Here is a 47,746-nt window from a genome sequence, read left to right as displayed (position 1 = left end):
GTAGCAATCACTCAATGATGAGTAGCAACTATTCGATGACGAGTAGCAAACACTCGACGCTGAGTAGCAATCACTCGACGCTGAGTAGCAATCACTCAATGATGAGTAGCAACTATTCGATGACGAGTAGCAAACACTCAATGATGAGTACTAAAGGTTCGGCGACACGTAGCAAACATCCAACAATGACTATCAAGGACTCGGTAACGAGTATTAGGCACTCAACGATGAGTAACAAATAGAACTTACGCGCTTAAAGCTTGAAACCTTGATCCCCCTAGCCCCTTTCAAAAGGGGGGAGAAGCTTAAAGTCCTCTTTTTTCTGACGAAACGGGGCGTAGCACGGGTTAACGTTCTCTTCTATGCAAGTTTGATCGAAGACTCACTACCGAGGATCAAAAGCTCGGTGATTGTTTATCCTTTTAACAGCGACTCTGTACCATCGATCCAGACTTCGGTGCCGCTGATGTGGCTGGAGGCATCGGAGGCGAGGAACAGCACGAGTTGAGCGACTTGCTCAGAGGTGCCCGGTTTGCCATCGTTCAGCGGAATTTTGCCTTCGGGGAATTCTACGGGCGTTCTGATTTGTTCCAGGTCGCGTTGTTTCGTGCTTTCGTTAATGCCCGTCTCGATCGCGCCTGGACACACCACATTCACTCGCACACGGTGCGGTGCCAGCTCTAGCGCCACCATTTTGGTAAACGCCACCTGGGCTGCTTTAGACGTGGCATAAGCAGTCGCGCCTGTGTTGCTAAAGATGCGAGTGCCATTGACCGATGAGGTAATCACCACTGAACCACCCTGTCGTTTGAGGTAGGGAACCGCGTATTTCACCGTGAGAAAGGTGCCCTTGAGGTTTGTCTCTAGCGTTTTGTCCCATTCTTCGGGGGTGAGGTCTTCGATCGGTGCCCAAACGCCATTGATACCCGCATTCGCAAACACAATATCGATGCGACCGAAAGCATTAGTGATCTGTTGAAAGGATTGCTGCACTTGATCGGGCTGAGCAATATCAGCAACAGTTACCATCCCGTTGCCGCCATTCTGATGCACCTGGTCGATCGTTTGCTGGCTATCTTCTTGCGTATGGTCGATCGTGGCGATCGTGGCACCTTCTTGCGCCAGCAACAATGCCACCGCTCGACCAATACCAGAGCCTGCACCTGTAACTACGGCAACTTTGCCCTTGAGCGACTGTTCTGCCATTTCTAGCTCCTGCGATCAGTGGATTCACCTGTAAAGATTATCCAGCCAACCCGGTTTTTCCTCTGTCTGTGGGGGAGTTATGAGCCAAGCAAAAACTCGTTAATAGTGCTCCAATCGTTACGCTGCGATACTTTTTTTCGCATCACGATCGTGTCAGCCAGGTAGGTTGCATCCCGTGCTACACCTGAGAATCTGCCTGAACCCCACGTGTACAGCCACGGCAGACCGAGAAAATACAAGCCTGGTACATCGGTGACACCGCGATCGTGACCGGGATACCCTTTGCCATCGAAGACGGGAATCTCAATCCAGCTAAAATCTGAATGGTAGCCAGTAGACCAGACAACCGCGCCGATCTTTGCGGCTGCACAGTCGAGGTCGAGTAGTGCCTGCTCAGGTTCCCAGACAGGCTGATACGGCGGTTCGGTCGGTGCTTGAAGGCGGTTTTTCTCAATGAAAGCATCAATGCCTTTCTTGATATTTTCGGCAACTGCATCCGCCTGGTCGAGATTTTGCTTCAGGTTATCGGCAAAGGTGAGTGTGCTACCGCTGATAGTGTTCAGCCTGCCGTGCAGTTGCATTCCTTCTAAGGCAAACTGACGCAGATCAATTTCACGTCCACCACCACGCCCGGTAACGTAATGGTTGGTATTGGTGCGAGCTTTTTCTTTCTGGGGATGCTCGTCGATCGATAGGTCGTAATAGCCCATCTGATCGAGCCAATCCACCACGTCCTTGCCACGATAGCGCCGGGGCGATCGGGGCGCACTGCCGACACACAAATGCACTTGCTTCCCGGCAAGGTGAAGATCTTCAGCAATCTGACAGCCGGATTGTCCCGTACCGACCACTAAAACCGCTTTGTCGGGCAATGACTCAGGGTTGCGGTATTCAGAGGAGTGTAGTTGGACGATCGATTCTGGCAGCCGTTCGGCGATCGGGGGCAGCTTTGGAATGTGATAGCCACCTACGGCAATAATGACCTGATCGGCGGTATAGTTGCCGATCGTTGTTTCCACTTCAAAAACATCCCTAGCCTCATTGCGCGCCACTTTCGACACGGCAACCCCTTCTTTCACGGGTGGCTCGAACGAAGCGGCGTATGCCTCAATGTATTGCACAATTTCGTCCCGCTGCATAAACCCATGCGGGTCGTCGCCTGGATAGTGGAAACCAGGAAGTTTGCACTGCCAGTTGGGTGTCACCAGGCAGAAGGAATCCCAACGCTTGTCACGCCACGCATGACCAATCTTATTTTTCTCAAAGACGAGATGGTCAAAGCCTCGCGCTTTCAGGCAGTAGCTCATGGATAACCCAGCTTGACCACCGCCCACGACGATGACGGGATAGTGCGTTTGCATTTGCTTCGTTCTCGCTTGCTTGATAAGGCTATGTCGTCAGGGTACGTGCAGATAAAGAGGGTCTTTTGTAGCTCTGAATACTGAAGGTTTAAGTCTGATGATCTAGCGAGGGGTGGCGATCGCGGCAGCTTTCAGCGTTTCAAGCTAACAGCAAAGATCTGTTTAAATCGACAGGTCAGTGACTGTTTAGGCAAGCTTTTATAAGGGAGTAGCGTCTCCGATCACACAGTCAGCTTCTCTACACTGCTGGAAAGAGCCTGTCTATTCCACTGTTACTGTCAGTTATTCCCAAATCTCTAGCTCAGTAGACCAGTAATTCATTAAGGTTGAAATTTGAGCGCGGCGTGCCTCAAACGTAGCGGCAACCCAAATAAACGCGATGCCTAGAACGATGCCCATTGACCATAACGGCAAGGCTTCGCTGGTGAAGCGTGCGACTTGTCGGAGTACCTGGATCATAAAAACGGCAGTACCGACGAAGAGAAACGCCCGAATGCGGAGTCGTAAGCCAGCCAGAACAAACCCCAGCGCGATCGCACCGCTAAGGAAGCCTGGCAACAGCGATGGCACACCTGCAATGCCCACCTCGGCTTGATAGAACGCAGTCAGGCACACCAGCCCGGTGGCGAGGCTCCGCAGCAGATGACGCTTGTCACGATCGCTCGACGATCGCAATGCTGGATCAACTTGCGCGAGGTACAGCAGCGACACACTCACCAAAGCGGCAATCCACAACGGTTCTTCTGTCCCCAAATTGTATAGCCACCGCAGCACAGCCCAATCTGCCAGCAGCACACCGACGTAACTGAGCCGCACCTGCCGCTCTGCCTTTGCTAACCAGGCGTAGAACGCTGCCACAACCAGCAAGCCTTGAATCGCGATCGTGCCCATCGTCAGTACAGTCACCGCGATGGGTAAGATTGCCATCGATCGCTCCCACGGTTTACGCTGCCATCCCCAACGCCTCCAGGGTGCCTGATAGAGGACAAAGGCAATGCCCGCCGCGATCGTCCCTCCCCAGGTCAGCAATATGGAATCAGGCAGCAACTGATGGAGGAGATGGGTGATCGTGGCGATCGCTTCCACAATGCCTGCATACGTCCAGGAAGGGAGTTGGGAGTCGGGAGTCGGGAGTCGGGAGTCGGTGTCTGTCTCTCTGCGTCTCTGCGTCTCTGCGGTTGCAAGCCCCTCTGCCCGATGCCAGCGCTCATTCCCCATGGCGAGAGCATACCCTGCCAACGTTGCTGCAATCCCCGTCCACAGCCATGCTCCAGAGCCACTCAGGGAAAAAATAAGGGCGACAGGCATGAGCGCACTACCCAGCCCCCAATGCACATGAGCGATGACAGCGACCTCTCGACTAGCTAAGCGTAAGTAAGGCACGAGCCAGCGTTGCAGAAGTTGAGTGACGATCGCGATCGCCGCTGCTAATCCTGCCATCAGGACAACGCCATCACCCGCCTCACCGCCTTTTGCCTGCGAGAGTTGGTAGAGCAACAGTTCATACGCCGCGATCGTCCCACCCAACACCGACAGATATACCAGTGGCTTGAACGGTCGCCGCCGACCCACACCGATACCGACTAAGGCTGCTGCCAATGTGTAGAGTCCGGTTGCCGCTGTGAAAGAACGGTGCTGAAGGAGCAGTCCAACCAGGGCGTAGAGGAGCGGAATCACGTTCCAACTGGAGGGGAGGAGGGGATGGGGGGATGAGGAGATGGGGGGATAAGGGGATGGGGGGATGGAAAGAAGCTGACTGCTGACCGCTGACCGCTGACCGCTAAGCCACCAATCCCCCAACAATTGCGTTCCCAATCCCAGTGCAAGATTGGCGATCGCCACAGCATCCAGCGATCGCCCCGTAAGCGAGACAATGCCTGTGATCACCAGTTCGAGACTCCAGGCGATCGCGTAGAAGCCAGGGTTTTGCGGACGTTGCCAGGTGCGATAGCTGGTGGCGATGAAGAGAATGCCAGCCGCCGATAAATACTGCCAGTGGGGAAGATCTAACTGAGTGTAAACGACTAAATGCCAAAGCGTAAGAAATGCCAGTGTTGTGACTGCCAGCGCGATCGCCCAGCCATCGGTTGCCTGTCGATAGAGCTTTGCCAGCACGGTTTCGCGGCGTTTTAGCCAACCCCACAACAGCCAGAGGAGGAGCAGGGCGATCGCCAGCAGATTCACACTCAGTCCAACCGTGAGCGAATCTGTAAAAACCTCCCAGACCAAAGCGGCAGTGAATGTTAGTCCAAAACCAACTGTAATGACCGCTTCCAGCAATTGCCGCAACTGGTGCGTATTGATGAACATCAGCACGACTGCTGTCCCTAAACCAGTCAACCGCTCAGGAGCCGAATCGAGCATCAAGACTTGGATTAGAAAGAGGGCAATGACGCTGAGAACACTCGCCGATCGACGTTGTGGTAGATGTCGGCAGCTACCCAATACTGTCAACGCGATCGGTGTTACTAACCACATGCCGCCCCATGTTGTCGTATCCCCAAAGGCGCGGCTCAGAAGATCCCAAAGTGGATACCCTGTCAAAATCCTGCTAGACAAGAGTAAATAGCTGGTGGCAGTGAGAAGAAGACCCGCGTGCCAAGTGGTTTGTTGCCAGATTTTAAGTGAGGGAGTGGGGAGTGGGGAGTGGGCTTCGACGTGAGCGCTCAGCCGAACGGGAGTGGGGGAAGCAGAGGGAGCGGGGGGCGTCGGGAGCCGGGAGCCAGAAGTGGGAAGGATGGCGCTGAGTATCCATTCGCCGACCGCACCGATGAGTAAAATCCCTGCCCAGGTATTTTGGCTAAGGCTGGGGAAGCATAGGTGGATGAGAGAGGTGATCGCGGCTAACCCGGTGGCATGGGTGAGATAAATCAGGAATGCGTCTGGACGAGTGCGCCCTCGCAAAACGGCTGCCAACGTCATAGTAGAGAGCACTAAATTAAGCGATCGTGTCCACCCATTACCAAAACTCACCGCTGTCAGGACGAGTCCCAATGCCAATGCTAAAAATTCTGCCTGTTTCGCCAGTGACGGCTTTTGCCAGCGACGGAGCCTCGCTGCCAGCCATACCGTCAGCAGCACGTAAGGAAAAAACCATAATCCTAGTAGCGCGATCGGCATTGCCTCTTGTCCTGCCAGTCGGATGCTGGTTTCGATGAGCCGTTGCTGCCAGTTTGGGGAAACCACGCGCCACAGCAACCAAACCGTTTGCAGTCCTATCAACCAGCCTGCTGTGAGATATTGCACCTGCCCCGATCGCCGCAGATAGTCTGCCAGTAGCCACAAGCCCAGCCCACTGATCGCGATCGCCTGCCAGGGCGGAGTTACCGTCACCGCAATCAGCCAACCCACCAGTAGCAGCCCGACACCACCCCGTTGCCAACCAAGCCGACTCGCATCCCGTCGTCCCAACCAGCAGAGCAGCCAACCACAGACTCCCACGGCTAATCCCAGGCGATCGATCGGAACTCCTGCTGCAAAGACGGCACGGGCGAGGAGGAGAATGGCAGCGATCGCGATCGTGATGGTGGAGAGGGAGAGAGGGGAAGCAAGGGAGGCAGGGGGAGAGGGGGAAGCCAGTTCATCTTCAGATGCTAAATCTTCCTGCGGTTGAGTTTCAGCCCCCTCAAATACCGCTTCTGCCTCTAACTCCTGCCTTCTGCCTTCTGCCTCCTGCCTTCTGCCTTCTGCCTCCCAACTCCCGACTCCCCACCTCTGCTCCTGCAAAACCAGCGCGATCGTCGCCCCAATTGTCCCCACATACGTCGCTATCAGTGGGAAGCCATCCCAACCCCAACCCCAGTGCAGCCAACTCAGCGCGATCGCCATTCCCAACGGCAGCCTTTCCCAACTCCCTCTAACATGATTGTCTCCTGCTGCGCCTGTGGAGCTAATCACGTTAACTCCCGACTCCCGACTCCCCCCTTTCAATAACTGCACCGTAATGCCCGTCAGAACGATCGCGGCGATCGCTGCCATCACCCAGCCCAAACCGCTTTGCCATAGCCGAAAGCCATCCATCATCCAGAAGTTAACCGGAATAATCAGCAGCGTGGCAATCTGGAGCATTCTTGCCGTCAACCGTAAATTTGGCTGTCGTCCTGTCCAGGCACTTGCTGCCCAAAATGCCAGCGTATAGGCAAACAAAATGGCGTATTGTCCGACTGCGGAGAAGTTGCGCCACTGGGTTGCTGCCAGCACTCCCGACGACACCACCACCATAAACACGCCCAAAAACAGGAGCCAGATCACGCTGACTTCTGCCATGAACGACTGAATGCTGCGTGTGATTGGACTGGGCGATCGCTCCACGGTCGAGACTGTCCCCACTGGCACCAACACTTCTTCTGTTGCAAAATCATTGGCTACGGCAAAATCATCGTCACGCGATCGCGCCGCAACCGCCTCAGACAGCAGACAGGTGAGATGATCTTCACAAAGCTGCCGCACAGTTTCGTCTGACAGCAACCCCAAGCGTAGCCAAACGTCTAAGCCTTCAAGGAGAGTGGGATGACCTGACTGGATGACCAGGTTAAGAATGATGGGGCGATCGGGAGGAGAAACCATTGCGTATTCAACGTTTGAATATTAGTTGTTAAACTGAGGTTCTTGATACAATCAGTTAAAAAACACGAGTAACGTTAGATTTTGATCACAAGTTTCTTGATGCATAAAGGACACAATGAGTCTCTGGAAGTATCTCAGTTTTGGAGCGTTGATCTTGTCTGGCGTAGTCTTTGCTCTGCTCTTTCTTTCAGAACAGAGCTATTGGCTGATGCGCCTCTTTTTTGCTGTGGTCATTCCAACAACTACCTCGCTAATGTTGTTAGCACCCATAATTATAGTTACGTTTGTCTTAGCATCCCTACTAGAGTTTCGTTGGAGAATGATAACAACCTGGACAATTGCTTTATGGGTAGCTGTATTTGTGATGTCCAGTCTTAGTTTCTTTGGAGCCTTGTTAACAAGCTACGAAATCACTGCCAGTGCTACTTTTAAAAATCAAAGCTATTATCTGGTCAAATTCTCACGCATTGATAGTTATGATTACAGGCTGTACAGTTGTGAACCACTCGGTCTGTTTTGTAGTCGATCGTCGGGATACATTGGCATCCCCTATCAGAATGATCCCATTTACCTCCAGTACAACTTGAAAACGCAAAAAGTTTACATTCAAAACCGTAATCAGACGATTCAGATACCAGATTAGAAAGGCTTTAAGGATAAAATTTGTGTTGTTCTAGAGTCTCCTTTACCTACCCAAACCGTCAAATGAAGTTTTTCATTACCGCTGCTTGACCGCAAAACCTATCGCTACAGATAGCTGCCGCGATCGCCATTTAAATTGATACCAGCAATGCTAACGTTGCTGCTGCACCCACTGACGAAAGTTGATTTCAGCAGAGACTTCATCTAATAACGCCGCTTCTAGGAATTGATATAAATCGGTTTTTTCAACTAACGGAAACGTAGGGGAACGATCGCGTTCCACATAGGCACTATCTACCAAACACAAAATCGTCCATGCCTGCCCATTAAACCGCCAAAACTCTGGTACGCCCATGCTGGCATAGAGTCGATTTTTGTTGATGTCGGTGTGGGTAATGTCTACTTCAACCACTAAATCTGGAGCAGGATCACGCTCTAAATCAACTTTGTGATCCGCAACCAGTGCATAGTTTTGGATGTAGTAACCGTTATCTGGCTCAGCACTTTTGAGTAAGTCTTCACGATCGAGCGTTGTTGACCCCATCGTCTTGATTTTCATGCCCAGCTCTACCACCAGAATACGGATAAAAAGTTCGATTAATCTTGCATAACGCTCGTGACTTTCAAGCGGCATCGTAATTTCTAATACTCCATCGTCATAGATAAAGCGAGCACGGGTGCGCTCAGTTAGCAACTGCTGAATTTGTTTAAATGAATGCCAATCGAGATCGCGAAAGGTAATCCGCTTTTCACCGATCGGCTTGGGGGGAGATTCTAGCAGCATGACAATGACCTCGATTCAGGGATAAAGGAGTAGGGAGGTTACATGTAACGTCCCTGCAGACGAGAATTTTAGATTAACAACCAACAACTTCTTAGAGTTTTAGACGGTGTTTCAACGCTTCCTGCGCCTGCTCTCGATCGTCGAAATGAATCTTTTCCGTCCCCAAAATCTGATAGTCTTCGTGTCCTTTTCCCGCAATCAGTACCCCATCGCCCGGTTGCGCCTCCAGAATCGCCAGACGAATCGCCTTAGCCCGATCGCCGATTACAACAGGTTTCATCGAGTCAGGAATCCCAGCCACTACATCCTGCAAAATGCGCTGTGGGTTTTCAGTACGGGGATTATCGGAAGTGACAATCACCCGATCGGCGAGGTCAGCCGCAATGCGACCCATCTGGGGACGTTTGCCCCGATCGCGATCGCCTCCACAGCCAAACACGCAAATCATGTTGCCGTGAATAAACGGACGTGCCGCTCTCAGCAAATTCTCCAGGCTGTCAGGCGTATGAGCATAGTCCACAATCACGCTAATGTCCTGGTTGGGCGCAATCTGTACCTGCTCCATGCGTCCCGGTACGCCACCAAATTGCGGGAGTGCGGTCACAATGCTGTCCAGATCCAACCCCAAATGCAGCACTGCACCGACTGCGGCTAGTAGATTTGCGAGATTGAATTGACCAACCAAGGGCGATCGAAAAGCTGCGTCTCCCAGAGGCGTGTGCAAGATGCCGCTCACACCATCAGATTCGTAGGACAACGCGCTCGTGTATAGATCTGCCGTGTCATCGTGAGTGCTGTAGCTCCAGACGCGATCGAGGTTTTGAATAAGCTGCTGACCATAGGGATCATCCAGATTTACCACCGATCGTCCCTTAAGATAACCAGGACTGAACAGCAACGCCTTTGCCGCAAAATAGTCATCCATATCGCGATGAAAATCCAGGTGATCTTGCGTCAGGTTGGTAAACACTGCCACCTCAAAGGTGCAGCCCAGTACCCGCCCCTGTGCCAGCGCATGCGAACTGACCTCCATCACCCCAAACTCGCATCCTGCCGCCAGCGCTTCTGATAACTGCCGCTGCAAATCGACCGCAAACGGAGTCGTATGTACTGCCGTCTGCTGAAACCCTTGCCAGCGCGTATACAGCGTACCCAAGAGTGCTGTAGACTTGTGCGCCTGCTGCAACAAAAACTCAATCAAATGTGTGGTCGTCGTCTTACCATTCGTGCCCGTCACCCCAACCAGCTTCAACTGCTGCGCTGGATTACCATAAAACGCCGCTGCTAGTTGAGCCGAAACCTGAACCATATCACTCGCAGAAAGGATGAAAGGTTGTGCAGAAGCCTCTTCACCCCTCTCTCCTCTCTCCTCTCTTCTCACCTTCCCTGCAGCGGAGGGAGATACAACTGCCGCGATCGCCCCTGCCGCGATCGCCCCTGCCCAAAAATCGCCCCCATCTACCCGCGTTCCTGGCATCCCAAGAAACAAATCTCCTGGCTGGCACGTATGAGAATTGGTTGCCAACCCCTTAACCTCTAACTCTAGAGCAGGATGATCAGCTAGCGGTGCAATATCGGGAACGATCGCCAGCAACTCTCGCAACTTCATGTCAGTGCTTCCCCTCTACGCTGTAAACGATGCGGCTCTAAAGTCTAGATTTTAGAGCGTGAATCGACCTTTGCAACGCGAAAAGCGCTCTAAGTTTTGAGTTGATTGAGCAATCAGCAGTCAGCGGTCAGCTTGTTAGCCTTTAGCCTTATCTACCCGATTCCCAACTCCCGACTCCCGACTCCCATCCTCTACAAATACTTCCGCAACATCTGCTCCAACTGCTGCACCGTCGCACGCGGAGAGGGTCGGGGAAGAGAGATAAAGGATAAAGGATAAGGGATAAAGGATGAAGGGGTTTCGGCGGAAGAAGCGTTGCCTGCCTGAAACTCTGCGCCTCCGCGTCTCTGCGGTTCCCTATCCCCCTCTGCTTCCCCTGCCTCCTGCCTTCTGCCTCCTGCCTCCTGCCTTTTCTCCAACACCAACACCGGAATCTCATACTGATACGTCTGAAACCAATCGTCGCGAGTCGTAATATCCCGCACCTCAAGTTCAAAATCGAGACTCTGTATCTCCATGAGCTTTTCTTGCAGCCCTTCGCAGAGATGACAACCCGGTTTGCTGTAAAGCATTAGATGAATACTCAAGTCTTTGCCCCTGCCTTTTGCCTTCTGCCCTTGTACACGCTGTTTACGCCAGACCGCGATCGATTCATCACCTTCTCGCTTCCACAACGTTACCTTAGTTCGCTATCGTAGAGAATGCAGAAGCTTTGAGGCGATCCGTCACGATGACCCAATCTACGCAACCGCTGATTCAACCAGCCCAGCTTGACCTAAAAAAACTCAACCAGCGCTTTGAAAACGCTCATCCTAAAGACATTCTTGCCTGGAGCGTCGAGAACATCCCTACAGGGTTGGTGCAGACCAGCGCGTTTAACGTCGATGACATCCTGATTACCGACCTGTTTTATCGCGAACTCAAGCCAGCCACGCCAGTTCCCGTGCTGTTTTTGGATACCCTGTTCCACTTTCCCCAAACCCTGGAACTGGTTGCCAAAGCGAAGGCATTGTACAACCTCAACTTGAAGATTTACAAAACAACGGAGGCAGATAGCCGTGAAGCGTTTGCTGCCAAATATGGCGAAGCCTTGTGGGACGCAGACATCGCCAAGTTTCACCAGGTCACCAAAATTGAGCCGTTGCAGCGTGGGTTAACCGAACTAGGCGCGATCGCCTGGATTACGGGACGACGACGCGACCAAGCAAACACTCGCGCTGACATGCCCATCTTTGAACTTGACAACCAGCAGCGGCTTAAACTGAATCCGATCGCCAACTGGACACGTAAAGAAACCTGGGCATACGTCTTTGAACACGATGTCATCTACAACCCACTGCACGACCAGGGCTATCCCAGCATTGGCGACGAACCCATCACTACAGCCATTGCTGAAGGCGAAGACGAACGCGCTGGGCGCTGGCGTGGAATGGGTAAGACGGAATGTGGGATTCATATCTAGGGGGAGTCGGGAATGGGGAGTGGGGAGTAGGGTAGAAAGGCTAAAGGCTAAAGGCTAAAGGCTAAAGGCTAAAGGCTAAAGGCTAGAGGCTAAAGGCTAAAGGCTAAAGGCTAAAGGCTAAAAAGCTGACCGCTGACCGCTGACCGCTCATAAACTCCAAAACTCTCTTCCCCCTCCTCTCATGACTAAAACCATTCTGATTACAGGTGCTTCAACGGGCATTGGGTATGCAACAGCCCTCTTGTTTCAGCAGCGAGGCTGGAATGTGGTGGCGACGATGCGTTCTCCTGAAAAGGCTGGAGCGTTAGCGGCACTGGAAAATGTCTGCTGTTTGCGATTGGATGTAACCGACCCGGAATCGATTTCGCAGGCGATCGCTCAGGCATTACAGCGATTTGGCGCGATCGATGTGCTGGTCAACAACGCAGGCTACGGCTTAATCGGTGCCTTTGAAGCGTGTAGCCTAGAGCAAATTGAACGGCAGTTTGCAACGAATGTGTTTGGTTTAATGGCAGTGACCCGATCGCTCTTGCCACATTTGCGGGAGCAGCGATCGGGCATCATCATGAACGTGTCGTCCATTGGCGGACACCTGGCGTTCCCGCTGTATAGCCTCTATCACGCTACAAAATGGGCAGTAGAAGGGTTCTCAGACTCGCTGCAATATGAACTGGAGCCGTTCAATATCCGCGTCAAAATCATTGAACCGGGACCGATTAAAACCGACTTTTACGAGCGATCAGCAGACCTCGCCAATAAACCAGAACTGACTGCTTATGATCCGTTTGTCACCAAGGTCATGGCAGCGATGAAAAATGCAGGCGATATGGGTTCATCGCCAGACGTTACAGCGCAGGTCATTTATCGAGCGGCGACGGATGGCTCTCGACGGCTACGCTATCCAGCAGGCGGTAACGCGGGAGCATTGCTTTTCTTACGCAAACTGTTGCCCGATCGTCTGTTTGGTGGCATCATTCGGGGTGCCATGTTGCGCTAGAAGCTGTCTAAGAAGTCGGGGTTCTGTGTCAGTCAGTCAGTTTGACCAGCAGTATCGTTAAGAAGTCGGGGTTCTGTGTCAGTCAGTCAGTTTGACCAGCAGTGTCGTCTAAGAAGTCGGGGTTCTGTGTCAGTCAGTCAGTTTGACCAGCAGTGTCGTCTAAGAAGTCGGGGTTCTGTGTCAGTCAGTCAGTTTGACCAGCAGTATCGTTAGGAACCCCGACTTCTGCATCTTCGTTAATAATCTTGTACTATCTCGAACCGATCGCTCTACACTAGAGAGCGATAGCTGTCGGTAGTTTCAGGTAACAGCGTGATCAAAATTCTCCACCTGTCAGATATTCACATGGGCAGCGGGTTTTCCCACGGACGAGTGAACCCGGAAACCGGACTCAATTCTCGACTGGAGGATTTTGTCGCCACCTTGGGACGCTGCATCGATCGTGCCCTTGCCGAACCCGTCGATCTCGTTCTCTTTGGTGGGGATGCCTTTCCCGATGCCACGCCGCCTCCGTTTGTGCAACAAGCCTTTGCCAGCCAGTTTCAACGCCTGGTCGCCGCGCAAATTCCCGCTGTGCTGCTTGTCGGCAACCATGACCAACATGCACAGGGACAGGGCGGCGCGAGTCTATCCATTTATCGGACGTTGGCAGTCCCAGGCTTTGTCGTGGGCGATCGGCTAGAAACCCACCGCATCCAAACGCAGAATGGGCTGGTGCAGGTAATCACACTTCCCTGGCTGACGCGATCAACCCTATTGACGCGCCCTGATGCCGAAGGACTCTCGCTGAGTGAAGTCGGTCAGTTGTTGATCGATCGCCTGCGCGTTGCCCTGGAAGGTGAAATCCGTCGCCTTGACCCGGAGCTTCCCACCGTCCTGCTGGCACACCTGATGGCAGACAACGCTCGTTTTGGAGCCGAGCGCTTTCTGGCTGTGGGCAAAGGGTTCACCGTCCCATTGGGGTTACTCTCGCGGGACTGCTTCGACTATGTGGCGTTGGGACACGTCCATCGTCATCAGGTACTCTGCGAAAGTCCACCGATCGTCTACCCTGGCAGCATTGAACGCGTTGACTTCAGCGAAGAAAAGGAAGACAAGGGCTTTGTGCTGATCGACTTGGCAAAAGGACAGACCACCTTTGAATTCTGCCCGTTGCCAGTGCGCGTCTTTCGCACGATCGAAGTAAACCTCTCCGCAGCCGACGATCCTCAAGCGACGCTCCTGAAAGCGCTCAAACCAGAGGCGATTCAAGATGCCGTTGTGCGATTGGTCTACCATCTGCGATCGGAACAGCTAGACCAGATCGACACCACGACTATTCATCAGGCACTCAGCCCTGCTCACACCTACACCATTCATCCCGAAATCATCAGCCAATTTTCCCGCGCACGCCTACCTGAACTCGGCAGTGGCACCACCATTACCCCGCTTGATGCCCTCAAAGCCTATCTCGCCAACCGGGAAGACTTGCAGGAACTTGAAGATGACATGCTAGCGGTGGCTCAAAGCCTTCTGGCAGAAGAAGAACATGCCTGGTTGCGGTCTGCGATCGCCGCTGAAGAAGAGGCTACATCAGACGCTCAAGCAGAACCCCAAGAGACCCAATTACGGTTGCTTTAAATTTGAATAGAACAATCGCCCGCCTCCTACTTCCAACCAGCGCTTTACTTGAAGGGATTCACGATCGTCAGCCGCTGATCAACCACTAACCCATCTTGCATATCTTCCGAGTAAAGAATCTCTGCATTGGCAGACAACGCGCTGGCAACAATCAAGCCATCCCAAAACGAAAAACCGTAGCGAATCCGTAAATTAGATGCATTGAGCAGGATCTCTGCGTTCAGTTCAACGACAAAGCAACTGTCATAAAAATCTTGAACTGTTTGCTTGATCTGAGCTTCAGTAAATGCAGCCTTTCTTAATAAGACCGAGCAAACTTCATTGATCACTTGAGTACTGACAATCAAACCGACTGAGCCAATCAGTTGAAATGCTAGAGCATATTTCCTAACATTCTCTAACTCAGCCGCTTTTGGGTCAGCCATGAGACTGTAGAGCCAAACATTTGAGTCAACAAAGCAAGGCGATTCAGTCATACATGCCGATCGTGCATTTCCTCACGGGTCATTGAGCGTACACCCGGTACTGAAATGGGATGACGCATGAGTTCTGCAAGCACTTCGGTTTCTGAAATTCGTTTCTTGGGCTGCTTCATCACTGTAACTTTGACGCTGCTGCCCTCGCTCAAGTCTTGCTTGTATGCTTCAGGAACGATAATCACCCCATTCTCAATCGTTGCTTGAAATTCTACGGGAATCATACCGATGCTCCAACGGATGTAAACTCATTTTACTCCTTACACCCTACACCCCACACCCTATTTCAGCTTCCTCAACTCCTCCTCAGCCCGCTGCTTGAGCTTCGGGTCATCCAACCCTTTGAGCGCTGCGTTCAGGTCAGCCATTGCCTTCTGCTTCTCGCCCCGTTGACTGTAAATCACGCCGCGCCACAAGTGAGATTCTGCATAGTCAGGTTTGAGTAGAATATAGGTTGGGTAGAACAGTATAAAACCCAATGAGAGATAGACTTATTCAGTAAAGACAGTGATGACGTACCAAGAGCTGGAAGAAAGGATGCTGGCGCTGAGTGCGATCGAAAAAGCCGAAGCGATTCAAATCCTGACGAAAACATGGAGCCATCGATCGCCCGGTATCTCTAAAACGCCTGGTGTTATGGGTGGTGATGCCTGTATTGCCAATACGCGCCTTCCCGTTTGGCTGTTTGTTAGCTTGCGCCAGCAAGGGGCAACCGATGCCAACTTATTTGAAGCATATCCAAGCTTGACAGCGGCTGATCTGGTCAATGTTTGGGCGTATGCTGATGCCCATCCAGATGAAATTGAGCAGGCAATTAGAGAAAATGATGACGCGATGCAGGAAAGCGAAGCAATTTGAGCTGTGGCAAGACTCCACACTGATGAAAACTTTCCCTTGCCTGCTGTAGACTTCTGACGCACGTTTGGTCATTAGCGCATAATCAGAATAGGTTTCCCCAGTATTTGCTTCTGTAATCATGAAATCTCAAGATTCTCTAGGCTACAAAGACGAGCCAAAGCCACCCCACAAACTGATTTGGCAAGTCGCAAGAGAAATTCGGCAGAACTTGTCAGCAGAAGATCTACAACAGTTACCAACTGATGGGGCCGTCAATCACGATCACTACGTTTATGGCATACCGAAAGCTGAACCATAAGAACCGTGTTTGTCGATACGTTTTACTGGTTTTCTCTGATTAGTGTGGCTGATGACTGGAGCGATCGGGTTGCGCTTGAAAATTTTCTGATGCCCTCAACTCACTGTGTTGAGATTGCTCCAGGAGTGGCTAGATTCAACAATTTTCCCTGCGTTGATTCTAAAATGACATCGCGGATAAAGGCGCTGGCATGGAGAATTTCGATACCAATTAGTTCTCCGGCATCGTTGAGTTCAGCCGTAATGTTTGGGCTAATCTCGACACTGTTTACTTCCGGTTCATCCGAAAGCGTGACATGCAGCACGTCTTCTGCCTCAAAGTAATTCATTTTGGTATGACTCATTGAGCCTCTCTCTCCTGCTAGATTAAACCTAAGATCCGCTCATGTGTTGAGAGAACGGTTGTGATGACGATCGAGGCGTTCATGAAATGTCTCCGAAGGAGAATCGCGACGGTAACGCCAAAGGGCAAGGTGGCGATTCAACTGCCAGCGACCGTCCCACCAGGGAACCACAAGCTGGTGCTGGTACTTGATGAACAACCCGTCACACTTGAGAAACGCCCACCGTTTGATTTTCCTGTGCATGATGTTGGTGTCTGGTCTGAAACCTTTCTTCAAGGCGTGAGGATATGTATGATGACTGAGGACGCTAAGCCAGTCTTTATCGATGTATTGAGGTCTGGACTCTATCATAAAAAATAGAGAGTCATTTCGAGTGAGCCGGAGAGATGATGACAACTGAAGACCTATTGCTCGATCGCTGGCGATCGCTTCCACTGGACAAACAGCATCAAGTGCTCGACTTTGTTGAGTTTTTGCAGCATCAGAGCGCACCTAAACGTCCACGCCGTAGTTTACGAGGAGTGTGCGCTGAGCTAAAGACCGATGTGACAGAGGCAGAGATTGCTGGAACACGGCGCGAGATGTGGGCAACCTTTCCGCGAGAGGATCTTTAATGACCGACGTTGTTGCGGATACTCACGCGATCGAGCCATCAACACGCTGGACGAAAAGCCACTCAATGCATTCGTTGAGGACGTGGGAATCACTCCAGTGTATTCAGTCTACCCAGTTCACAACTCGAAGATTTGGGATTTGTTTAAAGTGTCGAGTATTACGAGTCACCAGAACTGCCTGGTTTGCCAGAGCGATACTCGCAATTAACAGGTCTGCTCGTCCAATCTTGCGAAGATTGCCGACCAATTGCAAGGACTCAAACTGTTCTGCTGCTTTCAAGTCTAAAGGAAGAGTAAGAATCTGGACAAGCAAGGCTTCAGTGCGCGCCAAAAGCTCTTGTGCTCGTAGCAAACGTGTTCCTGTTTCTGCCTTCAGCACGTAATCCATACGACCACGCAGAACTTCAATTTTTGTGATGATTGTGATTCCAACATCAGGGTCTTCTAGATCGTTTAATCGTTTGATGACGTTTGGCTGTCCCGCATGAAGATAGGTGAGCGTGTCAGTGTCGAGTAAGTGCATCAGGTATCCGAGCCTGGATTAGCTTCTGCCCGTTCCCGCGCCTGATAAATCGAGGTTCTCAGCTCTGCCAGTGATGCATCATCAGACAAGGCTCCTGCTTGTTGAAGCAAGATAGTGCGGTTGTTTTGCGATCGCAGCCAGTCGTCGATCGCAGCTTGCAGAAAGCGCCAGGTATCTTCAATTTTGCGCCCTGGAAGTTTGCCTTGATCTGCCTGATGCAGAACCGTTTCAGTCGGCAATCTCAAATAAGCGGCGACTTCTTCGAGCGTCAAGACGTTTGTGGTTGTAGGGTTCATCGGTGACATTGCTTCACGTTCTATCTCATTATTGCCCCATCTTTCACCTTCCCCACACTCTACTCCCCACACTCTACTCCCTACTCCCTATTTCACCTTCCTCAACTCCTCCTCAGCCCGCTGCTTAAGCTTTAGATCATCCAATCCCTTGAGCGCTGCATTCAGGTCATCCATTGCTTTCTGCTTCTCGCCCCGTTGACTGTAAATCACGCCTCGCCACAGGTTAGCCTTAGCATAGTCAGGCTTGAGCTTGAGGGCTTGGGTAAAGTCAGCAATGGCTTTGTCGTAGTCCTGTTTATCGCTGTGAGCATATCCTCGAAGGTAATAAGCATCCGTAGCGTCAGCATTATCAGGTTTGAGCTTAAGGGCTTGAGTGAAATCAGCTATCGCTTGGTTATGATCACCCTTGTTTCTGTAGGTAACACCCCGCTTGATGTAAGCTTTAGCGAAGTCGGGTTTGAGTTTAATAGCTTGATTGAAATCAATGATGGCGCGCTCGTAGTCGCCTTTATGACTGTAAGTATTTCCTCGATTGCTATAGGCAAGAGCATCATCAGGTTCAAGTTTAAGAACTTGATTTAAATCAGCTATTGCTTGATCATAGTCGCCTTTATCGTCGTAAGCATTGCCCCGATTGTTGTAGGCATCGGTTGCGTTGGGGTTGAGCTTGAGAGCTTGAGTATAGTCAGCAATAGCTCGGTCATAATCGCCTTTGTATCGATAATTTAACCCACGATTGTAGTAAGCATCAGCATAGTCAGATTTAAGTTTGAGAGCCTGAGTATAATCAGCAATGGCTTTCCCATAGTCTTCTTTGGCAGTATAAGCATTGCCTCGATTGTAGTAAGCATCAGCGAAGTCAGGTTTGAGTTTAATAGCTTGAGTGCAATCAGCGATTCCCTTGTCGTAGTCCTTTTTATGGGTATAAGCAATGCTCCGATTGTTGTAGGCTTCAGCTAAATCAGGTATGAATTTAAGAACTTGGGTGTAGTCAGCAATGGCTTTGTTTTGATCTCTTTTCTGGTTGTAGGAATAGGCACGAGTGAAGTAGACAGTAACTTGACCAAAATTAAAGCGGTCGTCTTTGATCTGCTCAAGTGCATTACTCAGACGATCGATTGTTCCATCCCAATCTTTTGCTGCATAGCGAGACATACCGAGCGTCATCAGTGTCAAATATGCCATTTGATTCGAGAGTCGGGTTTGCACTTTGAAGCTTTCCAGTTCGGCAATGGCGGCTGTTCGGACTTGCCCTTTCATTTCTTTACCCAGTTCAGGCAAATAGTCTGGCGGCTTCAGGATTTCAAAGTTGACGCTGATGGGCACTGTGTCTTTGGTTTTGCCGTACCAGCCCCAGATGACGATGGCAGCTTTGCGTTGTTTTCCTTCCTCACGGGCAATCTCGCGTCCACTCTGATCCGGCGTGTCTTTAATGACCTTCCCCAGCAGCTTTACTTTCGTATCGGGGTATGGCTCGATGGCGTTCTCCAAATTCTTCCGAATGGTCTCGGTCACGCGGTAGCTTTGCGGGTCGGGACCTTCAAAGTCTGCGACCAGAATGATTACGTCCTTCGTGGGCAGGGTTTGGACGTACTGCCAGCCACCAATGCCTGCAAGGGTCAGCACCGGGACGAGTACCAAACCTGCAACAGCAGCGCGACGCACTCGTTTGCGTCTGGTTTCTTTGGTTGCCTGCGCTTTCACTTGCTCATCAGTCAGCGTGGGTGCAAAGGCAGAGGGACTTTTATCGTCGGTTTCCGGCTTCCAGAAGCGGGCGTAGTAGAGGCAAATGCCGAACAGCACCAAAATACCGACGACGAGGGAGAGGATGGTGATGAGTCCCGCATCTTTCTCGGCGAAGAGCTTGAGGAAGCCGTTGAGGCTGGTGATGAAGGCAACGATACCCGCAACGGGAGCGGTGAATTTGGTCAGAAAGGCTCCCAGGCTGGTGCTGGTTTTGTTGTCGTCACTCATCGTCGCGTCACCAGAAACCGGGTTTCTTGCTGAAGTATACGATTCAACCGCATTTGCTGCATAGAAACCCGGTTTCTTGATGTGTTTGTGGGGACGTTTCATGGAACGCCCCTACAGACGAACGCGATCTATAGCATCGTTACTCATGAGACTGCGATCGCCCAGCCTGCAACATCCACTATTCGCCCTCCAAGCACGGTCGTTCCTATTCTGAGTGCAATCGTTCCTGTTTAAAGCAAGAACATTGCAGTTCTGAGTAGGATCGTTCCTGTTTGAAACGCGATCGTTCCAACTTGGAGCACGATCGTTCCTGTTTGAAATGAGATCGTTCCTGGTTCAAGCAGCAACATTTCTGTTTGAAACGCGATCGTTCCTGTTTGAAATGCGATCGTTCCTGTTTGAAACGCGATCGTTCCAACTTGGAGCACGATCGTTCCTGTTTGAAATGCGATCGTTCCTATTTCAAATGTGTATAGCCTTCGGCATTCAAGAAAAGCAGAGCTTTCCAAAGGAATCGTTCCTGCTTCAAACAACATTATTCCTATTTCGAGTACGATCGCCCCATCCCATTCGCATCCCAACCGCGCATCGTGGCAGAATGTATCAAAGTTAGATACCCGTCGCCGCTCTCATGACTACCAGCCTCCCCAATCTGCCCAGCCAATACGATCCTGCAACCGCTGAAGCCAAGTGGCAGCAATTATGGGAAGCGAATGAAGTCTTCAAAGCTGACCCTAACCATCCCGGCGAACCCTATTGCATCGTGATTCCGCCGCCCAACGTCACGGGCAGTTTGCACATGGGGCACGCCTTTGAGCATTCCTTGATTGATGTGCTGGTGCGCTATCACCGGATGCTGGGACGCAACACCCTCTGGCTACCGGGAACCGACCACGCCAGCATTGCCGTCAGCACCATTCTGGATAAGGAACTCAAGGCTCAGAAGAAGAAGCGTCAGGATGTGGGACGAGAGGCATATCTGAAACGTGCCTGGGAGTGGAAAGAAGAATCGGGCGGCACGATCGTCGGTCAACTGCGCCGTTTGGGTCTTTCGGTAGACTGGTCGCGGGAACGCTTCACGCTGGACGAAGGGTTGTCTGAAGCAGTGCTGGAGGCATTCATCAAGCTCTATGACGAAGCGCTAATCTATCGCGGGAAGTACCTCGTCAACTGGTGCCCTGCCACTCAATCCGCCGTGTCTGACCTGGAAGTTGATAACCAGGAAGTGAATGGGCACCTGTGGCACTTCCGCTATCCGCTGACCGATGGCTCTGGCTATATAGAAGTGGTAACCACGCGACCAGAGACGATGCTGGGCGATACGGCTGTGGCGGTGAATCCCAACGACCATCGCTACAAGGCTTTCGTGGGCAAAACGCTGACATTGCCCCTCGTCGGTCGGCAAATCCCCATCATTGCGGATGACTATGTGGATTCCACCTTTGGGACGGGCTGCGTCAAAGTCACCCCTGCCCACGACCCCAACGACTTTGAGATGGGCAAGCGCCACAACCTGCCGTTCATCAACATTATGAACAAAGACGGAAGCTTGAACGAGAACGCAGGCGCGTTCCAGGGACAGGATCGCTTTGTGGCGCGGAAGAACGTGGTCGCGCAGTTGGACGCAGAAGGTTTTCTGGTCAAAATTGAGGACTACAAGCATACGGTGCCCTACAGCGATCGCGGTAAGGTGCCCGTCGAGCCGTTGCTTTCAACCCAGTGGTTCGTCAAAATTCGACCGATGGCAGACCAGACGCTAGAGTTTCTGGATCAGCAGCATTCGCCTGCCTTCGTGCCCGATCGCTGGACGAAAGTATACCGCGATTGGCTCGTCAGCCTGCGCGACTGGTGCATCTCGCGTCAACTCTGGTGGGGGCATCAAATTCCTGCCTGGTATGCGGTGAATGAAACGGGCGGCGAAATTACAGACGACACGCCGTTTGTGGTCGCGCGGAATGAGGCAGAAGCAAAAGAGAAAGCGATCGCCCAATTTGGTGCGGACGTACAGCTAGTCCAAGATCCCGATGTCCTCGACACCTGGTTCTCATCGGGACTGTGGCCCTTCTCCACGTTGGGTTGGCTAGAAAATTCAGACGATTTCAAGCGCTATTATCCCACCACAACTCTGGTGACAGGTTTCGACATCATCTTCTTCTGGGTTGCCCGCATGACCATGATGGCGGGGCACTTCACCGGAAAAATGCCGTTCCAGACTGTCTACATCCACGGTCTGGTGCGGGACGAAAACAACAAAAAGATGTCCAAATCGTCCAACAACGGCATCGACCCACTGTTGCTAATCAACAAATACGGCACCGATGCGTTGCGCTACACCCTCATTCGTGAGGTGGCAGGCGCAGGGCAGGACATTCGCCTGGAGTACAACCGCAAAACCGACGAATCCCCGACGGTAGAGGCATCGCGCAACTTTACGAACAAGCTGTGGAATGCGTCCCGGTTCGTTTTGATGAATATAGGGAGTGGGGAAGCAGAGGGAGCAGGGGAGGCAGGGGAAGCAGGGGAGGCAGGGGAAGCAGGGGGCGGTCATCAAGACTCTTTTCATCCTTTATCCTTTATCCTTCATCCTTCACCCCCTCACACCCCACACCCCACACCCCACACCCTCGAACACGCCGATCGCTGGATTCTCTCCCGCTTCCATCAAGTCACCCAACAAACCCGCGACCAGATCGACAATTTCGGTTTGGGAGAAGCCGCTAAAGGGTTGTACGAATTCATCTGGGGTGACTTTTGCGACTGGTATATCGAGTTGGTGAAGCCTCGCTTGCAGGGCGATGATGCCGAGTCGAAACAGACGGTTCAGCAGGTGCTGGTCTTCGTTCTAGAGGGTATTCTCAAGCTGCTGCATCCCTTCACGCCGCACATTACTGAGGAAATCTGGCACACGTTGACGCAAGCAGGCGACGATCGCTATCTGGCGCTGCAACCCTATCCAGAACCAGACGCAAATTTGATCGATCCTGAACTGGAACAGCAGTTTGAGTTGCTCATCGGCACGATTCGTACCATTCGTAATCTACGCGCTGAAGCCGAGATCAAGCCAGCGGTGAAAGTGACTGCCATTCTCCAAACCGAGAGCGACCGCGAACAGCACATCCTCACAGCGGGACAGGCGTACATCAAAGATCTGGGGAAAGTGGAAACGCTGACCATTACGACCATCAACGATGCCGCTCAGGTCGATCGGGATGCAACTCAGGCGATCGCGGGTGTCGTCGGCACCGTGCAGGTCGTGATTCCCCTGGCAGGGGTTGTGGATCTGGGGGCACAACGCACCAAGATCGAACGCGATCTCAAACGGGTTGAGGCAGAAATCCAGGCATTATCCGGTCGGCTGAGTAATCCTGGTTTCGTCAACAAAGCGCCTGCGGATGTGGTAGAAAGCGCACGGGCAACCCTGGCAGAAGCCGAAAAACAAGCAGAGATCTTGCGCGATCGGCTTGGCAAACTTTAGTGATGCAGCTTAGGCTATCGGTTAAAGATGTCGGCGGGACGTTTAATGTTAAGTTGCTGCTTGTAAAGACGCAGACGTTAGCCTGCTCAAACGCAATACAGCAATGAGCGATCGTGTTTTTGCCTCAGCTTGTGACGTGTCTTCGGTGCGATCGGCGTAGTGCTTAAGGCGGATGGCATCGCGCACCTAATCTAACAACTTCTTTAGAGGTCGCTGCATAGGACATGAGCGGAGATACCGTGTATTTAATAGTACATTTGCTCATCTCTGTAGGGAGCCTGAAAATATGAGGAAAGATTCCAGCTATCCAGCTTGAGCAGCGTATGATGCGGAAAGATTCTACCTAAGCATCAAATTTGAGGTGTTGTGGCGAATTGTTCTGCCTATTCACCCGCTGCGAGATCTTAGGCGGAAACTTTCAGTCTATTAATAGTTAGACCTCTGATTTTGTAATAGTACGGTTGTCAAGAATTGATCTTGATACACTGCTTTTGCTGAGTTATTACTATGCGTAAATCTCGGTATTTCTGTTGGCTTGCTAAAGGTTAAAGTCTGGTAGCAATTGATGCAAGAGCCTCCGACATGAAGTCTATGAATACTTGAAGTTTTCCGGAGTGTTGGCGATGTTTTGGGTAAATCGCATACAGGGTCAAAGGTTCCGTAGACCATTCTTTCAAGACAGTTTTAAGCATCCCACGTTCCAATTCATCTAAGACTGTGAACAGGGGCAAAAAAATTAAACCAAGTCCCGCGACAGCAGCTTGACTCGCAGCCAGGCTATTGTTCACTTTTAAAGATCCATCAACATGCACTGACACTGTTTCATGACCGCGCCAAAAACTCCACTCATGGGGCGATCGCGCCAGCGTGTAAACCACACAATGGTGCTTCTTCAGATCCTCTGGCGATTTTGGTTCGCCATACTGCTTCAGATATGCTGGTGATGCGCAAACGACTCTTTGCATATCGCCGATTCGATGTGTGACCAGACTATTATCGTTGACCAATCCGCCCCCTCTGATCCCCACATCAAATCCCTCCTCAATGAGATCCACATAGCGATCGTTGAGGATGAGTTCGATCCGCATATCTGGATACATTGATTGGAATTGATAAATCGCTGTTGCGACATGGGTTAAACCCAGAGACATGGGTGCTGTCACGCGAAGCAGTCCGTGAGGTTTGACCGAGAGATCGGAAACCGTTTCTTCAACACGTTCCAGTTCATCCAGAATCGAGCAAATCCGCTGAAAATAGAGTCGTCCTGTTTCAGTCAAGCTCAAACGTCTAGTTGTCCGATGAATCAACTGGGTTCCCAGTTCTTTTTCCAGTTCCTGGACATTTTTACTGACGGCTGCATTTGATAAGTTCAGAGCATCTGCTGCACGGCTAAAACTCTCTAACTCAACGACCCGTCTAAAGACGTTCAGAGCAATTAATTTGTCCATAGAAAACCACTTACAAAACGATCCATCGCGCCATCTATATTATTCACTATAGGTGAAAAGTTATTCAACTAAATCGATCTTTATCTTTTCTGAGTGAAGAGTTATGGTTAACTAATTCTGTTCAGAATCAGCAACAACTGAACTACTTTTAAATCCAAGGAGTGCAGATAGTGGTAAATAAAATTGATTTTTTATATCCTCGTGCCCGATATCGTGGGCAAGCCAAACCAGAAAACCTGGTTTTTAATGCCAATTTGCAGGAGTTTGCTCATCGAGTTGGTTACATCTGCAATCTTGAAACGGCTGGAAGAATTCCCTCGAAAGAAGCATTTGACAAGATTGAGGCACTGTGGGAAGTGTTGAAGCGCAGCAAAGAGCAGCTTGGTGTTGGCAAAGAATAACTTGATGGGTTGTTTGAACAGGAGAAAGTGTGATGGAAAAAGGCGACATTGTGCGCCTGAAAAAACCCTTTAAACCAACACTCTGGAGTTCGCAAGAATATTACTTCGGTATTATTGTCGGGATGGTTTCAGCAATGTTTGCAGAGCAGACAGATGTAGTCCAAAAAAGTCAACCCCATGCTGAAATTATTCTCTACCTCTATGATCCTGGTAGTGCAACGGTCTATTTAACCTATGCGCTTCAAGCTGTGGTAACCCAAAGCGGAGGAACTATGAATCAAGCACAAGTCTATACAGTGGATAAACAGGTTGACGGCATTGAATATTTTGCGATCGTTGATTTGCTCAAGCGATATTACGACGCTTTATATCGTTGTGATACCGCTCTTTTGGCGACCGTATTTCATGCCAATGCGCAATACTTCACGGCATCTAGCGGAGAACTATTGCATCTTGATATGCGTTCCTATTTCCCAATCGTTGAACAACGAATTTCCCCAGAATCTTCCGGCGATCCCTATACCTTTTCGATCGATTCGATCGAGTTTGCAGGGGCTGTAACCGCGATCGCCCGAATGCATTCTTCCATGCTAGGCAAAGATTTTATTGATCTCCTCACCCTCATTCAGCTTGAGGGCGAATGGAAAATTATTGCCAAAGTCTTTCACTACAAAATCCATGCAGACACGACAATATTGCCAGCAAGCCAGAATTAGCGGGAGGTCAAACTATGCCCTATGTAAACATCAAAATCACTCGCGAAGGTGCAACAGAACAGCAAAAAGCTGAACTGATCAAAGGTGTAACAGAACTTTTGGTGCGTGTTCTCAATAAGACACCTGCCACAACATTTGTCGTCATTGATGAAGTTGCAACTGAAGATTGGGGTGTTGCTGGCGTGCCTGTGAAAGAATTTCGGCAAGGCATTCAGCCACAATCACATTGAAAAATGTCAATCTAGACAGTCAAATCTTTGAGCCAAATTGGAGGTAGATAGTATGACCACTCAGACTGTAATTATCACGGGCGGTGCAACTGGCTTAGGTTATGCCATTGCTGAAGCATTTTTGCACAATCAGGCGAATGTGATACTGAACGGGAGAACATTCTCAAAACTTGAAACAGCGGCTCAAAAACTCGATCGACCCGATCGTATCCATCTTGTAGCAGGTGATATTATCGATCCAACATTTGCTCCAAAACTAGTTGATGAAGCTGTTTCCAAGTTTGGTCGAGTGAATGTGCTCATTAATAATGCTGGCATTTTTGCGATCAAACCGTTCACTGAATATAGCATTGGTGAGTTAGACCAATATCTAAACTATGTTCGCGGTACTTTTGCGCTCACCCAGGAAGCCGTCAAGCAAATGCGCTTGCAAGGAGATGGCGGCGCAATTATCAACATTGGGACAATTCTCACGTTCCACGCTAGTCAGTCAATTCCTGCTTCAGCACCGATTATGGCGAAAGCCGCAATTACAGCTATGGCGAAAAACCTATCTTTTGAGTTAGCCGAGGATAGGATTCGGATCAACACGATCGCGCCTGGGATTGTACCAACACCACTTCATGGTGAACTGACCCAAGAAACATTAAATTATTTAGATCGGCAGCATCCTCTGGGTCGGGTTGGCACGCCCAAAGATATCGCCGATGCCGTTCTATATTTGGCAAATGCAAGCTGGGTAACGGGGGTGATCCTCCCGGTTGATGGTGGTATTGCGGCTGGAGGAGATGGCTTTAACAATCGCCAGCAAGCAGCTTAAGTCGCTGTCCAGAAGCAGTCTCATGCATTTTCTGCACTAACCCCTTCGGTGCAGAAAATGCATGAGAACAGACAGTCTAACAGCTAAAGGCGTAAATCTGTCTAACAACGCCCATGCACACCGACCGCCACAATGTAATCGGTTATGATGCAGAGGTAGTCTGCGGCGGGTGATGGGCAACGTTATGCCGACAGCTTTCGGTAGGGACGTTGCATTTACCGTTCCTACTACGGGAATAAACTACAAATGGCGATCGTGATGCTAACAGCAATGTCCGTCCTATTAGTTCGTGGGATATTATGTAGGAGTTCCAAGAGGTCGCCTAGCGATCGAGAGTCCACCTATGCAAGCAATCTTGTTGAGCAGCGAAGAAGTTACGAAACGTGCGTACCGAATCTACGAGAGCAAAATTCATCAGATATCCCGCAGTGCTTCCACATCATGCACATCGGCTACCGCGATATCGGCACCGTTCTGATGCAGTTTTGTGGCGTTTGAGGGATTGTGTGTGACGACGATAGCCGACTCACGCCGTTTGAGTAGCGCCTGCACCACGGCTGAACCAACGTTGCCAGTCGCTCCAAGAATGATGTGCATCCTGAACCTCCAAAGATTGATAGACATCCCGCGCTCATTTAACTGTTGCCACTCATGCGATCGCTCTTTTCCAGTTGGACTAGCAGCGTTTACTTTCCAATAATCAATCACTGTTGCAATGTGGGCTGACATCTGATTTTGGCGTTGCTGAATGCAAGTATGATTTTCCCTCATCCCCAGCCCTTCTCCCTGGGGAGAAGGGAGCTAGAATTCTTGTCCCCTCGCCCAAAGGGCGAGGGTTAGGGTGAGGGCGGATTTTGCGGTTCATACCTCGATTCAGCAACGCCCTGATTTTCTCCTCAACCATTGCTTCAGAACTGGATTTTGGCAAACTTGCTCAAGCTTGGCTTCTGTAATTACGATGGAAACATGGAGAACTCTACAGAACGCAAACCGCCTCACACGGAGATTACATCATGCTCCTTGCGATCGCACTCACAATTCTCACCCATTTGGTGATTCCTGCTGTTTTTCTAGCTTGGCTGTGGCGAGAAACGAATCGCAGTAAGCTGGATTGGTTGCTTAAACTATTAGTAGTTGCCCTTTACATCGTTCATATTTTTCTGATTGGGCGATGGGACTGGTTTAGCTATTATCTGCGCTTTGGGCTAGTCATTTTGCTCATTGTTGCAGCATATCAGTCTTTCATCAAAGTAAAGGCATTGCCACTGTATCCACCCCGAAAGCTGGGTCACTATGTTTCGCTGGGAATTAGCAGTGCTGTCATTTTATTCTTCATCGCGGTTCTAGGAAGCTACATTCCGCAAGGCTATTCTTTCGGTGGGGAATCTATTCAACTTGCTTTTCCGCTTAAGAGTGGCGTTTATTATGTTGGACACGGTGGAAATCATCCGACAATTAATTACCACAATGTTAATCCAACTCAACGGTACGCTTTGGATATTGCCAAGCTCAATGCTGTGGGGACGAGAGCGAATGGACTCTATCCGGAGTTACTAACGAACTATGCCATTTTTGGAGAAACGCTCTACAGCCCTTGTAATAGCACAGTTCGCAAAGCCGTTAATAATTTTCCTGACTTGGTTCCGCCTCAAAGCGATCGCAATAATCCGGCAGGTAATCACATCTTGATTGAATGCAAAGGGGCTGATGTTTTGCTGGCACATCTTCAGCGTGGAAGTCTCACGGTTCAAGAAAGAGAGACGGTTGAGGTTGAACAAGCGATCGCTAAAGTTGGCAATTCAGGCAACACCACTGAACCTCATCTGCACATCCATGCGCGTCAAGCAAACACGGGCAAATCAGTATTAAGCGGGGAAGGAATGCCAATGCTGTTTTCTAACCGATTTTTGACCAGAAACAGTGTGCTCTTTCATCGTTAAGGTGCCCTTTCGTAGTTAAAACATCATTTTTTAATGCTTCCCAAACATTTTTTGTGTTGCAATTGATCGCCGCGATCGCGCGCGACAATGCTGCCTTAGCTTCTTGCCTTACTACTGTCTAAATAGCCTACTGTCCAAACAGCTTTCAACCAAAAATTCTACAAAGCATTGCACTTTGGGCAATAAGTAGCGATTACTAGGAAAAATGGCATAAATGCCAACATCGCTCTCATCTTCGTACTCAGTCAAAATCCGAATTAGCTGCCCCGATCGCAGCGCCTGATCCGCCAAAAATGCGGTCACACGAGCAATGCCTAAGCCTGCCAGAACCGCTTCATACAGTGCCGTTCCACTATTGACCGTAAAATTTCCACCCACGCTAATTTCTCTCACTCCTACTGGATCGCGAAAGCGCCATTGATTCAAGGTGGTTTTGTAAGCATTTAAGGCGAGGCAATTATGATTGGCTAAAGCATCGGGAGTTGCAGGCGTTCCATACCGATCGAGATAGGCTGGAGCCGCGCAAATAATCCGGCGATCGGACACTAACCGACGGGTAATTAGAGAAGAATCTGCTAGTTCACCAATGCGAATTGCTACATCGATGCCATCACCAACAATATCGACTAAATCATCGGTCAGCGCTAATTGAATGCTGAGGCGTGGATAGTGGGTCAAAAACTCAGGCATTCGCGTTAGCAGATGACGATGAGCAAACAGAGTCGAACAACTGACGTGAAGGTTACCCTGTGGTGCTTCGCTGTGATGTTTTGCCTCGCGATCGGCTTCCTCCAAATCTGCCAAAATTCTGAGGCAGCGATCGAAATAACGTTCTCCGACTTCAGTCAAGCTGAGGCTGCGTGTGGTGCGATTAAATAAACGTACACCCAACTGATCTTCAAGCTGACTAATGCGGCGACTGATTGCAGATGGATTGATTTCTAGGGCAACCGCCGCCTTCGCAAAATTGCCGCTGTTTACAACCTGTACAAAGACTTCTAAATCTTGTAAACGACTCATAGTGATTAATGCTTTTTGAGCATGATAGTAGTGCCTGAAAAAGCTATTGTTATTTGTTCAAGCACGAATCTACACTTAAGCTATCGAAGCTTGTTTTGCAAGTCCACCATCAACCTTCAACAGATTTTTTACGATCGTCACAGAATTTTGAGTCGTTTTTACAACCCAAAAACTAATGATGAAACATACTACAAATCGACAATCTAGCCGTCGGCAAGTCATTCAAACTGGGCTGGCTGGGCTTGCTGGAGCCGCTACAGTTGGCTTCACCCGTCAAGCTAATGCTCAACAGCCTGCACCCAAACCCGCGATCGCGCAGGGTCGTTTCGCTGGAAAAGTCGTTGTGATTACTGGCGCAACGTCTGGCATTGGTCGCGCCGCCGCGATCGCCTTTGCCCGTGAAGGAGCTAAAGTCGGTTTCTGCGGACGGAGAGAAAACCTGGGGGCTGAGGTGGAACAGGAAATCCGGCAACGTAGTGGCGATGCTACTTACATCAAGGCGGATGTGACACAGCCCAAAGAAGTTGAATCGTTTGTCGATCGCATCGTCGAAAAATATGGTCAGCTAGATGTGGCGTTTAACAATGCTGGCGACGTGCTGACAAAACCGCTCCATGAGATTACCGTTGAAGAGTGGGATCGAACTCAAAACACCAATCTGCGGGGTGTTTTTCTGGCAATGAAATACGAAATTCCGCACCTGCTGAAGCGGGGTGGCAATATTGTGATTACTGCCTCTCAACATACGATCGCCACTCGACCGGGTTTTGCTGCTTATACTTCGGCGAAACGGGCGCTGTTGGGGTTGGCGCAGGTGGCAGCTCTGGATTATGGTCAGCAGGGAATCCGGGTCAATGTACTTTCGCCCGGAATTACCGACACACCGCTGTTTCAACGAACAACGGGAGGAAATCCAGAGAAAGTAGAAGCGTCTCGACAGTTGGCGGATGCGCTGAAGCGGATTGCGACCGCAGAGGAAATTGCTGAAGCGGCATTGTTCCTCGCGTCAAATGATTGTCCTTACATTACGGGTACGTCTCTCTTAGCCGATGGTGGCATGATGTCGGGTTTGTAGATGAGTTTTAAACGATCGCGACTACACAGATCCCCGACTTTTCCAAAAAGTCGAGGATCTAAATCCAGTTTATTTTAGTGCCATGCAATTGGAATCATTTTAGGTTTTACAGGCGTAGAAATCATGCAAAAAACGTCTCACAGAATGCGTCGATCGCTCTTCATGTCAGCGATCGCCACTTTCACAACCGTGATAGCTGGAATTTTCACCAGAAAAGTGCAAGCTCAATCTAAAGATCGCTACACTCGCGGGCTTGAGGCTTTCAAACGAGTCGGCGGTAAAAACTACGATCGCGCCATTCGTCCACTCGAAGCGTTCTCACCAGATTTAGCCCGAATGCTGGTAGAACATGGCTTTGGTGATGTTGTGTCACGCCCCGGACTTGATTTGAAACAGCGAGAAATTGTGACTGTGGCGGCATTAACGGCGATTGGATCAGTTCGTCCTGCTTTGAAGTTTCACATTCACGGGATGTTGAATGTGGGCTGTACACCTCAAGAAGTGGTTGAAACCATTCTCCATGCCGTTGTGTATGCTGGTTTTCCTGCCGCGCAAGATGGGATGACGATCGCGCGAGAAGTGTTCCAAGAGCGTAAGCTGGAGTTCAAACCTATTTCGGCAAGACCAGAGGGCGATCGCTATCAACTTGGTCTGCAAAATTTGCGACAAACAGAAGGCGATCGGGTCAAAACGATCGCCACTCGGTTTGCCAAGCTTGCTCCAGATTTAGCACGATTGACGGTTGAGTTCGCTCACGGTGAAATCTGGAATCGGCGCGGACTCAGCCTCAAATCCCGCGAGTTTGCGACTCTGGCAGTGGTAACGGTGTTGGGAAATCAGAGTCATTCCCTTGAAACTCACGTTGAAGGAGCATTGCGATCGGGTGCAACGGAGACCGAAATTAAAGAGTTGGTGTTGCACATGACCGTTTACGCAGGGTATCCCAAAACATTGACTGCTGTAGCTGCCGCGCAACAGACTTTTGCAACGCTAAAGCAACGGGGAATGCCTGCTGCCAGTCCGCAACCAGAGTTAGAAAGTCGGCGGCAAGCAGAAAGTAATGAAGCGCGGTATCGTCGAGGGTTGGAAGCGCTCAACCAAATCAGCAAAGCATCGGGTGAGGCAGTGGTAAAAAGCTTTGAAGCGATTGCTCCCGACCTTGGGCGCTACATCCTGGAATTCTCTTACGGCGATGTATTTTCTCGTCCCAATCTAGATCTCAAAACCCGTGAACTGGCAACCGTCTCGGCATTGACTGGATTGAATACAACTGCCTCAGAACTGCCGCTCAAGGTGCATGTCAATGGGGCATTAAATGTTGGAGCCTCTCGTCAAGAGATTGTTGAAGCGATCATGCACATGATTCCCTATGTTGGTTTTGTGAAAGTGCAGCAGGCAATGGCTTTAGCGGAAGCAGTGTTTAAGGAACGAAATGTTTAGATCAATAGATCGTGAGAGCGTTTGGTTATGAATAGTGTCAAGTCTTTTGAATCTGTTTTGCTGGGCGATCAGCAAAACAAGCGATCGCACCTATTGATTTTCTTGTAGCCAACGGTCCAAGTCAGCGATCGTCTTAAAATCTAGCCATGCTTCACTCAATGCTTCTATCTGCGTCAAGGAGAGCGCATCAATTACTTACTGAGCAGTATTTGATGGTTTTGAGCAGCTTAATACATTCGTGAACAACGGGTGAAGTCTCGTTCTGTCGCCATGCTAGAGCCAACTTTAACGTTGGAAAAGCTCCAATTAAAGATCGATAAACGATGCCTTTTGCACTCAGGTTTTGCATATCAGAGAGCACAAAGGTAATACCAACGCCAGCCGCAGCCAAGCCTAAACGAGTTTGGGCAAGCTCTGCTTCCTGCACCACGTTGGGCACAAATCCAGCCTGTTCACAGCATTTGATGAAGTCGGCGTACATGACAGGTGCGAGCGATCGTGGGTAAAAAACGAGCGGTTCGGTTGCCAAAGACTGAAGCATAATCTCTTTCTGTCGCGCCAGTCGATGGGAAGCGGGCAAGGCGGCAATGTAGACTTCTTCAAGTAATGGGTGAATTGAAAGAGACGGTTCGCGGATGGGAAGATACACAAAGCCGACATCGATTTGGTGAGTACGGAGCGCTTCAACGTGAGTTTCCGTTCCCCCGCTGGTGAGAATCAATTCGACCTGTGGATATTGCTCTCGGTAGGTTCTGACCATATCTGGTGCAAGGCTAAACAGGGTTGCTTCAGTGAAACCGATCCGGAGCCTGCCCATTGCTCCACCCGCCACTTGTCTTGTGACCTGGATACCTTCTTCGACTTCACGCAAAATTCGGCGGGCAGTTTCGAGAAATTTTTGTCCGGCGATCGTCAATCGCACCCAATGTTTCGTTCGTTCAAACAGTTGGACTTCTAAACTCTCTTCGAGCGCTTGAATTTGTTTGCTCAGGGCTGGCTGGCTCAGGTGCAGCGATTCCGCCGCTCGACCAAAGTGTAGTGATTCAGCCACTGTAATGAAATATTTGAGTTGGCGAAGTTCCATCAGAGTGACTTGCTAATAACCTACAGTTATTACGCCATAGCAAATCAGAAATAGCAACCTTCTAACCCGCTACTAACATAGAGCTTAGAGTATATTTATAGCAGCAATGAAACACACGTTAGCGACGACTGTGTTGACGGTGGCAATGGTTCCTGTAGTAATTTCTACCCAAGCCATTGCCAACACCGCCACTCATTCATCCCCAACAGATCGTTCTTCTGCGGCTTTGCAACGACCTGACTCAGTAACTGCTGGAGATAAACCAGCTATCGGCACAAACAGCCCCAACAGCCAGATTCAACTATTGAAGCACTCATCATCTAACGTATGGTCGAAGCCTGAAACAGATAGGCTCAATCGATCCTACCCCGCTTATTGCGAGTTCTTTTTGTTCAATGTGGAACCAGGCAGTTGGCAGTTTAAGCAAGACATTCAACGATGTGTTTATGGTCAGTAAGAAGCGTAGAAAGGAGAATAGCCATGATTCGTACCCAACGTGATGCCATGCAAAACGATTCCCCTCCAGTCATCTCTCGTCGAGCTGCACTTCAACTGATGGGATTGGGTGCAGCTAGTGCTGTGATTCCCTCTATGTTGAATGGGTGTGGAACTGAGCCAGCGCAGGGACAAGCATCACTGCCCGCGCTAAACCAAACGTCAAAGCTAATTACAAAAGAGATTCCGCGCACGAACGAACGAGTGCCCGCGATCGGCTTAGGCACATTCATGACCTTTGATGTGATGTCCAATCAGCCACGGAACAACCTGCGGGAAGTGATGCAGCGCTTTTGGGAGGCAGGCGGGCGAATGATTGATGTTTCCCCGCTCTATGGTATGTCAGAGGTGAATGTGGGCGAGTTTGCGAAAGTCCTCGGCATGACAACCAATTTATTCATCGCCAATAAGGTTTGGGCAACTGGAGAATTTCTCGGCGATCGCTCTCAGGCACAACGACAGTTTGACCAGTCGTTGAAACGGTTGTCGCGCGATCGCATTGATACCATGCAAGTGCATAGTTTAGTGAATGTCGATGTGATGCTGCCACTGTTGCGGGCATGGAAGCAAGAAGGCAAAATTCGCTATGTGGGCATCACGCATCATGAACCGCTCTATTTTGGAGCGATCGAGCAATGGATTGGGCGCGGGAATTTAGACTTTGTGCAAGTGCGTTACTCGATCGCTCAGCGCCAAGCAGAAGAAAGGCTCTTACCTGCTGCTGCGGAACGAGGAGTTGCCGTCTTAGCAAATATGCCGTTTGAGAAAGCGCGTCTGTTTGAACTGGTCAATGGGCAACCTCTGCCTGATTTTGCCCGCGAAATAGGTTGCGAGAATTGGGCGCAGTTTTTCCTCAAGTATGTGATTTCACATCCAGCCGTCACCGCTGCCATCCCTGCTACGTCGAACCCAGATCACGTTGCTGAAAATATGGGAGCACTCAGAGGCGCTTTACCCGACAATGCCATGCGTACCCGGATGGTGAAGCATATGGAAAGCATTCCTGGTTTTAACAAACTGACACAAACTCCCTGGTATCCCGGCAAACAGTTCAGCGGTTTGGTGCGTCTGCCCAATCCACGCCCGATTGGTTGAAAATCGCAACTATCAACAGCTACAGGTCAACAGCTACAGGTCAACAGAGTTCAATTTCTAGGCAAGCCATTGATTGACACTCCACCTGAATATCGGGTGGCGTTTTTCCGTGATCCTGAAGGTAATGTTCTGGAATTTTATCAAGAAAGCACTGGTTTTACTGATTCGTTTGCAAGTAAAATGTCTTTTGAAAGCAACTCTCAACGAATGAACTGATTAGCCATGGAATATGTTGAGTTCTTTGCATCAATTGCGAAATCTGGATGACTCAACCCAAACTGAACAGCCAAGGTTTGATAGCAGCACTGTGTGCCACAGCGACTTGGGGAATGGTGGGGGTATTTGTCCGCTGGCTACCAGGGTGGTCTCCCTTTGCAGTCTTGGCAGGTCGTTTTTTAGTTGCCACTGCTACGATGCTTCCAATCCTTTTTGTAGCGTCCAGTGTCCGACATGATTTGACTCGCTCCCTCCGCACTCCGTTGATTTGGGGGTTGAGTTTACCAGCGATCGGGAGTTACGTCTTGGGCACAACAGCATTTCAAATGGCACCTGTGGGAGAAGTTACCTTATTATTCACAACTTCCCCCTTATTTATCATTGCCTACAAATATCTTGTACACTTACCCATTAAACGAACTGAGGGTCTCGGAATGCTGTTGGCTACGGCTGGAGTTTGTCTGATCATGGTTCCTCAGCTATCGACTGATCAAACTGTCTCTTGGCAAACGATCGCAGGCTACCTTTTGGCATTAAGTGCTGCTGGTTTGCTTTCCCTCTACGTCTTTTGGTTGAACGTGCTAACCCAACAAAAGATCGCTCCCAAGTCGATCGAGGTCGTTTTTCTTACCTGTTTGCTGGGCAGTATTTTATCTCTGTTGTGTGAAATTTTCTTCTCCAAACTATCAATCGGAAGCAGCATTGATGAACGAGCGATCCTTGTGTTATTAGGATTAGGCATTTTGTCCACTGTATTGCCGTTTTGGTGTTACACAGTGGCGGTGCAGCGTTTGCCAATTGTATTGGCAACTGCGATCTTGCTGCTAGAGCCAATGTTTGCCGTGTTATTTGCATCGATAGCTTTACAAGAAATACCATCACTTTGGTTTGGCATGGGCAGCGTACTAATTCTCTGGGGCTTATTGTTGATTGCTAGAGAAGCCAGCGCTGCATGAGTCTACGTTGTTTAATTCGCTCTGTAGGCTTTGGGTGTCAGACCTGTGAGTTGGCGAAACTGTTTGCTGAGATGGCTGTGGCTGTTGAATCCACATAAAAAAGCGATGTCCATAATGGAGCGATCGCCCTGAACCTTATTGAATTTTCGTTCCTAAGCGATCGGAATGAGTGCGAACCGTTTCGTTTGCAATACTTTGAAACATTTTTGCCAGAAAACTATGAGGGCATTATCATCTTGGCGCTTTCCATCGATTAAGATGAATGCGATCGCCCATTGGCAATGCCAGTTATGGATAAACACATGACTCTATCGGTTGGTGAGGTTGTCGATCGCCTCTACCGGACTGAATCGCGGTGCGTCTTTGCCACCCTAGTTCGATTACTGGGGGATTTCGATTTGGCTGAAGAAGCGTTGCACGAAGCATTTGCAGCAGCAGTCGAACAGTGGACGCGGCAAGGACTCCCAGCCAATCCTCGCGCCTGGTTAATCTCAACAGGACGATTCAAAGCCATCGATATCCTTCGCCGTCGCACTCGCTTCAACACGTCCATCACAAAGCTTGCTCAACCATCGGATGGAGACGTTGATCCGCTGAATGCGATCGCAGATACGGAATTAGCAGACGATCGCCTCCGCTTAATCTTCACCTGCTGCCACCCCGCCCTGGCACCAGGCACCCAAGTTGCCTTAACCCTGCGAGAAATTTGTGGACTTAAAACCGAGGAAATCGCCAGCGCCTTTCTGACGGCACCTACGACGATCGCCCAACGCATCGTTCGAGGTAAAGCCAAGATTAGAGATGCGCGGATTCCCTACGAAGTGCCTGCGATCGCGGCTCTGCCTGAACGCTTGGATGCCGTTTTGTCCGTGATTTATCTGGTGTTCAACGAAGGCTATTCTGCCTCATCGGGTGCATCCTTGACGCGGGCGGATCTTTCAGGAGAAGCCATTCGCTTAGGGCATTTACTGTTGGATCTATTGCCTGACCCAGAAGTGATGGGATTACTGGCACTGATGGTGTTGCAGGAGTCTCGACGGAGGGCGCGATCGTCCCCAGATGGCGATTTGATCCTCTTAGAAGATCAGGATCGTTCCCTCTGGAATCAAGCACAAATCGCAGAAGGGAAAATGCTGGTGGAACAAGCGCTATCTCAACCGATTGGAGTGTATACGATTCAAGCCGCGATCGCCGCCGTCCATGCGGAAGCGGCAAGTGCGGCTGATACGAACTGGGCGCAAATTGTGGCTTTATACGATCTGTTGGTGCAAGTGGAACCTTCTCCGGTGATTGAATTGAATCGAGCGGTGGCAGTGGCGATGCGAGATGGCGCATTGGCAGGATTACAACAGATCGACACTATTTTGGCACAGGGGAATTTAGCGGATTATCATTTGGCTCATGCGGCACGGGCAGATCTGTGCCGACGGTTGGGCAGAACGGATGAGGCGAGAGTCTCCTATCAACACGCATTGGCGATCGCACGGCAGGAACCAGAGCGGCGATTTCTAGAAAAACGGCTGCAAGAATTGGGCTGAAAAAAAGTTTTGGGGGCGTTGCTGAATCGAGGTATGAACCGCAAAATCCGCCCTCACCCTAACCCTCTCCCAAAGGGCGAGGGGACAAGAATTCTAGCTCCCTTCTCCCTAGGGAGAAGGGCTGGGGATGAGGGAAAATCATACTTGCATTCAACAACGCCAAAAAGTTTTGGGCTGATGTCGATCTGGGGCGTTACCGTTCGACTATTGGATAACAGCACGAAATCGCTGGAGGAAACCCATGAAATACATGCTATTGATTTACAGTGATGAAGCCGCATGGACTGACCAGGAACGAGAGGATTGCTATGCAGAATCGACTCAACTGGCTGATCAACTGCAAGCAGAGGGACGGTATCTCCACTCATCGCCCTTACATTCGATCGCAACGGCAACCAGCGTGCGCGTCCGGGATGGCAAACGATTGTTAACCGATGGTCCTTTCGCAGAAACCTACGAGCAACTCGGCGGTTACTTTCTGGTGGATGCAAAGGATCTCGACGAGGCGATCGCGATCGCGGAACGTCTTCCATCTGCCCGCAAAGGCACCGTCGAAATTCGTCCGATCGTGGAACTGTCTGGCTTGCCAAAACGACAAACAACATGAAGTGAATCGATGATGACTCAACATCCTGTAGTCTCACGCGAAGCATGGCTCGTCGCCCGCAAACAAAATCTTGGTCAAGAAAAAGAATCGTTCGATTTCTAGAAAAAGTTTGTTCAACGTGTCGATCTCACGCACCTTGATTCGACTATTTGATAGAACAAGCGTTTGGTCGCAAACCGACATTATCACAACACAATCAAACAGGAGTTACAGTATGAAACCCAATCCCATTGTTTGGTGCGAGATTTACGTACAGGACATGGATCGTGCAAAACGGTTTTACGAGTCTGTATTCGAGGTGAAGCTGGAGAAGCTCGAAAGTCCTGAAAGTCCTGGAATAGAAATGTGGGCGTTTCCAATGACGATGGAAGCAGTAGGCGCGTCTGGCGCATTGGTCAAGATGGACGGGGTTAAATCTGGCGGCAGTGGCACGATACCGTACTTCCATTGCAATGAAGTCGCTGTGGAAGCGGAGCGCGTTGTCAACGCGGGTGGGAAAATCCACACACCCAAAATGTCAATCGGTCAATACGGGTTCATGGCTTTGATGGTCGATACTGAAGGAAATGCGATCGGTCTTCACATGCCTCCACAAGCAATGGAGTAAGGGCGGCTCCAATCGAGTAAAAACGGAAACATTGAGATATCAAGACTAGCATAAGATCAAAATGGAGAAGCCTATGAAGCTCTATGAATTCGCGCCTACGCGCTCAATTCGGGCGCGATGGATACTCCAGGAGTTGGGCGTAGATTTCGAGTCGATGACCGTCAATCTCGCGGCGGGTGAACATCGTCTCCCGGAATTCCTCAAGATGAATCCGTGCGGCAAGCTCCCAGTGCTCGTTGACGACGACCTTGTTCTCACTGAGTCGGTTGCGATTGTACTTTATCTGGCAGAAAAGTACCCCCACAAAGGGTTGATTCCCACAGACATCCAGCAGCGATCGCAAGTCTATCGTTGGCTGCTGTTCACGGCTACGGAGCTAGAGCAACCGCTCTGGCGCATCGCGCGTCACACGATGCTGTATCCACAACATTTGCGCCTTCCTGCCGAGGTCTCCCTGGCTCGCCAAGATTTCATAGATATGGCAGCGGTGATGGAGGAGCATATGCAGGGGTGCCAGTTCATTGTTGGCAACACGGTAACGATCGCCGATTTCGTTTGTGCCTATACGCTTGACTGGGCTAACGAGATTCAGTTGCTCGAAGGTTGTCCTCATCTCCTCCAATATATGGAGCGGATGTATGCTCGATCGAGTGCGCCACTCCGTATTGCTGAGGCTCTTGCCAGTATCAATGGCTAATCGGCTGTTGCGAGGGCAATTGGCACGTATGTGAGCGACACGGATTTTTAGTTCCTGAACACAACCTACAACCATCAACCCAAAAGGAGTCCCTTATGAAATTAAATCCATATCTCTCTTTCAACGATGAATGCGAAGCTGCGTTTAAGTTTTATGAGCAGTGCCTGGGCGGAAAAATCGACTCAATGATGACCTACGGAGATTCGCCCATGGCGGAGCAAACGCCCCCTGAAAAGCTTGATAAAATCATGCATGTCTCGCTAACTGTGGGCGATACAGTACTAATGGGTTCCGATGCCCCGCCTAATTACTTTGAAAAACCACAGGGTTTCTCAGTGTCGCTCGTATTTACCGATCCAGGAGAAGCCGAACGGATTTTTAACGCTTTGGCAGAAAACGGAACGGTGCAGATGCCACTTCAAGCAACCTTCTGGGCTGCCCGTTTTGGCATGGTTGTCGATCGATTCGGCACTCCGTGGATGATTAACTGCGATCTACCTGCTTAAGTATTCAGTTTGTTCCACAGGGTTCCATTTGTGGAACCCCTGACCTCGAACATGAGCGCCTTTCACTCATACCTTCACCCGATAATGACGCTTGAAAAGGAGGAACTATGACGCGCCAAATCTTTGTCAATTTACCAGTAAAAGACCTCAATAAATCGATCGAGTTCTTTACTCAACTCGGCTTTACATTCAATCCCCAATTTACTGACGAGAATGCTACTTGCATGATTGTGGATGAGACTATCTTTGTCATGCTACTGGTTGAACAGTATTTCAAGACCTTTACTCCCAAAGAAATCTGCGACACCACTAAAAGTGCAGAAGTACTGGTCGCTTTATCGTTTGAGAGTCGGGAAGAAGTTGATGCGATCGTGGCAAAGGCGATCGCGGCTGGCGGTACGACTTACAAAGAACCGCAAGACCTCGGCTTTATGTACCAACACGGCTTTCAAGATTTAGATGGTCACATTTGGGAAATCTTTTTCATGGACGAGAGCGCGATCGCCCAAGGTTAGTCGTTCTCATCCGCAATTAGAACCATTAGGAGAAACACCATGCCAACCATTCAAACGATCACCTCTTTGTGGTTTGATGATCAAGCCAAAGCAGCCGCTGAGTTTTATACGGCGATTTTTAGCAATTCAAAGATCGTCAACATAACTCGGTATGGTGAAGCTGGGTATGAGGCTCACGGCAAACCGGCAGGAACGGTGATGGTCGTCGCCTTTGAGCTAGATGGGCAGACCTTTACCGCCCTCAACGGTGGTCCAGTTTTCAAATTCAACGAAGCGATTTCGTTCCAAGTCAATTGCGACACCCAGAAGGACGTGGATTATTACTGGGAAAAGCTCTCAGCAGGCGGCGATGACACGGCACAGCAGTGCGGCTGGCTCAAGGACAAATACAGGGTTTCATGGCAAATTGTCCCTCGGATTTTGGTCGAGTTGCTCAGTGACACCGACGCAGAAAAATCGCAAAAAGCCATGACCGCCATGCTGCAAATGCAGAAGATTGACATTAATGAACTCAAACGAGCCACGGCTGCCTAGCAACAGAGGTGTCAACCAACAGCAGTCCAACTCACAACCAACCAACAGGAGATCTCACAATGAAAGTCATAGTTATGATCAAAGCCACCCCAGACTCCGAAGCGGGTATCATGCCCAGCGAACAACTTCTGACCGAAATGGGACAATACAATGAAGACTTGGTCAACGCAGGGATTATGCTCGCAGGTGAAGGACTGCATCCCAGTTCCAAAGGGGTGCGGGTGATGTTTTCCGGCACCAATCGCAGTGTCACTGATGGACCCTTTACAGAAACCAAAGAATTGATTGCAGGCTTCTGGATCTGGCAAGTGGAATCGATGGAAGAGGCGATCGCCTGGGTGAAACGCTGCCCCAACCCGATGCCCGGAGACTCCGAGATTGAAATCCGTCCTGTTTTTACAGCAGATGATTTTGGTGAAGAATTTACACCGGAACTGAGAGCGCAAGAAGCTCGTGTTCAAGCGGCGGCTGAGCAGTTACAGAATTCGTGAGATCAAGCAGGCGATCGCAACGCGTGCCTTCGGCATCGCCCATTGACTTCTAGAATGAAAGCGATGTTGCAGACACTCAAGCCCCGATATCTGAGCTTGGAAAAATCAATTAATCACGCAATGTGCAACTAATCGCCCTCACCCCAAACCCCTCTCCCGCAGGAGAGGGGCTTTCAGAGATTTCCAGTTCCCTCTCCCGCTGGGAGAGGGCTAGGGTGAGGGGAGTCTTTGCAGGTGTTTCAAGAAAGTCGCACATCGGGTATTAATCGTCAATTTAGGCAAGGAGAATGATCATGACTTATGTCGATGGATTTGTGCTAGCAGTGCCCACTGCCAATCGTGCAGCGTATCAAAAAATAGCTGAGGATGCAGCCGTGGTGTTCAAGGAATACGGTGCGCTTGAAGTGGTTGAATGTTGGGGTGATGATGTGCCTGACGGCAAGCTGACCTCTTTCCCCATGGCGGTGAAATGTGAGGAGCATGAAACCGTGGTTTTCGCCTGGATTATTTGGTCGTCCCGTGAAGCGCGTGATCAGGGGAATCAGAAAGTGATGGCTGATCCGCGAATGCAACCACCCGAGGGGATGCCCTTTGACGGCAAGCGCATGATCTTCGGTGGTTTTGAGGCGATCGTTGAAAGCTGAGCCATACGGCTTCCCGCGTGAGCGATTAACTTGGCAATAGCGGTCTGCCGATAAGCTTTGGACCATATCCATCCCCAGTCCAAAGGCGGAAACACTTCCTTTGAAAATGTTTGTCTGGCTTGTCGCTCCTGCAATGAGTACAAGTCCGATTTGACCGTAGCTCCAGATCCGCTCACCGGGGCATCCAATCCCATGTCCTACCCCATGTCGGTGCCCTGACCGAACGCGCCACCCGCTACTTCGGCATCGACCTGGCGCGACTACCACAAATGGACGATCGGGAACTCGCCTTGTTTGCCGATCGCGCCACCGCCATGACTCGTCTGAAGGAGATTCTGCCCATCCTCGAAAAGCACTTCACCACGCTGATTGAAGGGCAAGTCGAGTACGAGCAGTTTGTCCAGCGCGTGCTGAAGCAAGTCGAAAAAGGCTCCAAGCAAATTGACAAAAGCCTCTTGGATGCATGGCTGCTTTCCAAAGGCTACGACAAGCATCTGCAACTGCTGAATCAGAAAGCCGGACACGGGATGCAGAAGCTGGAAGCCGAATACCGCTCCGAGTATGACCTGAACCGTCTGGACTTCCAGAGCGCCATCAAACTGATTCACCTGCGGCATCAAAACCGCGCCAAAGCGATCGGTGAGAGGGTGCCCCAAGCGCAGCGGCAGGTGCAAGTGCAGAAGGCATTGAGAAGACAAGCCGAGACTCGTAAAGAGCTGCTGACCTATGGCACCGCTGGCAAGCCTGGAAAAGACTTCTGGCACGGTGTCAAAGACTTCTTTCGGGTATGAGGTGAACCATGTTTGCTCCCTACGATTCACCCCTGATGCTGCCCCTCTCTAGCAGCAATTATGAACCTGAGGACGCACCCGAACCGGATCGCATTGATTACGCTCTGGAAGGTATCAGCCGCTTCACGGGGCTGTTTTCCCTAGGTATTACCGTCACCTTGCTCGCCCGTTGGCTGACGGCGCTGCTGCCGTTCTACTGGATTGGGGCGATCGCCCATCACGCTGAACTGGCAGGCTATCAACAGGTGGCTCAGTTACAGTCCGCCGAACGGCTTTATCCCCAGATGGCACCGTATCTGTCAGATGTCCAGGATGCCGATTATCAAGACGTGCCAGCGTCGCCGCCGCCGCAGGCTCCCCCGCAGCCCATGGCAGCAACCGCTGCACCTGAGGCATCAGCGATGCCTGTTACGCGTGCGTCTGCTCCGACCGCTGACACCACAGCGTATCTGCAAAACTTCCTGGAATATCCAGGGCTGTTGTTTGGTGGCATGGGGTCCGGGAAATCCTGGACGGCGCGTTACCTGGTGATGCAGAAAGTGCGTGCAGGGCATCAGGTGATTCTGCTGGATCCGCACGCGGACAACCATGAGTGGAAAAGCATTCGTCATATTGGTGCCGGGATGGATTACCACGCGATCGCCGAGTTCCTCCAGTGGTACCTCGATGAAATTGAGCGCCGCTACCAGTCATTCAACCGCTCTGGATTGACAGAGGAAGACTGGCAGCAGTCGTTACGGCAGCAGCAGCGGATTACCAGGTGGTGCTGACTGAAGCAGAAAGAGTTCAGAAGAAGCCGGAGCGATCACTGATTAGAGAATCAACGGTGATGATTGCCCATCTGCAAGCCGTGATTGAACTGCTCACAAGACCAGAGCAAGCGCTGAATATTGCAACCTGTTTACATTGGAAAGCATTTCTCTACAAAGAGCAAGGGCGTTATAAGGAAGCCGAACCGCTTTATGTGCGATCACTAGCGATCCGCGAACAGCAATTAGGCGACGACCATCTCGATGTCGCATCGAGCCTAAGAGGACGTTTTAAAAGTCCGTATACTTGTAGCCTTGGCGACTGAAGTCGCGGCTACACGGACAAAACCTGCCGTCGCAGGTTATAAAGCCCTCGCGTTTCGGTAGTCCGTGTCGGCGGACTTTGTTTACGTAGTCGCGGTTTTAACCGCCAGACGCTTTTCAAACAGCCTCTAAACAATTTGGCACTCCTGCTCCCCTGAGGCAGAAGTCCTGATGCTGAGCCGCACTGCGATCGATGCTCTAAAACTCGATCTGGACAAGGTTTTTCAGCCTATCTTGCACTTTTAGAACCTTATGCCTGGAATCTCTAAGCAACAGTCCTTAGCGAACAAATTTGAGGCTCTCCAAGCCCTTCACAAACCCATCGGTGAAGAGGCTCATGATGGAACGATCGCGCACTTTGATGTTGACGCTGACTGACATCCCTGATTGCAGGGGTAACTCGCGTCCGTTGACTGTGAGCGCTTGTCGATCGAGTTGCACTTTAGCAGGGAAGCTATAAGACGGACGCAGTTGGGTCGGGGGTAGAGCATCCGATCCAATGGAGAGCAGCTTGCCTTTGACATCCCCAAATTCACTAAAGGGGAAGGTGTCCACCCGAATATCAACGGGCATTCCTTCTTTCACAAACCCAATATCTTTGTTGGTAATCAACACATCCACAATGAGGCTGTTGTTCGGAACCACTTTCAAGATTGGTTCGGTGGAGTTTGCCACAAAGCCAGGACTGGACGCTTTGAGATCAAACACCGTGCCATCCACGGGAGCGCGGAGTGCTTGATCGTTCAGTTTGCCTTGCGTTTCACTGAGTTGACTACCAATTTCAGCCAGCCGCTTTTCATTCTCCACAATGGTTTTATTTAACTGACTGTCAATCACCGCAAGCTGTTTTTCATTGTCAGCAAGTTTGGTCAGGACATCCTGCGACGATACCGCTACTGCGTTGTTGAATTTTTGCTGTCCCTGCTCGATCGCCAGTTGCAACCGCTGTTGTTCTTGAATCAGTTCATCAACGTCTCCCTGACGAGTGCGAACCTCTTGCTGCTGTTTCAAGAATTGCAGGCGCGAAAGTCCACCTTCTTGCGTCACAGGCTCTAAATCTTTGTAAATGGTTTGATTGACTGCTAACAGATCTTGGGCGCTGGCTAATTGCACCCGGTTTTGAGCGAGTTGTTGCTTGAGTTGTGCTACTTCCAGGGCGGCAGTTGCATGGCGAGACGATACTTCAGCCTGGTGCGATCGCAGCCTCAAGGACTGTTCTACATTCAAACCAACGCCATTAGTAGCACCAACTTGGGCGCGATAGAGTTGATTCTCAGCTATTAATGTCGATCGATTTTGAGTGAGGGCAGCCACTTCGGGTGTCAGGTTGAGGGTTCTTGCAGCGGGAGTCCCAGCATTTTGCAAAACGGCACGGTAGAAGGCATTTTCTTGTTTCAGCGCTGCCTGGATGGTTTGGAGCGATGTAAGTTGTGCTTGAGACGTGGTGGAATCCAGCGTTAATAGAATGTCTCCCTGTTTCACCCGCTGACCTTCTCGCACATAAATGTGTTTAACCACGCCATTCAGCGGTGCTTTGATCTCCTGAACGGTGCCCTGTGGCGCTAGCTTACCTGTAGCGGGAATCGCTTCTTCAAGCTGTGCCACACTTGCCCACAAGAGGCTGAAGCTGGTGACACCGATGATGCCTGCCACGATCGCGCGTGACAAAACGGGCGATCGCTGTAGCATGATGGTTTGATCAACGGTGGCGATCGAGCGGGTGTTGCTGAGTCGATGTTGCATCACTAGAACCATTCCTTAAGCATGAAGTAACAAGGTGGAATTAAATGTGAAAGGCATAGGTTTCGCCCTCACCCCCAGCCCCTCTCCCAAGTAGGGCGAGGGGAGCCGATCTTAGCCCCCTTCTCCCGTTCTGGGAGAAGGGGGTTGGGGGATGAGGGTCTTCAGTTTAATGATGCCTACCTACTTAGAACTGGACTTACAATTGGGAATCTTGCTGTTGATAAAGGCAGTAGTAGCGTCCGCGCAGGGACATCAATGCTGCATGAGTGCCCTCCTCCACGACTGTTCCGTGATCCATCAGCAGAATGCGATCGGCATTGCGAATGGTGGTTAACCGATGGGTGATGAAGAACACCGTGCAGCCCTTGAATGCCTCGGCAAGATTGAGACACACCTGCCGCTCTGTGTCGTAATCCAGGGCGCTGGTGGCTTCGTCTAAAATCAACAGACGCGGCTTTTGGAGAAGCGTACGGGCGATCGCCAGTCGCTGTCGTTGCCCACCTGATAGCGCTGTGCCTCGCTCTCCTACGTTGGTGTTGTAGCCCTGTGGCAATGCCATGATGAATTCATGTGCAACGGCAGTTTTAGCGGCAGCAATCATTTCTTCAGCGGTGGCATTGGGATGGTGCATCGTCATGTTTTCCTGAATCGTGCCCTCAAACAGCAGCGTGTCTTGGGGCACAATGCCAATCTGTCGCCGCAACGAATAGAGTTCGACTTTGTTGATGTCATAGCCATCGATCAAAATACGCCCAGATTCCAGTGGGTAAAGGCGCGGCAAAAGTTTCATGAGAGTACTTTTACCCGATCCACTCTGCCCCACAATGCCAACAAACGTACCTGCCAGAAACTCTAATTGGATGTTGATTAATTGCATCGCCCCTGTAGGATTGAACCGAAATGAAACATGTTCGTATTGAACCGTGCCTTCAATCGTGGGCATGGGGATGTTTTGCAGATCGATCGCATCTGCTTCCATCGGCGAATCGAGAATATCGCTGAGTCGTTCTAGCGACAGGGCAGTTTCCTGAAAGTTTTGCCACAGTTGAGTCAAGCGCAGCAGGGGACTGGTGACATAGCCTGCAATAATCCGAAAGGCAATCAGTTGCCCCAGACTCAATTTTCCCTGCAATACCAATAGTGCTCCCACCCACAGCACCAACAGCCCAGAAAGTTGATTGAGAAAGGTGCTGGTGGCACTGGCAGCCGTAAAGGTACGTACCGTTTTGAAACTGGCGCTGACATATTTGGCGTAACGTTCTTGCCATTGCCAGCGCGATCGCAACTCCAGATTCTGAGCCTTCACCGTTTGAATGCCCGACAGCACTTCAACTAACAACGATTGTGTTTCGGCATTGCGTTCGGCTTTGGTACGCAGTTGACGGCGGACGATCGGTGACGTGAGCGCGGTCAATGCGGCAAACAGCGGTAACGTTGCCAGTGCCACCAGCGCCAGAAGCCAACTGTAGAGAAACATCACCACGATGTAAAGCACGGAGAACACAGCGTCCAGCACGACCGTAAGCGCCGTTCCTGTGAGAAACTGCCGGATATTTTCTAGCTCCCCCACACGAGTGGCTAATTCACCAACGGGTCGCCGCTCAAAATACCGCAGCGGCAGCCGTAATAAGTGATCGATAATCTCACCACCCAATGCCAGATCAATGCGATTGGTTGTGTCGGCAAAGAGATACGTGCGAAGACTGGTGAGGACTGCCTCAAACAGTGCCAGCACGATGAGAAAAATGCCCAAGATCTGCAATGTATCGGGGCTGTTCTGCACCAGCACCTTGTCAATAATCACTTGAGTAATTAAAGGATTCGCCAAGCCAAAAAGCTGCACAAAAAATGACGCGACGAACACTTCCATCAAGACCCGTCGATATTTGTACAGCGACGGCAAAAACCAACCGAGACCAAAGGTTTGTTTGGGCGTGTCCTGGGTTGGTTGTAGCAGCAA

54 protein-coding genes and 1 pseudogene (1 of these 55 cut by a window edge) are annotated in these 47,746 nt (G+C 50.5%); 32 read left to right on the top strand and 23 right to left on the bottom strand.

What is annotated here, in order from left to right:
• Positions 1-414: 414 nt before the first annotated feature.
• The 3 genes from AC5JO6_RS17885 to AC5JO6_RS17875 all read right to left on the bottom strand — a co-directional run bounded on the left by AC5JO6_RS17885 (position 415) and on the right by AC5JO6_RS17875 (position 7,133).
• Positions 415-1,206, bottom strand: a complete 792-nt coding sequence (locus AC5JO6_RS17885; RefSeq protein ID WP_496082415.1) for an SDR family oxidoreductase — start codon at positions 1,204-1,206, stop codon at positions 415-417.
• Positions 1,207-1,283: 77 nt separating this feature from the next.
• A complete protein-coding gene (locus AC5JO6_RS17880; RefSeq protein WP_496082414.1) occupies positions 1,284-2,567 on the bottom strand; it encodes an MSMEG_0569 family flavin-dependent oxidoreductase in 1,284 nt (427 codons plus the stop codon).
• Between the two features lie 282 nt (positions 2,568-2,849).
• Positions 2,850-7,133, bottom strand: coding sequence for a DUF2157 domain-containing protein (locus tag AC5JO6_RS17875; RefSeq protein ID WP_496082413.1), 4,284 nt, complete (start codon positions 7,131-7,133; stop codon positions 2,850-2,852).
• Positions 7,134-7,497: 364 nt separating this feature from the next.
• On the opposite strand from AC5JO6_RS17875, the gene AC5JO6_RS17870 reads away from it, so the two are divergent.
• On the top strand, positions 7,498-7,776 hold the full coding sequence (locus AC5JO6_RS17870) for a hypothetical protein (RefSeq protein WP_496082412.1): 279 nt from the start codon (positions 7,498-7,500) through the stop codon (positions 7,774-7,776).
• Between the two features lie 150 nt (positions 7,777-7,926).
• Here AC5JO6_RS17870 and AC5JO6_RS17865 read toward each other — a convergent pair whose 3' ends face one another.
• The 3 genes from AC5JO6_RS17865 to AC5JO6_RS17855 form a co-directional block, all read right to left on the bottom strand.
• A complete protein-coding gene (locus tag AC5JO6_RS17865; RefSeq protein ID WP_496082411.1) occupies positions 7,927-8,559 on the bottom strand; it encodes a Uma2 family endonuclease in 633 nt (210 codons plus the stop codon).
• A 91-nt stretch (positions 8,560-8,650) separates the two neighbouring features.
• On the bottom strand, positions 8,651-10,168 hold the full coding sequence (locus tag AC5JO6_RS17860) for a UDP-N-acetylmuramoyl-L-alanyl-D-glutamate--2,6-diaminopimelate ligase (protein WP_496082410.1): 1,518 nt from the start codon (positions 10,166-10,168) through the stop codon (positions 8,651-8,653).
• A gap of 191 nt (positions 10,169-10,359) precedes the next feature.
• Positions 10,360-10,842: a glutaredoxin family protein gene (locus AC5JO6_RS17855; protein ID WP_496082409.1), complete on the bottom strand. Its 483-nt coding sequence runs from the start codon at positions 10,840-10,842 to the stop codon at positions 10,360-10,362.
• 56 nt (positions 10,843-10,898) lie between these two features.
• Here AC5JO6_RS17855 and cysH point away from each other — a divergent pair, with 56 nt between their 5' ends.
• The 3 genes from cysH to sbcD all read left to right on the top strand — a co-directional run bounded on the left by cysH (position 10,899) and on the right by sbcD (position 14,247).
• Positions 10,899-11,630 carry a phosphoadenosine phosphosulfate reductase gene (gene cysH / locus AC5JO6_RS17850; RefSeq protein ID WP_496082408.1) on the top strand — a complete coding sequence of 244 codons (732 nt, stop codon included), beginning with the start codon at positions 10,899-10,901 and terminating at the stop codon, positions 11,628-11,630.
• Between the two features lie 181 nt (positions 11,631-11,811).
• Positions 11,812-12,627 carry an SDR family oxidoreductase gene (locus AC5JO6_RS17845; RefSeq protein ID WP_496082407.1) on the top strand — a complete coding sequence of 272 codons (816 nt, stop codon included), beginning with the start codon at positions 11,812-11,814 and terminating at the stop codon, positions 12,625-12,627.
• 312 nt (positions 12,628-12,939) lie between these two features.
• On the top strand, positions 12,940-14,247 hold the full coding sequence (sbcD, locus tag AC5JO6_RS17840; protein ID WP_496082406.1) for an exonuclease subunit SbcD: 1,308 nt from the start codon (positions 12,940-12,942) through the stop codon (positions 14,245-14,247).
• A gap of 44 nt (positions 14,248-14,291) precedes the next feature.
• Here sbcD and AC5JO6_RS17835 read toward each other — a convergent pair whose 3' ends face one another.
• From AC5JO6_RS17835 to AC5JO6_RS17825, 3 genes are read right to left on the bottom strand one after another with little or no spacing between them, the layout of a single operon-like run.
• Positions 14,292-14,723, bottom strand: a complete 432-nt coding sequence (locus AC5JO6_RS17835; RefSeq protein WP_496082405.1) for a PIN domain-containing protein — start codon at positions 14,721-14,723, stop codon at positions 14,292-14,294.
• The gene (locus tag AC5JO6_RS17830; protein WP_496082404.1) at positions 14,720-14,947 is read right to left on the bottom strand and encodes a hypothetical protein; all 228 of its coding nucleotides are present in this window, start codon (positions 14,945-14,947) and stop codon (positions 14,720-14,722) included. The genes AC5JO6_RS17835 and AC5JO6_RS17830 overlap by 4 nt, the downstream gene beginning before the upstream one ends.
• 57 nt (positions 14,948-15,004) lie before the next feature.
• Positions 15,005-15,202, bottom strand: a complete 198-nt coding sequence (locus AC5JO6_RS17825) for a hypothetical protein (protein WP_496082403.1) — start codon at positions 15,200-15,202, stop codon at positions 15,005-15,007.
• Positions 15,203-15,233: 31 nt separating this feature from the next.
• On the opposite strand from AC5JO6_RS17825, the gene AC5JO6_RS17820 reads away from it, so the two are divergent.
• Complete coding sequence (locus AC5JO6_RS17820; protein WP_496082402.1) at positions 15,234-15,581, top strand: DUF433 domain-containing protein; 348 nt, start codon at positions 15,234-15,236, stop codon at positions 15,579-15,581.
• Between the two features lie 118 nt (positions 15,582-15,699).
• The gene (locus AC5JO6_RS17815) at positions 15,700-15,879 is read left to right on the top strand and encodes a hypothetical protein (RefSeq protein ID WP_496082401.1); all 180 of its coding nucleotides are present in this window, start codon (positions 15,700-15,702) and stop codon (positions 15,877-15,879) included.
• 100 nt (positions 15,880-15,979) lie between these two features.
• Here the strand turns inward: AC5JO6_RS17815 and AC5JO6_RS17810 are convergent, their stop codons facing one another.
• Together AC5JO6_RS17810 and AC5JO6_RS17805 are read right to left on the bottom strand one after the other, a co-directional pair.
• On the bottom strand, positions 15,980-16,222 hold the full coding sequence (locus AC5JO6_RS17810; RefSeq protein WP_496082400.1) for a DUF2283 domain-containing protein: 243 nt from the start codon (positions 16,220-16,222) through the stop codon (positions 15,980-15,982).
• Between the two features lie 39 nt (positions 16,223-16,261).
• On the bottom strand, positions 16,262-16,465 hold the full coding sequence (locus AC5JO6_RS17805; protein ID WP_496082399.1) for a hypothetical protein: 204 nt from the start codon (positions 16,463-16,465) through the stop codon (positions 16,262-16,264).
• Positions 16,466-16,608: 143 nt separating this feature from the next.
• On the opposite strand from AC5JO6_RS17805, the gene AC5JO6_RS17800 reads away from it, so the two are divergent.
• On the top strand, positions 16,609-16,836 hold the full coding sequence (locus AC5JO6_RS17800; protein ID WP_496082398.1) for a hypothetical protein: 228 nt from the start codon (positions 16,609-16,611) through the stop codon (positions 16,834-16,836).
• 103 nt (positions 16,837-16,939) lie between these two features.
• Here AC5JO6_RS17800 and AC5JO6_RS17795 read toward each other — a convergent pair whose 3' ends face one another.
• The 3 genes from AC5JO6_RS17795 to AC5JO6_RS17785 all read right to left on the bottom strand — a co-directional run bounded on the left by AC5JO6_RS17795 (position 16,940) and on the right by AC5JO6_RS17785 (position 19,731).
• The gene (locus tag AC5JO6_RS17795) at positions 16,940-17,359 is read right to left on the bottom strand and encodes a type II toxin-antitoxin system VapC family toxin (protein ID WP_496082397.1); all 420 of its coding nucleotides are present in this window, start codon (positions 17,357-17,359) and stop codon (positions 16,940-16,942) included.
• Positions 17,359-17,655 (bottom strand): helix-turn-helix domain-containing protein, encoded by a 297-nt coding sequence (locus AC5JO6_RS17790; protein ID WP_496082396.1) that lies wholly within the window; start codon positions 17,653-17,655, stop codon positions 17,359-17,361. The genes AC5JO6_RS17795 and AC5JO6_RS17790 overlap by 1 nt, the downstream gene beginning before the upstream one ends.
• 87 nt (positions 17,656-17,742) lie before the next feature.
• Positions 17,743-19,731: a tetratricopeptide repeat protein gene (locus AC5JO6_RS17785; protein ID WP_496082395.1), complete on the bottom strand. Its 1,989-nt coding sequence runs from the start codon at positions 19,729-19,731 to the stop codon at positions 17,743-17,745.
• Positions 19,732-19,948: 217 nt separating this feature from the next.
• On the opposite strand from AC5JO6_RS17785, the gene AC5JO6_RS17780 reads away from it, so the two are divergent.
• Both AC5JO6_RS17780 and AC5JO6_RS17775 read left to right on the top strand, forming a co-directional pair.
• The gene (locus AC5JO6_RS17780) at positions 19,949-20,242 is read left to right on the top strand and encodes a hypothetical protein (protein WP_496082394.1); all 294 of its coding nucleotides are present in this window, start codon (positions 19,949-19,951) and stop codon (positions 20,240-20,242) included.
• Positions 20,243-20,260: 18 nt separating this feature from the next.
• On the top strand, positions 20,261-23,104 hold the full coding sequence (locus AC5JO6_RS17775; RefSeq protein ID WP_496082393.1) for a valine--tRNA ligase: 2,844 nt from the start codon (positions 20,261-20,263) through the stop codon (positions 23,102-23,104).
• A gap of 48 nt (positions 23,105-23,152) precedes the next feature.
• Here AC5JO6_RS17775 and AC5JO6_RS17770 read toward each other — a convergent pair whose 3' ends face one another.
• Both AC5JO6_RS17770 and AC5JO6_RS17765 read right to left on the bottom strand, forming a co-directional pair.
• On the bottom strand, positions 23,153-23,290 hold the full coding sequence (locus AC5JO6_RS17770) for a hypothetical protein (protein WP_496082392.1): 138 nt from the start codon (positions 23,288-23,290) through the stop codon (positions 23,153-23,155).
• 359 nt (positions 23,291-23,649) lie between these two features.
• Positions 23,650-24,552: a LysR family transcriptional regulator gene (locus AC5JO6_RS17765; RefSeq protein WP_496082391.1), complete on the bottom strand. Its 903-nt coding sequence runs from the start codon at positions 24,550-24,552 to the stop codon at positions 23,650-23,652.
• A gap of 170 nt (positions 24,553-24,722) precedes the next feature.
• Here AC5JO6_RS17765 and AC5JO6_RS17760 point away from each other — a divergent pair, with 170 nt between their 5' ends.
• Genes AC5JO6_RS17760 through AC5JO6_RS17745 form a run of 4 tightly spaced genes read left to right on the top strand, consistent with a single transcriptional unit; the run spans position 24,723 to position 26,719 of the window.
• Entirely contained in the window at positions 24,723-24,953 is a 231-nt protein-coding gene (locus AC5JO6_RS17760) for a DUF7219 family protein (RefSeq protein WP_496082390.1), read from the top strand.
• A gap of 32 nt (positions 24,954-24,985) precedes the next feature.
• Positions 24,986-25,669, top strand: a complete 684-nt coding sequence (locus AC5JO6_RS17755) for a nuclear transport factor 2 family protein (RefSeq protein ID WP_496082389.1) — start codon at positions 24,986-24,988, stop codon at positions 25,667-25,669.
• A gap of 14 nt (positions 25,670-25,683) precedes the next feature.
• Complete coding sequence (locus AC5JO6_RS17750) at positions 25,684-25,899, top strand: tautomerase family protein (protein ID WP_496082388.1); 216 nt, start codon at positions 25,684-25,686, stop codon at positions 25,897-25,899.
• 52 nt (positions 25,900-25,951) lie between these two features.
• Complete coding sequence (locus AC5JO6_RS17745; protein WP_496082387.1) at positions 25,952-26,719, top strand: SDR family NAD(P)-dependent oxidoreductase; 768 nt, start codon at positions 25,952-25,954, stop codon at positions 26,717-26,719.
• A 414-nt stretch (positions 26,720-27,133) separates the two neighbouring features.
• On the opposite strand, the gene AC5JO6_RS17740 is transcribed toward AC5JO6_RS17745, so the two are convergent.
• Positions 27,134-27,490 carry an NAD(P)H-binding protein gene (locus tag AC5JO6_RS17740; RefSeq protein ID WP_496082386.1) on the bottom strand — a complete coding sequence of 119 codons (357 nt, stop codon included), beginning with the start codon at positions 27,488-27,490 and terminating at the stop codon, positions 27,134-27,136.
• Between the two features lie 242 nt (positions 27,491-27,732).
• On the opposite strand from AC5JO6_RS17740, the gene AC5JO6_RS17735 reads away from it, so the two are divergent.
• Positions 27,733-28,659, top strand: coding sequence for a M23 family metallopeptidase (locus AC5JO6_RS17735; protein ID WP_496082385.1), 927 nt, complete (start codon positions 27,733-27,735; stop codon positions 28,657-28,659).
• A 111-nt stretch (positions 28,660-28,770) separates the two neighbouring features.
• Here the strand turns inward: AC5JO6_RS17735 and AC5JO6_RS17730 are convergent, their stop codons facing one another.
• Entirely contained in the window at positions 28,771-29,679 is a 909-nt protein-coding gene (locus AC5JO6_RS17730) for a LysR family transcriptional regulator (protein WP_496082384.1), read from the bottom strand.
• Positions 29,680-29,854: 175 nt separating this feature from the next.
• Here AC5JO6_RS17730 and AC5JO6_RS17725 point away from each other — a divergent pair, with 175 nt between their 5' ends.
• Both AC5JO6_RS17725 and AC5JO6_RS17720 read left to right on the top strand, forming a co-directional pair.
• On the top strand, positions 29,855-30,754 hold the full coding sequence (locus AC5JO6_RS17725) for an SDR family NAD(P)-dependent oxidoreductase (RefSeq protein ID WP_496082383.1): 900 nt from the start codon (positions 29,855-29,857) through the stop codon (positions 30,752-30,754).
• 123 nt (positions 30,755-30,877) lie between these two features.
• Positions 30,878-32,194, top strand: coding sequence for a carboxymuconolactone decarboxylase family protein (locus AC5JO6_RS17720; protein WP_496082382.1), 1,317 nt, complete (start codon positions 30,878-30,880; stop codon positions 32,192-32,194).
• 90 nt (positions 32,195-32,284) lie between these two features.
• On the opposite strand, the gene AC5JO6_RS17715 is transcribed toward AC5JO6_RS17720, so the two are convergent.
• Together AC5JO6_RS17715 and AC5JO6_RS17710 are read right to left on the bottom strand one after the other, a co-directional pair.
• Entirely contained in the window at positions 32,285-32,353 is a 69-nt protein-coding gene (locus tag AC5JO6_RS17715; protein WP_496082445.1) for a hypothetical protein, read from the bottom strand.
• A gap of 28 nt (positions 32,354-32,381) precedes the next feature.
• On the bottom strand, positions 32,382-33,278 hold the full coding sequence (locus tag AC5JO6_RS17710) for a LysR family transcriptional regulator (RefSeq protein ID WP_496082381.1): 897 nt from the start codon (positions 33,276-33,278) through the stop codon (positions 32,382-32,384).
• Between the two features lie 106 nt (positions 33,279-33,384).
• Here AC5JO6_RS17710 and AC5JO6_RS17705 point away from each other — a divergent pair, with 106 nt between their 5' ends.
• From AC5JO6_RS17705 to AC5JO6_RS17695, 3 genes are all read left to right on the top strand, one after another.
• Positions 33,385-33,735 carry a hypothetical protein gene (locus AC5JO6_RS17705; protein WP_496082380.1) on the top strand — a complete coding sequence of 117 codons (351 nt, stop codon included), beginning with the start codon at positions 33,385-33,387 and terminating at the stop codon, positions 33,733-33,735.
• Between the two features lie 23 nt (positions 33,736-33,758).
• On the top strand, positions 33,759-34,868 hold the full coding sequence (locus AC5JO6_RS17700; RefSeq protein WP_496082379.1) for an aldo/keto reductase: 1,110 nt from the start codon (positions 33,759-33,761) through the stop codon (positions 34,866-34,868).
• A gap of 263 nt (positions 34,869-35,131) precedes the next feature.
• A complete protein-coding gene (locus AC5JO6_RS17695) occupies positions 35,132-36,040 on the top strand; it encodes a DMT family transporter (protein WP_496082378.1) in 909 nt (302 codons plus the stop codon).
• An 11-nt stretch (positions 36,041-36,051) separates the two neighbouring features.
• Here the strand turns inward: AC5JO6_RS17695 and AC5JO6_RS17690 are convergent.
• A pseudogene (locus AC5JO6_RS17690) lies at positions 36,052-36,171 on the bottom strand (AraC family transcriptional regulator); the annotation flags it as partial.
• 171 nt (positions 36,172-36,342) lie between these two features.
• Here AC5JO6_RS17690 and AC5JO6_RS17685 point away from each other — a divergent pair.
• From AC5JO6_RS17685 to AC5JO6_RS17625, 13 genes are all read left to right on the top strand, one after another.
• Positions 36,343-37,578: an RNA polymerase sigma factor gene (locus AC5JO6_RS17685; RefSeq protein WP_496082377.1), complete on the top strand. Its 1,236-nt coding sequence runs from the start codon at positions 36,343-36,345 to the stop codon at positions 37,576-37,578.
• Between the two features lie 241 nt (positions 37,579-37,819).
• Positions 37,820-38,185, top strand: a complete 366-nt coding sequence (locus tag AC5JO6_RS17680; protein ID WP_496082376.1) for a YciI family protein — start codon at positions 37,820-37,822, stop codon at positions 38,183-38,185.
• A 214-nt stretch (positions 38,186-38,399) separates the two neighbouring features.
• On the top strand, positions 38,400-38,792 hold the full coding sequence (locus AC5JO6_RS17675; protein WP_496082375.1) for a VOC family protein: 393 nt from the start codon (positions 38,400-38,402) through the stop codon (positions 38,790-38,792).
• A gap of 73 nt (positions 38,793-38,865) precedes the next feature.
• Complete coding sequence (locus AC5JO6_RS17670; protein WP_496082374.1) at positions 38,866-39,489, top strand: glutathione S-transferase family protein; 624 nt, start codon at positions 38,866-38,868, stop codon at positions 39,487-39,489.
• 95 nt (positions 39,490-39,584) lie between these two features.
• Positions 39,585-39,995 (top strand): VOC family protein, encoded by a 411-nt coding sequence (locus AC5JO6_RS17665; RefSeq protein ID WP_496082373.1) that lies wholly within the window; start codon positions 39,585-39,587, stop codon positions 39,993-39,995.
• A 107-nt stretch (positions 39,996-40,102) separates the two neighbouring features.
• Positions 40,103-40,510, top strand: coding sequence for a VOC family protein (locus tag AC5JO6_RS17660; protein ID WP_496082372.1), 408 nt, complete (start codon positions 40,103-40,105; stop codon positions 40,508-40,510).
• 39 nt (positions 40,511-40,549) lie between these two features.
• On the top strand, positions 40,550-41,044 hold the full coding sequence (locus AC5JO6_RS17655) for a VOC family protein (protein WP_496082371.1): 495 nt from the start codon (positions 40,550-40,552) through the stop codon (positions 41,042-41,044).
• A gap of 59 nt (positions 41,045-41,103) precedes the next feature.
• A complete protein-coding gene (locus AC5JO6_RS17650) occupies positions 41,104-41,535 on the top strand; it encodes a YciI family protein (RefSeq protein ID WP_496082370.1) in 432 nt (143 codons plus the stop codon).
• Positions 41,536-41,828: 293 nt separating this feature from the next.
• Positions 41,829-42,179: a DUF1428 domain-containing protein gene (locus AC5JO6_RS17645; RefSeq protein ID WP_496082369.1), complete on the top strand. Its 351-nt coding sequence runs from the start codon at positions 41,829-41,831 to the stop codon at positions 42,177-42,179.
• A 57-nt stretch (positions 42,180-42,236) separates the two neighbouring features.
• Complete coding sequence (locus AC5JO6_RS17640; RefSeq protein ID WP_496082368.1) at positions 42,237-42,398, top strand: HNH endonuclease; 162 nt, start codon at positions 42,237-42,239, stop codon at positions 42,396-42,398.
• Positions 42,399-42,448: 50 nt separating this feature from the next.
• A complete protein-coding gene (locus AC5JO6_RS17635) occupies positions 42,449-42,970 on the top strand; it encodes a hypothetical protein (protein ID WP_496082367.1) in 522 nt (173 codons plus the stop codon).
• A gap of 8 nt (positions 42,971-42,978) precedes the next feature.
• Complete coding sequence (locus AC5JO6_RS17630; protein ID WP_496082366.1) at positions 42,979-43,740, top strand: helicase HerA domain-containing protein; 762 nt, start codon at positions 42,979-42,981, stop codon at positions 43,738-43,740.
• 59 nt (positions 43,741-43,799) lie between these two features.
• Positions 43,800-44,045: a tetratricopeptide repeat protein gene (locus AC5JO6_RS17625; protein ID WP_496082444.1), complete on the top strand. Its 246-nt coding sequence runs from the start codon at positions 43,800-43,802 to the stop codon at positions 44,043-44,045.
• A gap of 277 nt (positions 44,046-44,322) precedes the next feature.
• On the opposite strand, the gene AC5JO6_RS17620 is transcribed toward AC5JO6_RS17625, so the two are convergent.
• Positions 44,323-45,786 (bottom strand): beta-barrel domain-containing protein, encoded by a 1,464-nt coding sequence (locus tag AC5JO6_RS17620; RefSeq protein ID WP_496082365.1) that lies wholly within the window; start codon positions 45,784-45,786, stop codon positions 44,323-44,325.
• Between the two features lie 196 nt (positions 45,787-45,982).
• On the bottom strand, positions 45,983-47,746 hold the 3' portion of the coding sequence (locus AC5JO6_RS17615; protein ID WP_496082364.1) for a peptidase domain-containing ABC transporter. The gene runs 1,242 nt beyond the window's last position; only the last 1,764 of its 3,006 coding nucleotides appear in the window; the start codon falls outside the window, past its right edge; the stop codon is at positions 45,983-45,985.

The organism is Tildeniella sp. (assembly GCF_059505325.1).
The sequence above is the reverse complement of the archived record's forward strand: the minus strand, read 5'-3'. Positions and strand labels throughout refer to the sequence as shown.

What these genes read in the sequence shown, in the direction of transcription:
- AC5JO6_RS17630 (WP_496082366.1), top strand. Translation starts at nt 42,979, where the DNA reads ATGTTTGCTCCCTACGATTCACCCCTGATGCTGCCCCTCTCTAGCAGC.
- AC5JO6_RS17845 (WP_496082407.1), top strand. Translation starts at nt 11,812, where the DNA reads ATGACTAAAACCATTCTGATTACAGGTGCTTCAACGGGCATTGGGTAT.
- AC5JO6_RS17805 (WP_496082399.1), bottom strand. Translation starts at nt 16,465, where the DNA reads ATGCACAGGAAAATCAAACGGTGGGCGTTTCTCAAGTGTGACGGGTTG.
- AC5JO6_RS17830 (WP_496082404.1), bottom strand. Translation starts at nt 14,947, where the DNA reads ATGATTCCCGTAGAATTTCAAGCAACGATTGAGAATGGGGTGATTATC.
- AC5JO6_RS17765 (WP_496082391.1), bottom strand. Translation starts at nt 24,552, where the DNA reads ATGGACAAATTAATTGCTCTGAACGTCTTTAGACGGGTCGTTGAGTTA.
- AC5JO6_RS17650 (WP_496082370.1), top strand. Translation starts at nt 41,104, where the DNA reads ATGAAAGTCATAGTTATGATCAAAGCCACCCCAGACTCCGAAGCGGGT.
- AC5JO6_RS17700 (WP_496082379.1), top strand. Translation starts at nt 33,759, where the DNA reads ATGATTCGTACCCAACGTGATGCCATGCAAAACGATTCCCCTCCAGTC.
- AC5JO6_RS17795 (WP_496082397.1), bottom strand. Translation starts at nt 17,359, where the DNA reads ATGCACTTACTCGACACTGACACGCTCACCTATCTTCATGCGGGACAG.
- AC5JO6_RS17875 (WP_496082413.1), bottom strand. Translation starts at nt 7,133, where the DNA reads ATGGTTTCTCCTCCCGATCGCCCCATCATTCTTAACCTGGTCATCCAG.
- AC5JO6_RS17670 (WP_496082374.1), top strand. Translation starts at nt 38,866, where the DNA reads ATGAAGCTCTATGAATTCGCGCCTACGCGCTCAATTCGGGCGCGATGG.
- AC5JO6_RS17790 (WP_496082396.1), bottom strand. Translation starts at nt 17,655, where the DNA reads ATGAACCCTACAACCACAAACGTCTTGACGCTCGAAGAAGTCGCCGCT.
- AC5JO6_RS17775 (WP_496082393.1), top strand. Translation starts at nt 20,261, where the DNA reads ATGACTACCAGCCTCCCCAATCTGCCCAGCCAATACGATCCTGCAACC.
- AC5JO6_RS17705 (WP_496082380.1), top strand. Translation starts at nt 33,385, where the DNA reads ATGAAACACACGTTAGCGACGACTGTGTTGACGGTGGCAATGGTTCCT.
- AC5JO6_RS17880 (WP_496082414.1), bottom strand. Translation starts at nt 2,567, where the DNA reads ATGCAAACGCACTATCCCGTCATCGTCGTGGGCGGTGGTCAAGCTGGG.
- AC5JO6_RS17675 (WP_496082375.1), top strand. Translation starts at nt 38,400, where the DNA reads ATGAAACCCAATCCCATTGTTTGGTGCGAGATTTACGTACAGGACATG.
- AC5JO6_RS17800 (WP_496082398.1), top strand. Translation starts at nt 16,609, where the DNA reads ATGATGACAACTGAAGACCTATTGCTCGATCGCTGGCGATCGCTTCCA.
- AC5JO6_RS17780 (WP_496082394.1), top strand. Translation starts at nt 19,949, where the DNA reads ATGAGATCGTTCCTGGTTCAAGCAGCAACATTTCTGTTTGAAACGCGA.
- AC5JO6_RS17860 (WP_496082410.1), bottom strand. Translation starts at nt 10,168, where the DNA reads ATGAAGTTGCGAGAGTTGCTGGCGATCGTTCCCGATATTGCACCGCTA.
- AC5JO6_RS17655 (WP_496082371.1), top strand. Translation starts at nt 40,550, where the DNA reads ATGCCAACCATTCAAACGATCACCTCTTTGTGGTTTGATGATCAAGCC.
- AC5JO6_RS17680 (WP_496082376.1), top strand. Translation starts at nt 37,820, where the DNA reads ATGAAATACATGCTATTGATTTACAGTGATGAAGCCGCATGGACTGAC.
- AC5JO6_RS17755 (WP_496082389.1), top strand. Translation starts at nt 24,986, where the DNA reads ATGGAAAAAGGCGACATTGTGCGCCTGAAAAAACCCTTTAAACCAACA.
- AC5JO6_RS17745 (WP_496082387.1), top strand. Translation starts at nt 25,952, where the DNA reads ATGACCACTCAGACTGTAATTATCACGGGCGGTGCAACTGGCTTAGGT.
- AC5JO6_RS17625 (WP_496082444.1), top strand. Translation starts at nt 43,800, where the DNA reads ATGATTGCCCATCTGCAAGCCGTGATTGAACTGCTCACAAGACCAGAG.
- AC5JO6_RS17835 (WP_496082405.1), bottom strand. Translation starts at nt 14,723, where the DNA reads ATGACTGAATCGCCTTGCTTTGTTGACTCAAATGTTTGGCTCTACAGT.
- AC5JO6_RS17685 (WP_496082377.1), top strand. Translation starts at nt 36,343, where the DNA reads ATGACTCTATCGGTTGGTGAGGTTGTCGATCGCCTCTACCGGACTGAA.
- AC5JO6_RS17785 (WP_496082395.1), bottom strand. Translation starts at nt 19,731, where the DNA reads ATGAAACGTCCCCACAAACACATCAAGAAACCGGGTTTCTATGCAGCA.
- AC5JO6_RS17815 (WP_496082401.1), top strand. Translation starts at nt 15,700, where the DNA reads ATGAAATCTCAAGATTCTCTAGGCTACAAAGACGAGCCAAAGCCACCC.
- AC5JO6_RS17730 (WP_496082384.1), bottom strand. Translation starts at nt 29,679, where the DNA reads ATGAGTCGTTTACAAGATTTAGAAGTCTTTGTACAGGTTGTAAACAGC.
- AC5JO6_RS17645 (WP_496082369.1), top strand. Translation starts at nt 41,829, where the DNA reads ATGACTTATGTCGATGGATTTGTGCTAGCAGTGCCCACTGCCAATCGT.
- AC5JO6_RS17810 (WP_496082400.1), bottom strand. Translation starts at nt 16,222, where the DNA reads ATGAGTCATACCAAAATGAATTACTTTGAGGCAGAAGACGTGCTGCAT.
- AC5JO6_RS17725 (WP_496082383.1), top strand. Translation starts at nt 29,855, where the DNA reads ATGATGAAACATACTACAAATCGACAATCTAGCCGTCGGCAAGTCATT.
- AC5JO6_RS17820 (WP_496082402.1), top strand. Translation starts at nt 15,234, where the DNA reads ATGACGTACCAAGAGCTGGAAGAAAGGATGCTGGCGCTGAGTGCGATC.
- AC5JO6_RS17635 (WP_496082367.1), top strand. Translation starts at nt 42,449, where the DNA reads ATGGACGATCGGGAACTCGCCTTGTTTGCCGATCGCGCCACCGCCATG.
- AC5JO6_RS17660 (WP_496082372.1), top strand. Translation starts at nt 40,103, where the DNA reads ATGACGCGCCAAATCTTTGTCAATTTACCAGTAAAAGACCTCAATAAA.
- AC5JO6_RS17710 (WP_496082381.1), bottom strand. Translation starts at nt 33,278, where the DNA reads ATGGAACTTCGCCAACTCAAATATTTCATTACAGTGGCTGAATCACTA.
- cysH (WP_496082408.1), top strand. Translation starts at nt 10,899, where the DNA reads ATGACCCAATCTACGCAACCGCTGATTCAACCAGCCCAGCTTGACCTA.
- AC5JO6_RS17720 (WP_496082382.1), top strand. Translation starts at nt 30,878, where the DNA reads ATGCAAAAAACGTCTCACAGAATGCGTCGATCGCTCTTCATGTCAGCG.
- AC5JO6_RS17620 (WP_496082365.1), bottom strand. Translation starts at nt 45,786, where the DNA reads ATGCAACATCGACTCAGCAACACCCGCTCGATCGCCACCGTTGATCAA.
- AC5JO6_RS17865 (WP_496082411.1), bottom strand. Translation starts at nt 8,559, where the DNA reads ATGCTGCTAGAATCTCCCCCCAAGCCGATCGGTGAAAAGCGGATTACC.
- AC5JO6_RS17870 (WP_496082412.1), top strand. Translation starts at nt 7,498, where the DNA reads ATGTCCAGTCTTAGTTTCTTTGGAGCCTTGTTAACAAGCTACGAAATC.
- AC5JO6_RS17695 (WP_496082378.1), top strand. Translation starts at nt 35,132, where the DNA reads ATGACTCAACCCAAACTGAACAGCCAAGGTTTGATAGCAGCACTGTGT.
- AC5JO6_RS17750 (WP_496082388.1), top strand. Translation starts at nt 25,684, where the DNA reads ATGCCCTATGTAAACATCAAAATCACTCGCGAAGGTGCAACAGAACAG.
- AC5JO6_RS17885 (WP_496082415.1), bottom strand. Translation starts at nt 1,206, where the DNA reads ATGGCAGAACAGTCGCTCAAGGGCAAAGTTGCCGTAGTTACAGGTGCA.
- AC5JO6_RS17735 (WP_496082385.1), top strand. Translation starts at nt 27,733, where the DNA reads ATGCTCCTTGCGATCGCACTCACAATTCTCACCCATTTGGTGATTCCT.
- AC5JO6_RS17665 (WP_496082373.1), top strand. Translation starts at nt 39,585, where the DNA reads ATGAAATTAAATCCATATCTCTCTTTCAACGATGAATGCGAAGCTGCG.
- AC5JO6_RS17740 (WP_496082386.1), bottom strand. Translation starts at nt 27,490, where the DNA reads ATGAGGGAAAATCATACTTGCATTCAGCAACGCCAAAATCAGATGTCA.